This is a genomic window from Pseudoalteromonas sp. SANK 73390 (assembly GCF_054966645.1).
In genome coordinates this window covers 57,672-115,342 of the sequence record NZ_ARPN01000056.1, presented here as the reverse complement: position 1 = coordinate 115,342, position 57,671 = coordinate 57,672, and the positions used below count along the sequence as shown (strand labels likewise).

Genomic DNA, 57,671 nt, shown 5'->3' with positions numbered 1-57,671 from the left:
GTAATAACAAAAGAGCCTCATTCAAACTTAATTGTAACTGTACCTCACCCGTCATCAGAGCGCTTAGCGAGTGACGCAGCCGGATTACTACTTCCTCACTTAAAAGCAGGTGCTATGGTTTTAGGCACACAGAAAACACAATTTTTGAATGACGACTCTTTAAGCCAACAAAGTAAGTATTACTATGCTTTTATTGCTGCACTGGCATCTAACCAAGTGTTGCAAGTGCGAGCAATAAATAGCTTTAATACTCAGATACTCAGCGATAGCCCGTTCAAGCAAAAGTGCCAGTTTTGGATATACAACCAACTACCAAAGGCAGTCAAACAAACACAGCTTAGTAACCTATTAAACTGTGACAATATTACCTTTGGTCTCATAGCCCCTGAAAGCTTGCCCAATAGTCATACTAGAGGTCAGTTTTTAGAGGTTTTTCTCACATCTCAAAATTTTACGTCTCTCATTTCCAAAGTGACACTGGCTAATAATCGTTTAGATAAGGTTTCAATTGAAGTAAAAGAAGAAACGCCACAACAAGCCGTTGATAATTTTAACCCATTTATTAGTGCCAAAGGCAGTAATGACTTTAAGCTCCTCACAGACAGCGAAGCATCGTTATGGGAATTTGAAATACTTCGCCCTTTATTCATGCTTATTGATACACTCAGCGGTAATAACCTAAATCAAGATGTCTTAAACCGCTTAAATCAGGTCAATGATGTAGCACGTATTGTAGGTTATCAACTGAGTATTATAACCTCTGAACAGGGACACTTTTTAAAAATAGCGCCTATTGGAGAACCGCAGTATTATAAACAAGGGCAAGGCCTTTATCTGATTAATTTAAATCCTACTAGTGCCATCACTGTACAAGTACCTAGGCCTCTTTTTGAGAGTAATACCCTTAAATTTTCTGCTCAATTATATTCAAACATTCAGGGGAAAGTGCTGTTAGTCGCCGGCGCTCATCCATTTGCTGCACCACATGCTAATGTTGTAGCAGCAACCAATGTTAAAACGCTATTTAATGTCGTGCATCAAAGCACTCTCAGATATAACAGCCAGTACGGTATTGTGAACCTACAGATACGTAGCCACAGTACCCCCTCAAGAATACGCCCCAGCGCGCTTGCTTTTCAATTCACTCAAGCTGATAAAAATCATGCAGCAACATTAGAGCAATTATATACACAGCTTTCTAGGCTTGGTGTGCAGTACCAAATAGTCAGTGGAGAAGATACAACTCGAGGTTTGGAACTCGGGTCTTCTCCTCAAACTGGTTATCAAATTTTTGCCCCTAACAGCGAGTTAGCAACATTATGGCTTGCCTCTGACTTTAAGCAGCACTTTGCAATTTCTGAGCAAGCATTACTTGAACGACTCAGTGCTATATCAGAGCAGCCAAAACCTGTACTTCTTAGATTATCTACTTTGGCTCCTTATGATTGGTCTGAACTACCCCACACACAATCAGAAAAATAAAAAACCTAGCAAGTGATTATGCGCTTTCGCACCACTTGCCTTTGCTATCAAGTTACTGTTTAGAAGCCGCTGAATGTGCGTTACAGGTGATAAGGTTAGTCCCAAGTCATGAGCTTGCCTTGTTGATTAAACAACAGGATAAAATTGCCATGATTTACTTTCCACTGCGAAACAAGTTAGTTGATTACACTTCGTTTAAAGAGGCTATGATTAGAGGCGAGCATGTATTACGCTAAATTATTTTTCCAGCTGTGTGTTTGGTTAGCATTATTAGCATGCCTGATATGGTATGGCTTTCGGGCTTACATTTGGCTTAGTACTGCAGAACCTATCACACCAAACACCGCGCAAGAAACGCGTTCTAATGTACACTGGCTCGACCCTGAAAAACCATTAGTTTATACAGTATCTGCCTCACAAACTCTGTCCCTTAGAGTGTTAACCAATGCGATTTTTAAGCAATATTCTGCGTTAGAATTAACCTCTGAGTTAACAACAGATTATGCTATTGAATATACCCTGCTTAATGATTCTAATGAGGTGATCACAAAGCACATCTACCATCATGCATCAAAACTTGCACTGGACGCTGAGCAACAAAAAGTGAAGCAAATCATAGAAAATAAAACGTCGCTTGCAGTTTCATCTGGACAGTCATTTTATATAAAGCCAGAACAGCTAAAACAAGCCAGTCGCATAGCACTGCGTTTAATACCAGAAGATCAAAGCTTGGCTGGGGTCGTTGTGAGATTGCATGCAAAAATTAGCAATAGTGTTGATGATAAAAACAGAGCTTGGCTTAAATTACCCGTTCAATGGCGAGAACGTACAATCAACTATCATACCATCGGTGTGAATGCACTTTCAGAACAAGAGATGAATAACGCGGTCACTTTTGATTGGTTAAAATTAGCGCCTCAAGGGATCCCTGATATCGATTTTAAAACGGATACACTCTATGAAACTCTGCCTTATCATATTCTATCTTACGATTTTGAATCGCAGCACATCGCGCTAAACAAATTCTATACCTACCCAAATTTTAATGCCTCTTTTAGAATACTCGAAAAGAGCACTATCAGTGCCCATATTGAAGGGGAAATATCAAATTTGACTCTCACATGGATAGATTTAGCAAAAAAACTACCTCCCAAAATACTCACTATTGAACAAGCTGCTCCTAACCGTATTCGTGTTAACGATGTTGCCCCAGGTTTAATTATTATAAGTTCATCATCAGTCATTCAATCACGGTGGTGGCTCAATGACGACATGCCCGTATTGCCGCTTCATAGCTATTATTATGCCATTGATTCAAATCTACCTGCACACTTTAAAGTGACGCCAAATAGCGACTTAAGTATCGAGTTTAGAGGTAACAAGGGCGATAGCGCTAATATTGAAGTTTTTGACGAACAACAACGACATATCGTATCATTTGCGATTAAATTAGAAGGGCTAGAGTCAACGTTCGATAGAGCCATCGCCTCCGATACTCTGCGCTTGCCAATAACCGAAGCTGAACGTTTTTATGTACCACTACCTAGTAACGCACAAACCGTTTCAATAACCGGTCACTCAATAGGTGAACAATTAGTCGGAGTAAAACTTCAGGCCAGAATGCGCACTTTCAATTATCAACAACTACTGTGCCACTCAATTTGCAATTTAACTGTGAATGACTTTACGGAAGTTGGTGCATGGTTTTCTCAAAAAGCACATAACGATTTTGAATTTGCACAACAACAACGATTGATGAGCGTACGTATTTTTGAGTCTCCCCCAGAGCCACCACCTGAAATGTCTTTTTATACAGGCTATGACCTGTCTGAAAAGCTACCTCGTTCCAATGTAGCGTTAGTGCAAAATCAACCTAACTACTTTGATTTACAACAGCCATATGAGGATTATCAATTCAGGCCTGTAAGTATTGAAGACCTTAGCTTAGACAGCTTAGAACCAAGCCTCGCGGCTCGGTTTAGGTTAATTATAAAATCCCCTCAGGTTCCCTATTATACCGAATATAAACTGAGTGAGCTTAATAATAATCTATACGATGAAATACGCGCTAAACAGGCTGTTCTTTATAGCAATATTGGCAAGCAGCGCCATTGGCACAAACAACGGCTATTTATGCTTAAAAAAAGCACCCCTTTACGATTGGTATTTAGTCAGCGGCCACACTCTATCGTCCTTAAAACATATGCAACAACGTTGCTCGATGAACCATTACTGATAGATACCCAGTTATCTGGCAATATTGTCGAACATCTCACTGATGAGTATACAATAATGAAAAGGCGTTATGCATTAGTTGAGCAAAACCAGAATGATGCATTTATGCTTCATCCTTCGCGCAGTGTGCTTTATAGCTACCCAGCTATAACAATACCGATTAATAATGATGTAAAACAGCTACAAAGCATTACAATTGAATCAGAGCAGGATATTTGGCTTAGCATATTTGAACAAATTGATGAGCCACAACTAGACAGTGACTGGTGGCGCGATGAAATACATTAACCTTACGATGATGCTGCTAATAGTATTGCTGGCCAATTTTACCTGTGCACGCGCACCAAGCGAGGCCAATCAACAATTGTTTAAGGAAATGACTGACTGGTTTCATTCTCCACAAGCGATACCACCTTGGCAGTTTGAATCTTTAGATCAACAGGTTATGCTAGTGGCCAGCTCTACTTATCTTGGTGGCGGTAATGTATATAAGACCCCAAATAGACAACCTTGTATTGTGTCAGTACCCCATCGTTTTTATGATATTGACACTCTTACCATCGGTCAGGGTATTTATGCGCATGTATGTCAGGTATTACTCAGTAACACACAACACCGTAATGCAGATAGCCCTGATGGCGAAACAATGGACTTGGCTAAACGCCATCATAGCATTCATAATTCAGCAATACAGGCATACTATAGCATCAACCCAAATGCCAAAACTTTTCAGCTTCATGGCTTTAGCAATACAAAAAGAAAGTCAAAAATTGCGCAGCAAGCCGACATTATAATTAGCCAAGGTAAACAGTTTAATGAAGACGGAAAACGCCTTACACAGTGTTTAAATAAAGCCGGTTTTAAAACCTACCTCTATGGAAAATCAATATACGAACTTGGAGGCACAACCAATATTATTCATAAGCTCGGCATTACACCCTTTTCCTTTTTTCATTTAGAAATGAACCGAACTACACGTAAACAGTTGGTACAAAAACCCATATTACTAAGAAAAATAACACTATGCTTAAAGCACTTACTTTAACCTTTATTATTTTGGCATATTGCACTCAAGCAACTGCTTTTACAACGCCAATCCATAGCGCAATGCTTTGGCTCGACAGCATTGATAACAATCCCTTGCTGGTTGCGTCAAAAAAAGTAACGTTAAGTCCCCAGCAGCACCGCACCGCCTATGTTCCTGCGGGTGCGTGGGTAGATATAAGCAAAGATACGTTTACCACAACAAATATATGGCAAGGCCAAACACAAGCTGCTATGCGAAAGCTGACAGTAAATGATTTTATCTGTCAAACAAAACGTTGTCAGCTTCGCGCAATAAATACAACACAGCTTGTCAAGTTTAGTAATATAAGTGACGACACACAGCATTATGATATTTGGCTAGGTCAAACTCACGCGCACCGTTCACCTTTTCGACGAAGTTTAAAGTTATCTCTTCCCATAATTTGGCTATCGCAAGCTCAAATAAAAGAGCGTATGTACTTCTTAGCTCAAAACACACACACTACGCTATTTTTTGCACACGCAAAAAAATTAAAACTGACCGTAAGAAAAGATCTAGACCACCAGCTTGAGCAACGAAGTAGCGTAAGTGCTTGGCTTGGTACACACCCTATTAGCATACTAAATTTACCTAATGCTCAAGCAATAGAATATCCCGAACACAACATCAGCATTGCTAACACTGATTATATTGATGTGCCCAAAAATAGTTATCTGACAATAAAAAGTCATGGTAATGCATACATTAAGCTCGAGCAATTACACAGAGGGATCGTCGATACAGATGCCGCACTGAAGTACAAAGACAAATTATTTAATCCTTTTTGGGTAAATAACCTCGATCAGAGCTTTGCACAAATTTATCTACATAATAATTACGAAGCGCTTACTCAATTTGACTTTGCAAATGCATCAGATCTTGAGAAAAAACGTTACCAAAACCTATTAAGTACTATTTCAACACCTCGTTCATTGATACCGACACACAATGGAAGTTCTATGTCGTCTAACCTATTTACACAAAAAATTAATTTAGGTGTACGTACTGCTAATAACCAGCTTTACCCCATTCAAAGCACTGATGATGTGCTAGTCCACTCTTTAGATACAGCGCTAACATTCAATTGGTCACACTTAACACGGATACGTCACTTTATAACTTTGCTGGTTCGAACAGATAAACAAACCCAACTTGTCGTGACAACAGGTAAACAGCAGCATGTTATTGCACTTAATCAAAGTAACTATCTAAACCGAATCCTTTTACCCGTCCCTCTTAACAGTAAACAGTTACACATACAAAAAAACCATAATGCACAAGTCGACATTGCCCTCAAAGCCGATGATTTACTTACATACCCCAATAATGAACTGCTATTTGGACAACCAAGTCTATTGCAGCAAAAATCGCCCGCACTCATGCAACATTTTTTAAATCAAAGAAAGATTGAATCACTAAGCTATATTAATAGGCTTAAGACTTATAAGAATAAGATACTGACCAACGCTAATACGACAGCTGTACATAATAAACAGCTCAAATTAGTGAACGAACAACGTATGCTAGGTGAAGCATTACATTTTATTGACTCACAGCCAGAAAAAGCGCTGCCGCTATTAAAAAAGTTGGTTTCTAGTACATTCATAACAATTAGGCATCGTGCTTGGCCACTGAGGATAAATACACTAAATAAACTCAAACAATATTTACTCAGCCAAAGTTATTTGGAAGGGCTGCTTCGCTCTGATGACTTAATACTGAAAGAATACGCAGCACACACCCTCTTTGACACATACACACAAGCACAAAGTGATCATCAACTACTGGGCTTATGTGCTTATGCAGGGTCATTCCTCAGTACATGCAACGAGCAAACAGCTTCAATATTGCTTTCTCAAAAGAAGTACCTGCAAACCCTTTGGCAATTGCACGACCAACCGAATACAATTCACAAAAAAGCTGTTTCATTTCAAGCACTACAATACCAGATATTCGGTCAAACTCACCTTCAGCCAAAAGAGCACTACTTTTTAGAGCACCATGGGGTGACAACGGTTAAATCAGACAATACCTTATATGCACAGTATTTAGTGTCTCCCGATCACCCGTTAACGCTAACAGCAAAACAAGACTTAACCATAGAGATCCGTTCTAGAGTCAACTGGCACAGTCAAAATACACACCATACCGAGTGGTTGTACCTTAATACTCAAGATAGAAAATTCACCAGCCCTATCTTTGCCGATATTGCATCCAGCACATTTTTATACGATCAGAACACTCGCCTTTGTGTAGCAAGCAATCGCATTATTACGTTGAGAAAAGGCCATCAGTTAAAGTTAAGTAGTAGCTCAGAAACATACCTTAGCTTAAACTTATTACCCGATGACTCTGCCACGTTAAATACGAATACTCAACTGTACCCTAACAAATCACTGTTAGCGCTTATTAACAGTCCTGATATTTCATTAGCGACTTTACTGACTAATGCACTTTGGCAACTTGAGATGCAACGCGTATCTGAGCACGAATTTACGATGCTTTTTGCGCGCTTAACAAACGAGGAAATACCAGAATCATTAGACTTGTTGTATAAAAAAGTACAACGCTTTGGTGATTGGCAAGCAAGTAAAGACTATGTAACTTATGCTGGTACGAAATTGATTGATTTAGCGCCTTTGTTAAAACGCAGCTTAACAGAGCAAATCAGCTTTCATGCCAGTTCCAACCCTAGCTTAGACGGTGTTACTTTAAGGGCTAACCACACGTTAACGTTAGATATCGGTGAGTTGTCCGAGTCCCCTTTAAAGGTACAATTTAACTTTTCAAATGCAGACTGGTCCCCCTCTGAACATGCCAACATTTCAATAGAGGCAGGAGATAAACACGTATTATGGCCCGTAGAGCCAGGTCCAACTATTGACTATGCGCTTAAAATGCAAGACCAAGTAAATCGTTTTATTTCCCTGCGCTGGTTAAACCCTTACATTGCCCAAATAGTTACTGTACGCTTACTCAGCCACCAAGGAGGTAAATGGGTCAATATTCCACTGGATACCAAACAGCTTTTTTACAGTGCAAATAATGAGTACCCTATAACATTAAAAATAAAACGCGATCAGCTCTTAAAAATTGAGTCAATTAAAGACAATAAACGTGTACAACGCACCCTCTTTCATCCTTCTGGCACCGTCACCTTACCTGATAGTTACGCACAGTATACACGAGTGTTTCATTGGCGTTTAAAGCCAACTCATACCAAATTAGCAATTTTTAACCCCGTTCAACCCATTATCACTAAACAACCCAAACCACAGCATAATGACAATCAAACGGTGTTTTTCAACAATGCTCCTTCGTTTGATGAAAACTCAACGCATACTGAAGCCTTCATGCGCTATGGACGCTCAAATTTAGTTGAAATAAACGAGTCTCTTAACCCAGATCATACGCTAGATTTAGGTATCCGAGTGCGCAACAAAGACAAACAACATTGGTATCGCCTTGAAGGTGCTGTTTCTATGAATAGCAACAACTATGATACGCTTTCTCTTAATGCTATCCACAATTGGCAAGATAACGATAGTCACTGGTTTAGTGAAGCTGCATTGTTCAATCGCTGGCAAGGTGGCCGTGCCAAAACGCAAAGCCAATATGCAGGATTAGCCAGGCTACGAATAGGTGAAATTTGGCGTAATAACACGACCCATAGACACCAATGGTGGTGGCAACCGTTTTATTACTATACAAGTGTAGACACACAAACCTTTATTGATGACTCTAAAATAAACCCTCAAATATTTGGTTTTTATCGTCAAGACCACATGCATGGCTGGCAAGCTGAGTATAAGTATCGTTATCAGCCTTGGGTAGATAACCAAATAAGCTTTGTTTCAGGCACCATCTCTAATCAAGACTGGCAAACCCTAGATAGCATATATTTCAGCTCAACTATGGAGCAGTTTTATCAAGGTCACATTTTTGCTGCTCAATTGCAAAGTAGATACAAATTTGCCGATGAAGATCGACCTAATGACACTTGGCAATATCTCACAAAATTTAGCTGGCAGACCCTATTTACGTTTACCGACACCACTGCAGGTTGGCTGGCTTTGAGCTGGACAAAAGATTGGTTTAACGTGCAAAGTTCGCTCAGCCTTGAGGTTAGGTTGGGCAATTTGCAAACGACTGGGTTTGCAACTTTTGCACATGATGAGATTTTGTTTGAATCGTTACAACTATCCTCATTTATAGAGCAAAGCGCATATGACAACCAATAGATTAAAAACCCAATTAGAACAGTTGCTCTTTGCTGATATTGAACGCTTTTGGCTCAATTTATACCATCACAAATATAGTGTATTAGTCGATGAACTAAGTAATTGGGAGCTGATTAAAAACAAACCAGAGCATGAGGAGCAAGTTGATTGGTTACAACTTCAAACAATCGCCTTTTTGCGCTATAAAATAGAACAATTACATGATTCATTACGCCAATTACAAATTGGGCACAATAATTTTGTTGAGCGCTTTGCAAAAGCCGACTTTAAAGCAGAGAAAGAGCTGCATATTTTGACGTACGCGAAGCAATTAGGTGCAAAGGGAAAACAGTTAAAAGCAGATAAAGAGGCATTTTCAAGGTGGTTTGATGAAGGTGCTGTCATTGCTCGCTATCAAGATAGAGTCTCGGATATAGAGCAAAGCCTGAAGTTTTTAATAAGTAAACTAGGGTCTATGACTCGCACTTATTTAAAAAGTAATGAAGCAACCTTAATAGACACATGGAAAAAGCTCGACTTACAGCCATTCTTCTTATCTTTACTTGATGCGAGTAATAATTCTCATGTTCGTCATGGCATGATACGCGCTTTGGTCAACCAGGTTTCTATAATTACCGAAGCCAACGTTGATCCAGACTTAAACTCTGAATTGGTTGCCAAACTTGTTGAGCAGCTTGAAAGCGCCGACACGCCCTATTTGGCTGTGATAGATATTTGCGAAATTTTGATTCACCAACGCCCAACATTTATACGTAGTTATATCTGGGCCGAACTTGATGAGTCAATCAGTATGTACAGCGATAAACCTAAAAACAACAACATGCTGTTTATCATCAGCGCCTTTGCAAAAATAATTTGTAAGCAGTACACCATAAATCAATCTGATGAGCGTTTATTACAGACACTCAGTGCACACCCTTACCCTAGAGTGCGCCAAGCTTTAATTGAGCAAACGGCCAATATGCCCTATGAATTTGTCACATCACTGCTGCTTAGTCGATTTGACAAGGAGTCGTGTGATGCCATTAAATTTACACTCATTAAACAACTTTCAGCCACGCGCTTTTGTGAGTCTGATTTCGCCTTCAAGCTATGGGAAAAAACAATCTGCAGTTCACAAGCTACGCAATTAAAGCGTATTGCACTAGAACTCAGCGCACGAATTATGCTCAATATGCAATTATATAGCGACGAGTATGATAGTGTATTTAAACGTTTTATCGACACACTTAATATCGCGCTGTGTAACGAGCATAGCATCGCCATAAAACGCGTAATCACCAGAACCAGAGAGCAGCTCGCAAGCTTTTACCAACAGTCATTAATTTCTGCAATTGATGAGCAAGCAAATATGCATAACACGGTGGTACTGCCAGCCACTGTTTCACAAGACACTCTTGGTCGCGTGTTAAGCTTTAAAGCTCAGCAACAGCTTGGTTTCAATGGGCGAATAAAAGGCAAACATTGGCATATATTAAAAGGTTACAAGTTTGGCTATCGATTTTGGCGCATTTGGCATGAGTTTTTTAGCCCCAGTACCGATAAAAGACCGAGCTTCAACCACACCACGGCAAAAAAACCAAGTGCCCAATTACATGTTCCCAGTTGCACGGTTGCAGAGATCAGTGAAACTAATGTGCCTGGTGAAGCTTTATACCATTTAAAGGAGCTGAGCAGTCGACCTCATTTACCACTGTTAGATTATTTATTGTCTGTTTTGAGCCATGACAATTTACCCTCCCCTACAAGTAGCTATACCCCTGATGGTATATTGGAAACCATAAAGCCCAATAGCCTATGGCAACGTGCTCATGCCTATTGGTATATCTCCTTGAATTTCAATACACTCGACGGGCTTAGAAAAGGTAAAAAATTAGAGCAACAGAATTACCTTAAAAAATTAGAAAAGCTGGGGTTTAGCTTCAAATTTAAAGCCTATGGGCAAATAGAAAATGCCGTTTTTCCTGTTGAACCCACAATTAAAAAGCTGTTTGAAAGAACCAATCTCGCTATCCCACTGTTCAACGTCTGGCTAAGCTTTAGAGAGTATATTTACTCTATATACCAAAATACATTACCCCAACTGGTCTTTTTTACGACGGGCTTTATTGCCTATTTTTGGGGCCGACACATTTATATTAGTAAAAAAATTAATGATAACCGTAACGCCATTCCAGTCAGTATTGGCGGTTGGGGAACCCGAGGAAAATCAGGTACAGAACGTCTAAAATCAGCATTATTTAGCAGTTTAGCATTGCGAGTCATTACCAAAACTACCGGATGTGAAGCGATGATGATTTACACCAAGAGCTCTGGTGAACAATTTGAAATCCCCATTTATCGGCCTTTCGACAAAGCCAGTATTTGGGAGCAAAATGATATCCTCACTTTCGCACGTAATGTTAAAGCAGATATATTCTTATGGGAATGTATGGGATTAACGCCTAGATACGTAAAAATACTACGACGCTGGATGAGAGATAACTTCGCAACTATCACTAATGCTTACCCTGACCATGAAGATATTCTTGGTCCAACGGGACTCGATGTGGCACGAGAAATGTCTGCATTTATTGGTAAAAATACACAAGTATTTACCTCTGAACAAACCATGTACTCTGTACTTGACCAAAATGCAGTAGCAAATAACTCAACACTTATTCAAGTTCACTGGGGAGATGGCTTTCAAATCCCACCTGATATTCGTGCGCTATACCCCTATGATGAACATCCAGATAATATCGCTTTAGTGGCAAAAATGGCACAATATATCGGCATTGATAAAGACATCGTTTATAAAGAAACTGCAGAGCGGATTATACCGGATGTGGGCGTTTTACAACACTTTCCCGGATCACTTTTAGGTACTATAAAACAGTCATTTATCAATAGTATGTCTGCCAATGAGCGCTTAGCGACATTGGACAATTGGCAACGTTTAAATCTCGATGAAAAAAATAATTTACCTTACATACAAACTATTGCACTAATAAACAACCGCAATGACCGTGTTGCTCGCTCTAAAGTATTTGCACACATTCTTATTGACGACTTAACGTTTGACTACGTTGTAATTATTGGCTCCAACGTCGATGGTTTTTTTGCATACGCAAAACAAGTTTTAGAGGACCGTTTGATACGTATTGCAAACAATCATGATGTCGCTGATTTAGCCCAATTATTGAGTCAATTTAAACTTTGTCAAAGTATTGAACAATGGCTGGTAAAAGCAAATGTGAGCTTAACTGATCATCCCCTAGCACTGGTGGATGTATCTGATCAAGAGACATTAAAAAAAGCATTAGACTTACGCTTAAGCGAGCAACCTGAGCAAAAAGACTTGCTAATGCAACACTTTATACAATTTAATCAATGCAAGCTTTTATTTGATTTAAACAAAGAAGACATTACCTTAGAAGCGCTCTCACCGCTCATCGAATTGTTTTCACAAAAATGCATCATCTTGGACAACCCAAATATCAGTCCTGATGCATTAACACTAAAAATTGCTGCACTAGCATGTCATAACTACGAGCAACTCATTGTGGGTATGCAAAACATCAAAGGCACCGGCTTAGACTATGTATATGCTTGGCAAAAATTTAACCGCACCCTTAACACTTGCGATAAATTATTAAGCGACCAAGTGCATTCATCAGATTTTAAAGCCTTGCTGTTACAACTTGCTCAAAATGCAAAGTTCGGCCTCATAGAAGTTGATTACCTTGAGCAGGCGCTTGATAGAATAGCGGCACATCCATTTGCGCAAAATGAGTTTAGTCAAGCTGAAATCACACATATAAAAGACAAGCTTAAGCGCACTAAAGTGCAGGCATATGAGGCGCAAAATGCCACGAAAAACTCAGGTTTTAGAGCAGTACTGTTGAATCTAGTCAATTCTTTTCTAGATGCTGGGGCAACAGTAAAACGCAAAAAAACTGCACAACAAGTGTATACTGATATCGCAAACCAGCGCATCACCATAGAAAAGGCGATTACAGTATTAACTCAGCTCAACCGCTCATAGTAATAAATATGGTTCTCATTAACCATAAAAACACATACTAAAGGGTTAGAAAAAGTGCCGTAATTTAAATTTCGCCTAGTTAGATCGTCTGTTTTTTATTCTTGCCATTGATCTAAACCTCAAAAAATACGAATATATGATTAGTAAATGTAAAATTTTGACATCGGAGTTAGTTACTTTTGAGTCGTAGGAGTCTAAATATGAAATTACATCACTTGCTTGGTGTGGCATCTGTTCTGTCGGTAGGCAGCACATTTGCAAATAACTTAGTGACCAATGGGTCATTTGAACAGGATGTTGTTTCACAAAAATGGACTTTACTTAATTCTGTAACTGGCTGGCAACGTGATGGCGCACAGTTTGAGATTCAAACCAATTCTTTAAATATTATTGCTGCGCAAGATGGTAATCAATATATTGAGCTTGATTCAACCGCTAACTACAGCATGATGCAAAATATCACCACAAGCCCAAATCAAAGCTATGTACTGAGTTTTTATTATTCTCCAAGAGTTGAAGGTAATAGCGATACCAACCAAGCCAAGGTTTTTTGGAATGGTGATGAAGTTGCTAATTTAAACGCAACTCAACGAGGATGGCAACATTATAGCATTAATGTTAAAGCCAGTTCTGAAACTACAGAATTAAAGTTTACTGGGACTGGTGAGTCAAACTCATATGGGGCGTTTATAGATAACGTTTCTGTCACGGGCACTGTTGCTCGTACCTGCTCTGGTGGCCTATTTGGTATTAACGATTATGGTTCAGAGCAAGTAGGTTATGTTTATTACTTTGACCTTAATGCAGTAAATTACAGCATACTCACAGGGCTATCTCATACTGCGTCAAATATAGCCAGCAAAGAGGGCACTCTGTACTTTATGGAGCAACAAGACAAAGCGACTAAAGCATCAAAGCTTTGGACCTATGACCTTGATACCAATAGCGAAGTCGCCGCTGCGGATACAACATCGTACCCAATTTATCGCTCAGTCGTTACCCCTGATGGTCAATCGCTACGCTCTACAAGTAAAACATACATGTATGATTTCGATTTACTGACCGGTAATAAGTCCGTTCTTGGTAAATTAACGTTTGCAGGTGAAGACTTTAAGCATGGAGATATTGCATACTCAGCCGATAATAACGTTCTTTACGTATTAACAGGTCAGGCGCTATATACTTTGGATGAAGCGAACATGAGTTTAGATCTAATTGGTACCCATGGATTACAGTGGGCATCAGGCATTGCAATAGCAAACAATGGGACCATTTATGTTTCCGCACGAAATAGCTCAGAAAATGCCAAAATTTACACACTTAATCCCAGCACAGCTGAAGCGAGCTATGTTATGGATGGTCCTGCACATATTAACGACTTAACCTTCGTAGATAACTACTGTAGTGAATAAACGGGCATAGCCAATACTAGGCTATGCTATCAATATTGGGGCTTGCTTTTGCAGGCCCTAAATACATTAACATTAAAAAATTTAACAATTAATAAACTACCTTTTACAACGACTGTAACCTTAAGCACGCTCTAGGGCTGTTGATCTTTACTGTGAGTTGCAGCAGTCATTCGGGTATCTCCCCAAAGCAGAACCTGCATCCATTATGATTCTATGTAAGCTAGGTGATAACGTAGCAAAAATGTCCGAATGGCGTTGGCCAAAGGCTTCCACTAGTTTGTCATTCGCAACTGATATAAACTATTATGCTGCATTGCTCACTTAGCGTAATGACAGCCTTTGATTTGAAAAAACTCATACCTCAAAATTCAACTCGCCCTAGATAAGCACACTTGCCCAATGATTTATCCAATAGATAACATGCTATATTCACATAGAAAACATACCTATACTCTCACATAACAGCTTTTTGATGGTGCTACCTAAATACACAAATGAATACAATATAAAATATATCTAAAGTACATTTTTGCAACAAATTTAATGCTATTTACCGAGTTACACTTCCCCAATCTCTTTCATCTGGTTATACTGACGCGTTTTTAATGCATAGTTAGTCGCGCGATTTGCGCTCAATACTGCGTAATTACTTACATTGGCCACCCGTTCAAATTACATAACTATTTGCACGTAATGATTATTATAAGGCCTCACAACACATTTGATTTAATTAGGAAGTACATATGAGTTCATCTTCAAATGGGGGCTTTTTCGGTCACCCAAAAGGACTTTCGACTCTATTTTTCACTGAGATGTGGGAAAGAATGAGTTACTACGGCATGCGAGCTTTACTTGTTTTATTTATGACAGCAAGCTTACAAGAAGAAGGTCTCGGTTTCACAGTTGCATCCGCTGCAGCCATATACGGTTTGTATACTGGCGCTGTGTACTTTTTAGGCTTACCTGGAGGTTGGCTTGCTGACCGTTTATTTGGTGGTCAAAAAGCGGTTTGGTATGGCGGCATCATTATCATGATAGGTCATATTATTTTAGCCGTACCACACGATTATTCATTCTTTATTGGTTTAATTTTTGTTGCCTCAGGTACTGGTTTGTTAAAACCAAATATTAGTGCCATGGTGGGGCAATTATACTCAAGTGAAGACGAGCGTCGCGATAGTGGCTATGCCATTTACTATATGGGTATCAATCTAGGTTCCATCATAGGTTACTATGTTTGTGGCTACTTTATGGAAAATGTAGGCTGGCATTGGGCATTTGGCGCTGCGGCTGTAGGTATGGGTATTGGTCTAATTCAATATTACCTAACAACTAAACACCTACCAAGCCATAGCGCAGCACCTGCCAACCCATTAACACCAAAGGGGATTAAAAACACTTGGTTTGGTATTGCTGCCTTTGTTGCCACTACTGCTGCGGTCGTTATTGCCGCAACTACGGGGATGATTACCATCAACCCCGTCGTGATTGCAAAATATGTTGCCGTCGCATTTACTCTCATTTTCTTCATCTATTTTGGCATGATTTATTTTAAGGGTAAGTTAAACGAAGACGAAAAACGCCGTATGTGGGCTTTATTTCTAGTTTGTGTGGCCTCAGCATGTTTTTGGTCTGGTTTTGAACAAGCTGGTTCATCACTCAATCTATTTGCTCGTGACTATACTGACCGCCTAGTCGGCAGTTTTGAAATCCCAACTGCATGGTTCCAATCACTTAACGCGATTTTTATCATCGTGTTATCGCCATTTTTTGCAGCACTTTGGATCAACCTGTCTAAAAAAATGATCTCTCCATCTTACAGCGTAAAGTGTGCGCTTGGTCTTATCATAATGGCATCAGGTTTCTTAGTGATGTTTATGGCCGCACATTATGCTGCTGAAGGCCTCAAGGTTGCACCGTATTGGCTAGTCACAACATACTTTCTACACACAGTTGGTGAGCTTTGCTTAAGCCCTGTAGCCCTCAGTGCAGTAAGCCGTTTATCACCACAGCGTTTTTCAGGTCAAATGATGGGCGTATTCGTATTAACCTACTCGATTGGTAATATCATCGCAGGATTATTGGCCGGTGGCTTCGATCCAAACAAAGTAGAAGAAATCCCAGCGCTATACTTACAAATCTCTTTATTTAGTATTGGTATTGGTATCATCTTGGTACTGTTGAGCTTCAAAGCTAAGTTTTGGGAAAAACGAGGCCTAACAGCCACAACCACCGCTTAAATAAAAGCGATATTAAAAAAGAGCAAGGCAAGTATACCTTGCTCTTTTTGCCTAAAGAGCTTCAGCTCAGGATAAGCGAATTTGCTCCATAAAACTATTTAGCCCCCTATCTGCATTGTTTTCACTTGTATTAGCCTGCTATAACTGCATAAAGCGGCCATGATATTGAACAAACTGTCATCATTAGATGGTTGATAATATGCGTTATACCAATTGCATTAAATAAATGGCCTAGTAACCAAACAAAATTCCGGTATGTCGTTTTCAACATAAGTCACTTTTAACAACGCTAATGGGTCATTTAGCTCCTAGAATCATCAATGTTTTAGTAAAATTGATATAATTACGTATTTAGCTATTTCAAAACTCTTATCCACACCTAAAGTTCGATAGTCGCCTAGCATGAACCGACACAGTAAAATGTAAACCTTACTATACAAATGCAATAGTAAATTTGAATACTATCTGGTTTATCATTTCATAGAAAAACAAAACTAAATCATTGAATATATTGATTTTAACATTCATTATTGAGGCTAGCTCTAGGTGCTTTTCTTTAAATTAAACCTATCAAACCTTAAATAGGTACCACTTTAAACTCTTTGTCTCATTAAATTTACATAGCAGCACTTATCTAAATATCTTCTCTCTCTTCCCCTATTACACTTTTTGATTAATCATTCGCATACTGAAAATACATAATCTAACAAGCAACCCAATTTGCTTAATTGCGGGAGTATGACAATGAGTGAAGTAAAGAACCCACTAGGTTTAGTTGGTATCGAGTTTACCGAGTACGCAACACCAGATGCGGACTATATGGATAAAGTGTTCACCGATTTTGGTTTCTCAAAACTTAAAAAGTATAAAGACAAAGACGTCGTATATTACAACCAGAACGACATTCACTTTCTACTAAATAACGAACGTGAAGGCTTCTCAGCAGCATTTGCAAAAAGCCATGGTCCAGCAATTTGCTCAATGGGTTGGCGCGTAGAGAATGCACAAAAAGCATTTGAAGTTGCTGTAGAGCGCGGCGCAAAACCTGCCACTGAGTCTGCAAATAAAGATTTCCCATACCCTGCAATCTACGGTATCGGGGATAGCCTAATTTACTTTATCGAAATATTCGGTGATAAAGGTTCAATCTATGACAATGACTTTGTAGATTTAGAAGAACAAAACATTGTTAAAGACAAAGGCTTCTTACGCATAGATCACCTAACCAATAACGTTTACAAAGGCACTATGGAAACATGGGCTAACTTCTACAAAAACGTATTTGGCTTTGAAGAAGTACGTTACTTTGATATTAAAGGTCAAAAAACGGCACTACTTTCTTATGCACTTAAGTCGCCTTGTGGCACCTTCTCTATTCCAATCAACGAAGGTAAAGACGACAACAACAATCAAATTGATGAGTACCTAGATGAGTACAATGGTCCAGGTGTACAACACTTAGCATTCTTAACGAATGACTTAGTTGCATCTCTTGATCAACTCGATCAGTCAACGATTGCTACTTTAGATATCATCCCTGAGTACTACGAGACAATTTTTGACCGAGTACCTTGGGTTAAAGAAGATAAAGAGAAAATTAGAAAGCACCAGATCTTGGTAGATAGCCAAAGCGAAAACTGCTACCTACTACAAATTTTCTCGAAGAACCTGTTCGGCCCTATCTTCATTGAAATGATCCAGCGTGTTGATGATGGTGGCTTTGGAGAAGGTAATTTCCAAGCATTATTCGAGTCAATTGAGCGAGATCAAGAGCGTCGCGGCGTATTATAAACTTTTTAAAGTTATTATTTTCACAAGCAGCTTTTTAAAAGCTGCTTTTTCCATTTTAGTTAAGGCAAAATAGCTTTAACCAAAAGTAAAAAGGAAAGGCAATGTCTTTTATTAACGAAACGCATGATATTAATCTAACTAGCTGGGTAGCAAGTGCAAACCAAGCCGGTACCGATTTTCCAATTCAAAATTTACCGTTTGCGGTATTTCGTCGTAAAGATAGTAATGAAGAGTTTCGCGGTGGCGTAGCCATTGGCGACCAAGTATTGGACCTTGCAGTAGTTGCAAACGCAGGTATTTTTTCAGCTAAAGCACAAGAGGCGGTAGAAGCTGCTAACGCACAAGCTTTAAATGAATTTATGGGATTAGGCCAAGCGCATTGGTCGGCGCTTCGCTTAGCATTATCTCGTGCATTACGTGAAGGCTCTGAGCATAAATCAGCACTTGAAGGTGCACTAGTAGCACAAACTGACGTTGAGTATTCAATGCCATGTCACATTGGTGACTATACTGACTTTTATACATCTATTTACCATGCTACAGCAGTAGGTAAGTTATTCCGCCCTGATAACCCATTACTACCAAATTATAAATGGGTACCTATTGGTTACCATGGTCGTTCATCGTCTATCGATGTATCAGGTCAAGCATTTCATCGCCCTAAAGGCCAAACCAAAGCACCTGACGCAGATACGCCGTCATTCGGGCCGTGTAAGCGCCTTGATTATGAACTAGAGCTTGGTATTTACCTTGGTAAAGGCAACGAACTGGGTGAACAAATTGCAATTGAAAACGCTGAAAACCATGTGTTCGGCTTTTGCTTGTTCAATGACTGGTCTGCACGTGATTTGCAAGCGTGGGAATACCAACCTTTGGGTCCATTCCTAGCTAAAAACTTCGCCTCTACCGTATCTCCGTGGATTGTAACAACTGAAGCACTTGCACCTTATCGCACTCAGTGGCATCGAGATAGTAAAGATCCACAGCCAATGGACTACCTTGAATCAAGTCACAACCGTGAAGCGGGTGCATTTGACATTCAAATGGACGTTTCATTAGAGACACAAAAAATGCGTGATGCTCAACAAGCTGCAGCTAAACTATCAGCATCAAGCTTCAAGCACAGTTACTGGACCGTAGCACAAATGGTTACTCATCATACTGTAAATGGGTGTAACTTCTTACCTGGTGATATGCTTGGTTCTGGTACTCAGTCTGGTCCTGAGCACGAAGAAGCGGGTTCTTTGTTAGAGCTCTCACGTGGTGGTAAGCAATCAATCACATTAGCAAATGGCGAAGAGCGTAAGTTCCTAGAAGATGGTGACAAAGTGATTATGCGTGGTTGGTGTGAAACCGACGGCTTTAATCGCATCGGATTTGGCTCTGTTGAAGGCACAGTTCTACCTGCTAAATAATCCCAAATTAAAAGCAGATAAAAATCAAAGGTGTGCAAATGCACACCTTTTTATTATGTAAATATGCTGGATTTTTGTATTAATCTTGTTATTGTGAACTGTTGTTTAAGAATTTTTGTAATTATGTTGAAGCTAATCAATCGCCTATTTAAAATACTATTCCAGCCAAGGCAAATATTAATACGCCAAAATGGTGAAATTTATATGTTGACCTTGCCAAGCTGGGTACAACCATTACTGCTATTTTTAGTATCAAGTGCTATAGCGTGGGCAGTTATGAATGCTCAGTCTGTCGTACAGCACCAAACAGATATCTCTGTCTTGAAAGCCCAAACACATTCTGACAAACAGTTATTTTTAAGCGAAAAACAACAAATGCAAGCGCAGCTTGCACAACAACAGCAAACACTTAACGAACTCACTGAAAAACAGTTAATGCTGCAAAGCTTAGTCGATGCATTACCGAGTTCTTTATTAGAATCATTAAAAGAAACAAATGAGAGTGCAACTGAGCTTACCAGCGAAGAAAATAAAGGCGCTTCAGAGTTTCAAAAATCTCCCTCCTCAGCTGAAGTTGAGCAAAAAAATACGAGCAATGATCGCTCGCTGCAAGAGGTAGTATTAGAAAAACCAACGTACTTTAGCTTACAAGCACAGCATTTAATTACTAGTCAACAGCACTTTTTGAAACTAGTGTCTGATAATATACAAAACCGCGCTAACACACTTACCAATGGTTTGGCTGAAGTCGGTATTGCAGCAAAACAAAGTTCAGCACTCGCACAAGGCGGCCCTTACCATCAGCTTGAGTTAGAGCAACTGCCTCAAGAATACCTTGGTACTATCGACAGCCTTGTAACACTCAATAACTTAGAACAAGTAATCACAACTTTACCTGACTCTATGCCTGTTGCCAAAAGTGACTACTACATTTCGAGTCGGTTTGGTTTTCGCAAAGACCCTATAACAGGCCAACGTGCTTATCACAAAGGGGTTGATTTAGCAGGCTGGCACAAAACCGAAATCATTGCACCTGCTGCAGGTACTGTACTCAGAGCTGGTAGAAATGGCGGTTATGGTAAATTCATCGAAATTCAACATGAACACGGCTTGGTATCTCGTTTTGGTCACTTACACACCATTAAAGTAAAAAAAGGGCAACAGATCAGCAAATCTGAAGTAATTGCTTTAATGGGTAGTACTGGACGAAGTACAAGTACTCACTTACATTATGAAGTACTACAAAACGGCAAACACATAAACCCAATTAAGTTAACTAAGGTAATTAATCGTGTTCAATAGCTTACTAGGCAACAATAAAACAGCTTCAGGTGTCCCAGCTTTGATATCTCCTAATACGGTTATAGAGGGGCATATATTTTGTGAGGGTGAGTTACAAGTAGATGGTAAAGTGATTGGTGATTTAGATGTCAACACACTCATTGTAGGCCTCCATGGTATTATTGAAGGAAATGTAAAAGCACACCGAATTAGAATAAAAGGTACTGTTGATGGTTGCATTGATGCTGACAAGGTCATCTTAGAACAAACAGCCAAAGTACACGGTGACGTGACCCACGACACATTAAGTATTGAGGCGGGTGCGCTGATTGAGGGTAAACTCGCACACAAGACTGAGGTGACAAATATCACCTCAATAAAAGATAAGACTACCGCGCAGTAATATACATGTTAATATCTGCGTGAAACACCTTATTACCCTGCTCGTCAAACACTTCAACAGGTACAATTAAGTCTTCTTTATCTTGCCACTGTCTAGGTAAATCAATACTTGCTTGGGCACGTAAATTCGTTTCTGCCTTTTTCAAATATTGAACTGTCATGCCTTTGGGGATCCAGCGATGCGTTTTATGTGGTACCGTCGCATCGACCATCACACCAGCACATAATTCGGCTAAATTACACTGTGCAATCGCATGAATTGTACCAATATGATTAAACACAGCTTTGCGCTTTGGTATGGTTGCGCAACATAAACCAGGCTCTAAAGTAATGATTGTTGGTTTAATTGAGCCAAAATAAGGCGCCTTGCGACATACCGCTTTACTAAAAAGCCACTGCCCAAATGGCAGCCACTGCATTCTTTTGTATATTTTTAATAGTGGGGCCGACACAAATAGTACCTCTAAAAACAAATTGATACATAAAACTAACACATCCGACCTGTTGGCAAAATAGTCATATAGAGAATTTTGCGTTTTTATTTTAATGATGCGGCGCTTTGTCCTGTTCTTTTTTATTTTGCCCATTAGAATATCGGCCAAAAGGAGAAGTCATGCCGCATACCCAAGTAACCAGCAAATCCCTTATCTTTATTCTTGCTCTTTTAGTGATCTTTTGCCCGTTAGGCATCGATCTTTACCTGCCTGCTTTTCAGGCAATGCAGCAAGGCTTAAATGTATCAGAATCAAAAGTTCAACAAACCATTAGTATTTACATGCTAACTGTCGGGTTAGGACAACTTATAGCAGGGCCTCTTTCTGATAAGTATGGAAGAAAACCCATCGCAACAGCTGGTATTACCCTGTTTTTTATCGGGGCTATTATGGCTTCAACAGTTGAAAGTTGGCGCTGGATGATGATAGCGCGCTCACTACAAGGGTTTGGCGCTTGCGCCACTTTTGTCGCTGCATTTGCAATTGTCAGAGATAGCTTTGGACATAAAGGCAGCGGCCAAATGCTCACCTACTTAAACGGTATTGTGTGTTTTATTCCCGCACTGGCACCACTCTTAGGCGCTTGGTTAACGCTAAAATTTGGTTGGCGAAGCAATTTTGAGTTCCTTGCTGGGTTCTCAATATTGGGGTTATTACTTGTTTTGTGGTTGTATCGAGAAACTAAACCTAAAGAGAGTTTTTATCAAGGTCATATTCTAGACTTGCGCCGCTTTAACCCTATGCTAAAAAATGCTGAATTCATGTTCAATGGCTCGATCACCATGTTTGGTATGGCCGCTATGTTGGTATTTGTGACAACTGCACCGGGATGGATCATGAATCACCTAGGTGGCTCTGTAACAAACTTTACCAGCTGGTTCACTGGCAATGCTGCATTAAGTATTATTGCCAGCTTTAGCGCCCCCATTTTTATTAAACGTCACAGTCGTAACTCACTTATCGTTGGCTTAACGCTATTTTGTATTGGCGGCTTCACTATGTTATTGGCAACTCGCTATTCACACCCTGCCGCCTATATGATACCGATGTATATTGCATCAATAGGCTTTGCTTTTTCATTAGGTGCTGCCGCAGGTAAAGCATTATCTGGCTTCGCGAAACAAGCGGGCACCGCATCGGCACTCATTGGCGTCATGCAAATGAGCGGAGCAGGTGCTTTAGCCTTATTAACCCAGCAACTACATTTACCAGCCCCCTATCAATTGGGGTTCCACCTATTATTTGCCTTACCCTTTCTGGTTTTACTATTAAGTAAACATAAAGAGTTCTTCCATAATGTGGCCTAAACCACATTATGCTCTTAAATACGTTGACCTAAACTGGCAAGTACAAGCCAAATAGATATTTATCGCAACGGTAGCAATATTGTCACAACTAGCAACGATAATAGCTATACGGACGGCATCAGTGGCAAAGGCGGCGGCAGCTACATTTACCAAGTTTGTGAGCAAGGCAGTACAACTGTATGTTCTGACACTCAAACTGTTGTGTTCTAAAAACCCAACCTAATATTTAAGCGGGCTACTTAGCCCGCTTTTTTTTGTCTCGCTGATAGAACGTATATTTTCATTGTAAAACAGCATAAACTATTCACACTATTGAATTTAGAACCATATAATCATGCTCAACCCAGAATCCTTAGTGTCATTTTTAGTTGCCTGTACCATTATCGCTGTCGCACCTGGCCCTTCAAATGCATTCTTAATGGCACAAACTTTTACGCATGGCAGAGCTGCGGGTATGAAAAGTGCACTAGGGTTTGCTGTAGGCGGCATTATTCATACCCTATTTGCCGTTGTCGGTTTATCTGCAATATTAAAAGCCTCCGAAACGGCCTTTAACTCAGTGTTATATTTAGGTGCTGCCTACCTTGCATTTTTAGGGTTAAAAACACTAAAAGTAACATTTAACCAACCACTTTCATGTGAAGAAAAGCCTCATGTAAGTACCAAAAAACCCGGTAACGTTTTTTTTCAAGCAATGATGACTGAAGTGCTCAACCCCAAAGTTGCACTCTTTTTTATTGCTTTTATTCCGCAATTTGTTGACCCGAGCCTTTCATCCGCAACGGGGCAATTAGCTATCTTTGGCCTTTTATACCCAATTTTAGCATTTCCAATAGACTGCCTATACATCTATGGTGGTGACAAGATTGCAGGGTATTTCCGTCGCCACCCCAGCGCCCCTTTATGGATAGATAGAGCATCGGGGTTAATTTTTATTGCTTTGGCAATAAACTTGATATTGTGAGATTCAAAAATGCAAACAATAATACAGACACTTCCAAAGCAAAAAAATATTGCATTAGTAGCCCATGATGGAAAAAAAACGGCGTTAAAAAACTGGTGTTTTACTCATAAGAGTATTTTACATACTCATAACTTATATGCCACTGGCACAACAGGCCACGTAATCGAAAAAAACACTGGGCTATGCGTAGAAAAGCTACTAAGCGGTCCAATGGGGGGAGATCAACAAATTGGTGCCAAAATTGCTGAGCACCAAATTCATATGTTGATATTTTTTTGGGACCCACTCGCTTCGCAGCCTCATGATCCTGATGTTAAAGCATTACTTCGTTTAGCGGCGGTGTGGAACATTCCAGTCGCTTGTAATGAAGTCACCGCAGACATATTAATAAGCTCACAAGTCATGGATCAGGAAGTATCTCGCAACTTACCTGACTACCAGAGCTACTTAGCGACACGTTTAGACTAGCAAGAGTTTGTTTGGGTAGCTCAGCACTACCTAAACATGTATTGAGTTACTTGAAAATTTGCGTGGCCCACTTGGTTAATCCCGCAGTAACACTGCCAAAATTATCACCATTGAGCATTGGAATGTCTCCAAGGCTCTGTTGTAAAGCCGCTTTAATAAGTGGGGATTGGGCACTGCCTCCTGTTAAATAAATAACATCTGGTTGTGTCTGTGCACTGGTGATGGCATCTTGCGCTAATATACAAATTTGCTGCAAACTATCCGCAATCGCATCTTGTAGCTGTGTCTGCGTGACTAACTTCGTCAAATCATCATCAATGCAACCGAGTTGGGCTACATAATGCGCATCACTCGATAAAGCAATTTTACTCAGCTCACCTTGGCGCACTACTTGGTGCCCCAGCTTATTTTGTTGAATTGTTAATAATCGAGCTAATTTTTCAGGCTCACTCACATCTTTAAGCATTGCTTGCAAATGCCGACTGCTAGCTTGAGCATAAAACTCGGTTTGCAAATGAAGATCATTGATTTTACACGCCTGCCAATATAACTGGTTAGGCATCGGTAAGCCTGACTTTAAAGTAGAGTCAAGCCCACACAACGGCATAAAGCTGCGATACGCAGTGGCAATATCTAAGTCATTTCCTCCAAGGCGTTTACCCGTATGAGACAAAAAGTCTTGCTGACGTTCACTGCGCCCACGGTAACTTGGCCCCATTTGCACAAACGAGCAGTCACTCGTCCCTCCGCCAATATCAACCACCAGCACTTTTTGGTCTTGGTTTAGCCTTGACTCATAATCAATACCTGCAGCTAACGGTTCATACAAAAATTCAACTTCTTTAAACCCAGCTCGTTTAGCCGCCACAGTTAAAATATCTACTGCCTGTTGGTTGCTTTGCTCTCCACCAACCGCTTGAAAGTTAACTGGTCGACCAATGACTGTGTGTGTAATGGTTTGCGCTAATTGCTGCTCAGCTCGGTGCTTGATTTGCATGATCATGGCTGTAGCAATATCTTCAAAAAAAGAAATTTGCTGTGGTTTTAAACCTACGGCTCCAAAGAATGATTTTGGGGACTTTACAAAATAACCCTCTTCGGGAAAGTCAATATATTCATCTATCGCAGCTTGGCCTATGTGTATACCGGTATCACCAGTTGCTAAATCTAAGTCTTGACGTATTGCACCAATACCATTTAGCAATGCTAAACGTGATTGACGATAATCGTTGCCATATTCAGTGTTAGCCAATTGTTTAGCCACAAAGTCAACAATCAAAGTGTTATGTTGGGCATATAATGTTGAGGGTAAATAACAGCGACCTGCTTCAAGTTCCAACAACCTAACTTGTCTATCATCTGCCATCGTGCCTATTGCACAATTTGAACTTCCATAGTCAAAACCAACAATCATCTAACATACCTAACAACAGAAAAAGGCCGCGCAGATTATCATAACTCCCACTAAAACCTCAACCGATATACTGAGCCGTAATTATAGCTTTGGCCTCACTCTTAGAAAGCGTGCAAACCGTGGTTTACCGTATTTAGTCAAACCTTGATAGCGATATGTGATTTGCGAACCAATTTTTGGTGGTTGCTGACGGAGTTGATCGCTAATGCCGGTGCCAATTTTGAACTCAAGCCCTTGCTCACTTTTTACCTTTAGCGCGCCTATCATCCCTTTATATTTACCTTTACCTTCGGTATAACCAATCACAATTGCTTCAGCGTCTTGATATGGTTTGTACTTTAGTATTCGGTCAGAACGACCGGCTTGGTGTAATGCATGCTTTTGGTGAAGTATTAAACCTTCTCCACCGCGCATTAAAACCATCTGATAGTATTGCTCAAGTTGTTGTTGATGTTCAAAATGCAGTTGCTCCACGGCATGAATATGCGTGGTTTTCATACGGTTTATTTTTGCTTGGTAATGCTGATACCTTGCACTAAATGGTAAAGCAGGATCTGGCGCATCAAATACGAGGTAGCGCACTTGTTGCCAATCCGCATCTCGTTGTCTCTTACTACGTGCTAATGCACTAACAAACGCAAATTGCTTGTAGCCAGACCACAATTCGCCCTCTAACACCTCATTATCAAGCGGCTCAGTGAACCACGCTGGCGCTGAAATAATCAGCCCACTTTTAGTAATTAGATTATGGCCGTTCCAAATTGCCCTAACACCATCGAACTTTTCACTCACTAAGTAGTCTGTCAGGTTAATATCTTTGTGGTATTGATTTGCTAATTCAACTTTTTGGGGGATCTTAGCCACCGAGGCAGCTGCATAGTTAATAAAACCCAACAACAATAGTATCCATACTTTCATTTTAAAGCTCCTTGCACTTAATAGAGCTATTAAAGTTAGAACAAATATTCATTTATGGGTAGTCATAACACAGGTTGCTATTGGACAGCGAAATTTTTGCGAATATTGATTATTTAATACCAATTTGATTAAAATATTGATCAGTCTAACTGAGCTAAATGACTCACGTGGAATAATCCAATGATGATATTTCATTCAATCTTTTGATGCTTTTATAGAAATAACAGGCTATTGCAAGTTAAAGTAAAGCTTGAACGGGCAAATTTGCATATCCCGATATCTTGTTGTTAAGCATACTGGGTAGCATTGTATTGAAATTGCCTGCTGGTTATATCAATTGTTGTATTTGCTGCCAAGCAGCTTGTAAATTTTGTACTTGATAGGTTGCTTTAGAGAAGTCTTGTTGCTTTGAGTGATGATTGGGCACCACAATCGTTTTTAATCCAGCAGAAGTGGCTGATGCTAGGCCTGTCTGCGTATCTTCGATGGCGAGTGCTTGACTTGCTGTCAATGATAAATGCGTCAACGCTTTGCTATATGGCTCTGGGTGGGGCTTTGCATTTGCCACATCGTCTTTACACACGATATATTGAAATAATTTATCTAACTGGTAGTGCGCAAGCACAGGAAGCGCCTCTGCACGCGTACTGCCCGTAACAAGTGCTAGGGTAAACTGTTTACTCGCTTGGGCTAGTATCTCTTTAGCAAAAGGCATCAACTTTGGTGATAGCGTGGCCGCTACATCAACAAATAAGCGGTTTTTCTGCTCAGTGAGTGCTTCAGGTTGTCGATTTAAACCATGCCGTTGGTTGAGAATATCAGCCGCTTGTAAGCTCGGCACGCCACTAAATTCATCACAAAATGACAGCTCATCATAATGAATATTCCAAGGTGCCAAAACTTGCATCCAACTTTGGTAATGGAGTACTTCAGAATCCACTAGGGTTCCATCAAAATCAAATAAAATGGCCTGTAAACTCATAATGCACTCCTTGAAAGTTAATTTACTTGGCTAAACCAGCGGGTGGCTCAGCGCTTGCTTCAAGCCCACTTTCAACTTCGACTAACTCATAGCCGCGAGCCTTTCTCTCAACTTTGAGTATGGGTTTATCAAACGCTGATTTTAACCTCTCAGCATCGGCTTGTAATTCAGCAATTGTACGACCAAACGGAGCTGCGCCCGTTTCTGACCAGTTCGTCACCTTACCATTGAGGTTGTATTCAACTTCATGTATTTGATAAAGCTCCGCTTCATCTTTGGTAGCTTCACAAAAAATGATACGGTAATTCCAAAATCCAGACATCTTCTTTCTCTTTATTTCTGTGTTGTAAGTGACTGTACCAGCTCTGGTTGAGCTTTTCATTACAGACAATAATAAACCCGCTCAAAAGCGGGTTTATTCATCATAATACAAGGCGTTCAGTTTAAAAGAAACGAACCTTAAACTCAGCACCTACATAGCGCTCTTCATTTAACATGCCTGTATTGTTGTTGAAGTCTACACCACCAATAACCACTTGTTCATCAAATAGATTACGAACAAATGCCGATACTTCGTACTCGTTATCACCTGATGCCCACATATAGCCAGTGCGGATACCCGTTTCGAACAAGGCTTCCCCTTCAAACTCAATCGATTTATATAAAAAGAAATCAATTTCGCTACGATATGACATGTCGCCGTATATGAAGAAGTCTCCTCCTTCTAGCTCTTTAGTATAACGAAGTGTTGCATTTGCAATCCACTCTGGCGCATGTGGCAAGCTGTTGCCATCTAAAATAGCTCTAGTTTCAGGGCCAAATGACCCCTGAATTTCATAGGTTGGGTCTGTCACTGTACACTGACCACACACAGCTACCGCTAAGTCATTATCGTCTAACTCAGTTTTATTGTAACTTAAGTTAAATGTCGCATTTAGTTCATCGGTTAATACCCATTCGGTATCTAACTCGAAACCATATCCTGTGGTTTTGTTTGCATTGATTAGACGGTTGAAGTTTGCACCACCACCTACAGCTGTTAACTGCTGGTCATCCATTTGGAAGTAAAATACCGTCGCATTAACACGACCTTGACCATCTAAAACGTCTGATTTAATACCCGCTTCTATTGAATTAATAGTTTCAGAGTTAGCAACTGTTACCGCATCTCCAAACAGAATGCGACCCTGAACACTTGGAGCGCGGAAACCATTTGCAACTCGAGCAAACAAGTTAATGTCATCACTATACTTATATGCAGCACTTAGATCCCAACTAACATGGCTATCACTAGGATTTGCACGACCTTCTAATAAATCTGCAGCACCTGTAGGGCTCTTCGTACGTTTAGCATAAAACTCTTTATCATCATCTGAGTAACGAAGACCCGCGGTAATTTTTAGCTTGTCAGTTACAGTGTAATCCACTGAACCAAATACAGCCCATGCTGATGTATCTTGATTTTGAACAGCATAACCGTTTTGTAGGCCAAAGTTGCTTGCTGCTGCATCATAACTTAATGTGTCGTAAGAAATGCTCTCGATTGTTAAGTCTTCTTCAAATAAGAACACCCCAACTTGATAGTTGATGTCACCAGAGAAATTACTTGAAAGGCGAAGCTCTTGTGTATACTGGTCGTGATCAGGAATTGCATCAGCAGTTTCTGATGGAAATGGAATTATACCCGGACCTTGAAAACCGATAAATGCCGCACCATAACCACCATCAACATCTGCGCGAGAATAAATTTCTGCACTTTCCCAAGCCGTAATTGAAGTAATAGTGTGTTGTGCTAAGTCCCACTCAAGCTTAAGGTTTAAACCTTGTGAGTCAACTTGTTGTGTTGAACGTGACGCAGCATCATGATAAACAACATCATTATCATAAATAGGGTTAATATTATTGGTGCCTTTTTCGATTAAGTTGGCACGAAATGCAATTGGGCGACCATCTAAATCTCGTACATGGTAGTTTAATAAACCAGTGAAATCGTCACCTTCATACAAAAACTGCACGCGTGCCGCTTTTTCGTTATAACCACCTAATGAGTCTGCTTTTTCAAAACCAGGTGCTTTTATATCAATATAATCTTCTTTGTCTTGCCAAAGTAGTGAAACGCGTGCTGAAAGACGCTCAGTTAATCCTGCACCCACCGCACCTTCAAAATCAACCGAACCTTTACTGCCATATGATACCGCACCGTATGCATCAAAAGACTGACTTGGCTTGACTGAGTCAAACTTGACAAGACCTGCAGGTGTATTACGACCAAACAATGTGCCTTGCGGACCACGAAGTACTTCAACACGTGCAACGTCAAATACAGGGAAACCTTTAAGGATTGGGTTCTCTTGCACTACTTCATCAACCACTAAAGAGACTGGCTGCGATGCATTTAAGTCAAAATCGGTATTACCTAGGCCACGAACATAAAAACGCGGAAATGTACGGCCAAAAGAAGACTCTACAGATAGACTAGGAATTTTCGCATTCATAAAACGAATATCCATACCTGCAGAGCTATACGCGTCTAAGTTGTCTCCTTGCAGTGCAGATACACTAACAGGCACTTCCTGTGCGTTCTCAACACGCTTACGTGCTGTGATCTGGATAACCTCAAGCTGGTTGCTTTTTGCATCAGGGGTTTGTTCAGCAGCGAGAGTAGAAAATGAAGTACCTGCTACAGTAGAGAACAACGCTGCATTAATTAAAGTCGCTAACGTAGATCTTTTCATTGCATTCATGTTGGGGCTTAACCTTTTATGTGCACTCTTTTTGTTCAACGGTATGTATGGTCGCCGTATCACTTGGCGTGGTACGTTCAATTTTTCGCGTTTATATTTACGCGGACCTTACAATCGAGAGTGCAAAGCGAGTTTGTAAGGCTGAACGTGACGCAAACATTATAGCAGCAAAATAAAATATTACTGCTAAGCCAACAATAAAAAACAGAGTTTTTTTAATTTTTAGCAACAATTACCCCGACGTTCACAGCTTTTAGCAACAAAAAACCAAAACAAAGAGGACATATGTCCTTCCTCAAAAACCCCAAAAGTGCACCGCTGGTTTTTGGTTCATTTTAGAAGTGCCATACTCGTTAATATTTTAGGTCCAAGGTAAAAACTACGTAAATTAAATATCATTCTCACTATAGAGAGGGCGAGTTCATACTTTTGAATACACCTTTTTGAGCAACTTCATCATACTCAATTACCGCAACCGCAGCTGTATTAAAAATAGGTAATTGCTGTGGACATAACTGTTCCACTAAATAACTCACAATAGGCATATGTGCGACTATCAGCCATATGTTCAGCTCAGCATTTAAGCTTATCAACGTCTCAAGATAATCAATCGCAAACGCAGCACTGCCCGTTGGGATTACATCCTTGCATATTTCTACATAGGTTACATCATTAATTGCCAGTACTTGCTGAGCAGTTTGCTGTGCTCTTATATATGGGCTAACCAATAAAGCTTGAGGTTTATAATGCCCTTTTAACCACCACGCCATTTCCTTTGCTTGATTAACTCCTCGCTCTGTAAGTGGGCGAGATTCATCATTTGCATTAATCGGTTCAGCTTCACCATGGCGCATAATTAGGATAGTTTTCATTACACTCTCGAATGTTCTTGTTAAATTTGCCAGATAACCAGTAGCTAATTACTGCGTTTGTTCGCTATATTAAAACAAACGACCCTTAAACCTAAAGCAAAGTGTACGTTATTCATAGAACATTTATGGATGCTTTGCTTACATTTTCTATATCGGCGGCAACAATTTGAAAGTTAGTAATAATGATAATCGCACCTATCACCAGCTCACACTCGACAATGGTCTAAAAGCCCTCTTAGTGAGTGATTACTCCAGTGATAAGTCTGCCGCGGCGCTCACCGTCAATGCAGGCCACTTTGATGATCCGATAGACCGTCAAGGAATGGCTCACTTCTTAGAACATATGTTATTTTTGGGTACTAAGCAACACCCTCAACCTGGACTGTTTTCACAATTTATCAGCCAAGCAGGTGGGCAAAGTAATGCATGGACAGGTACTGAGCATAGCTGTTACTTTTTTGACTGTGCACAACAACAGTTTTTTGATGCCTTGGCACTTTTTGCAGAATTTTTTGTGGCGCCATTATTAGATGCCTCACAAACTCAAAACGAACGAAATGCTATCGATGCTGAATTTAAAATGAAAATAAAAGATGACGGTAGGCGAATTTATCAAGTACATAAGGAAACTGTTAACCCCTTACACCCTTTTGCAAAATTTTCTGTTGGCAACAGTGAGACATTAAGTAATCGAGATGCATGTATTGCTGATGAAGTTCGTGAGTTTTTCCAACAACACTATCAAGCTCAGTGGATGACTTTGGTTGTAGCGGGTCCCCACTCTCTTGTTGAACTCGAAGCTCAAATTCGACAGCAATTCAATCCTATAAAAGGGACTAGTCAACAAAAGTGTAAAATCAATACTCCCCTTTATCGTAAGCAAGACCAGAGGCTGTTGTTACATATAGCGCCACGTAAGCATATGCAAAAGCTTATTGTCAGCTTTGCAATGGGTGGCATTGACGATTTATATAAACACAAAAGCGTTAGCTTTTTAGCACACCTACTTGGCTATGAAGGTGAAGGATCCCTGTACTCTATCTTAAAACAGCAAGGCTGGATAAATGCGCTTTCTGCAGGTGGTGGCGTCAGTGGTAGTAACTTTAAAGACTTTAACATAAGTTTTGCGCTTACCGATGAAGGGATTGATTATTACGAAGACATCATAGAAATGGTGTTCGAATATATCGCTTTAATCAAAATTAAAACATCATCGCTACCGCTGCTATATAAAGACAAAAAAACCTTATTAGATATTGCTTTTAATAACCAAGAACCAAGCCGTTTACTTGAGTGGGTAAGTAATATTAGCGTAAACATGCACCACTATGAACCCGATGATTACCTGTATGGTGATTACATTATGCAAGGCTTTAACGAGCAACTGCATACTCGCATATGCAACTTCTTAATTCCAGATAACATGCGTGTTGTATTAATTCACCCAGATGTAAGCGCACAGTTGAAAGCACAATGGTATCATACGCCATACCAAGTAGAGCAACTCAGTACAGAGTGGCTCAGTGCGTTAGCGAACATTGATACTCCACTTCCTGAAATGCAACTACCTAAGGTAAACCCATACCTGCAAGTTGAAAACGAATTATATGACGTTACGCAAAAAAGTCACACTCCTACTTTACTCAAAGATAAACCGGGCTTTGCATTTTGGTTTAAACAAGATGCTACTTTTCGCGTCACAAAGGGCCACTTTTATATCGAAATTGACTCTTTACTGGGTATAAAAAACACAAAGCATATGGCACTAACACGCTTATTTGCTGATTTATTGATGGATAGTATGGCTGAGCAATATTACCCCGCTGAGCTTGCTGGTTTAAACTATCATATTAATTCTCATCAGGGGGGTCTGACTTTGCACACCGCGGGCTTGTCAGGCAATCAGATTACTTTAGCCTTGCAATTGCTTGAACATATGTTGCATGCTGTGATCAGCGCACCACGTTTTGCAGAATATAAAAAACAATTAATTCGGCACTGGAAAAATCATAATCACAACAAACCTGTGAGTGAGCTGTTTAGTGTACTAGGCGCAAAGCTCATGCCTTGGAACCCTGAACCTTTAGCATTAGCAAAAGCGCTTAAAAACATTAGCTTTAATGAGTTTTGTCAATTTCGAAATCAGTTTTTTGACTCTGTCTATATCAAGGCTTTCTTGCATGGTAACTGGCAGCAACAGCACGCTCTAGACATGCAAAAGCAATTACGAGCACTCTTTTCAAAAAGTGAGATATTAGAAGACTTAAAACGTCCTCTTATCGTGTTAGACAGCTACCAGCATCAACATATTGAAAAGCCGGGTTGTGAACATGCACTGGTTTACTATATTCAAGCGCAAACCGACAAGGTATTTGAAAAGGTTGCATTAATGATGCTCAATCAACTCATTAGCCAGCAGTACTTTGAATCCTTAAGAACGCAGCAGCAGCTGGGTTATTTGGTTGGCGCAGGATATGCCCCTTTTAATACTCGTGCTGGCATTGCGTTTTATATTCAATCTCCCAACATTAACGCCCAACAGCTACTTACAAAGCATGACCAATTTGTCTCTCAATTTATTGAACAACTAGACTTGTTTGACGATGCAATATGGCAAGATGCCTCTCAAGCATTACGCTTACAAGTTGCAGAAAAAGACAAAAATCTTCGACTAAGGGCGCAAAGGTTTTGGATTGCAATTACTAATGATGATCATCAATTCAATATGCAAAAAAGATTAGTCAAACAAATTGACACGCTAGACAAAGAACAGCTCATTAGCTTCATAAAAATGGTATTTTCATCATCTCATCCAAAAATAGCACTGCGGTGCAATTAACATGAGTGGTTATCATTTTAAACGCTGTTTACTACAGTTTTATACGTTTAAAGTCCGTAAATAAGCAATTAGACTATTGCAAAAAAGACAGCTCAACATGACTTGGGACCTAAAAAAGTAACAAAGTGCATAATTATCTTTGACTCACTCTCTCGCTTCCTTTAGATTAGAGCGTGCGATAAATAGTTATGCATCTATGATAATAAAACAAATAATTAAACCTATACTCTTCATGATGCTGTTGAACTCAGTGCTTAGCGCCCCTCTCGTAGCACTTACCCTAAGTCAACAGCTAAATCACCTAGATCCTTTCTGGGCGGGTATTTGTTTGACATTTTTCCTGTCAATCTTTTATTTACTATACAGCAATAATAAACTCAGGCGTGCTCAAACAACTTTACAACATTCAGAGCAAAGATTGAAAAGCACCGTTGAGGGCAGTGGTGACACCCTGTGGGATTGGAATATTGCAACAGGGGCGGTCGTGCGCATCAATGACAAATATATGATGCACAAAAGCGAAGCTGGACATTTCATTCCAAATGCAGATCGGATTCATCCACAAGATCTCGCGCTTGTCGATAAGTTATTAAAACAGCACTTCTCTGAAAAAACTGCATTTTTTGAAGCCAGTTATCGACTCAAAGACAATTTAGATCAATACCACTGGGTATTGGATAAAGGTAAGATTATTGAAAAGGATGAAAACCTCAACCCTCTAAGGATGACGGGAACTGTTCGTGATATTAGTCACCTAAAAAGCACTGAAGAACGGCTAAACTTATTTGCTAAGTGTGTAGAATCGCTCACTGATGCTATCGCTATTTATGATCATAGATTTCGTCTTGTTGATTTAAACCCTAGCTACTTAGGGCTATTTGGTGGCACCAGAAACCAATATATTAGTAAAGCATTTAGCCTGCCCGGTTATGATGAGCGATACATCAATCAAGTAAAAACCAACCTTAAAGAAGCAGATCATTGGCAAGAGGAATTACGACTTCGTAATCACAAAGACATTTTATTGCCTATTGAAGTAACAATCGATGAAATAAGAAATAGCCACGGACAAATCACTAACTATGTGGTCGTTTATTCAGACTTAACTGAACGTAAAAAAGCCGAGTCTCAATTACACAATCTATCAAACAGAGACCGAACGACAGGTTTGCCAAACCGTAACTTGTTCTTCACTAATTTAAAAAAGCTCGCCTGCCAAGATACCCACCATGCACTTTTAGTATTTGACTTAGATAATTTTAAAAAAATAAATGACTCACTGGGTCATCAACTTGGTGACAGCTTGCTTGCCAAATTAGCAATGCGACTAAATAAACTTGTTCGCCAAAAAGATACCTTGTACCGCCTTGGCGGCGATGAGTTTGCATTGGTTATGGCAGGTACTAACGATATTCACACAATTACTCGCACAGCTAAACAATTCTTAGCTGCAATAGCGACACCATTTAAAATGGCAAATCATGAGCTAGTCATTACATCATCTGTTGGCATTGTGCTGTTTCCTGAAGATGGTTCAACACCCGAAATCTTATTAAAGAATGCAGACACAGCAATGTATCATGCCAAGCAAAAAGGCAACCATTACTTATTCTTTAATGACTCTATGAATGAGCAAGCAGTAAAAAGGCTACAAATAGAAAACCTGATGCGCTTTGGACTCAAAGAAGACCATTTCGTGGTGTACTACCAACCTAAAATGGACATCAAAACAGGTCGCCTGGTTGGTATGGAAGCATTAGTGCGATTTATCACCCCGAAAAAAGGCATCATTAGCCCTGGCGTGTTCATCCCTATTGCTGAGGAGACTGGGCAAATAATCGAAATTGGAGAAGTCGTTCTAGATAAAGCTTGCAAAGATGTAAAGCGTTGGATAGATCAAGACCTCTTCGATGGTCGTGTGGCTGTAAACTTATCAGCTAAGCAGTTTAGTTTGCCAGATCTAACAACTCGAATAGATATTATCTTGCAAAAAAATCAACTTCCTTCTTACTTTCTTGAATTAGAGATCACAGAAGGGACAATTATGGACGACCCACAAGAAGCAATTTCAATCATGCGTTCATTAAGTGCCCGTGGGATACATTTAGCTATTGATGACTTTGGTACTGGTTATTCATCTTTAGCCTATTTAAAACAATTTCCTTTGAATACGCTCAAAGTAGATAAAGCATTTGTGGATGATATGACCACTGAGCGTGGACGAAACATGGTTGACTCTATTGTTACTATCGCACATAACCTAGAACTTCATGTAGTCGCTGAAGGAGTTGAAAAAGCAGAGCAACTGACAACATTAGAGCAACTCAACTGTCAAACTATTCAAGGGTACTTTTATTCTAAGCCACTTTGTGCTAGCGAATTTACAGCATTCTTAAAAGCACAAAAACACCGAGAGAACGAGCAAACACCGCAATTAAAAGTCGTTAAATAAAATTAAGCTCGCCACATACAATACTCTGAAATTTGGTTGCGAAGCCATAACCTACGATAATGAACACTGAGTAGATACCAAGCACAAGGACCACACATCAAACCTGCAAACACCCATCGTTTAATAGGCATACCCTTACGCACCGCCTCAATATATAAAACCACAGCACCTAACAAAGACAACAAAAACCATATCATAAACTCAACAAGCCTAACGCAACTTTTTAAAGGTTGCGCAGCATACCAAACAGGATGGTTTTTGTACAATTAAACATTAATTGTTGCAAAATATTGCATTATTTAATTTAATAGCAGCACAATTCAGTATGTAATAAACGAAAAAACTCATATTTATTATATATACAGTTGATTATTAAATAATTTATTTAATAATCAACTAAACTGTCTTGTAAATTGAAACTATGAGGTATGGCTTTTTACAGTGGCATGTTTGTTGCGCTACTTAAATATTTTTAAGGCTCGCGTTAGGCACTTTCGTAACAAATTATGCATTGCTCATATTTAATGAAAGTCTGTTGGTACTAAACACATCAAAGAAGTGTTTCTACACCAGCTAATTGAAGTTAACTAAGTTGAATTAACTATTTTTTACAAAAATCTTAGTGAACGCGTTAATTAAATTAGACTTTCTGGCCGTTTTAAAACTCGGCCATTACAGTATTTTTGCAATTGCTGCTAAAATTAGGCCATGTTGTTTTAACTTATTTAGTTACGTCAAGGATACGGTCAATGGATCATAAAAGCGTACATGACTACTTGCAGAGCAAGCCTGCAACGTTTATTACACAGCCATTTGCACAAGATACCGATGTGTACAAAGTGCAACACAAGATGTTTGCTACCCTTTCTGAGGGTAAAGAAGGTCAAGTAAATGCTAACGGTGAGTTAGTCTGGTGGCTTAATTTAAAGTGCGACCCTGATGAGGCATTGTTACTTCGAGATGAGTTTCCAGCTATTGTGCCAGGTTATCATATGAACAAGCGGCTGTGGAATACAGTTATTTTAGATGGTTCTGTGCCTGCAGATAAAATCAAAGATATGATCGATAAATCATATGATATCGTTGTTGACAATCTACCGACAGCACAAAAAGAAGAGCTTGCTAAAATAGCAGGTAATAATTAATTTGCTAAAGTTTGGTTTCCCTCGCAATAAAAGCGAGGGCCACTTATCTGATTCTTTTCTCTAACCTCTCCTCGCTAATAATCATAAAAATGTATTAAAATAAAACAAGCTGTTCATAATTCTATTTCTCACCTAATAACATCAGGTTTGGAGAAGGGCTTTGAAATAGTAAATACGTAATAACGCACATTTTTTCTCATCCAATGATAATATTTCGTTCAATATCAAGTCACTTTGTGCAGTAATAGCTTTATTGAACAAATCCGCTTATCCAGAGCTAAGGTTAAATAGTACGTTCAAACGAGGAACTATGTATGAAAAAAATCGCAGTACTTACCAGTGGTGGTGACTCACCAGCCATGAATGCAGCACTCAGAGCAATCACTTTGAGCTGTGGTTATCATCAACTGCAATGCGTGGGCTTTTATCACGGTTATAATGGATTAATTGACGACCAACACGTTGATATGCAGAACTTAAATATTAATTCTGCACTGCAGCACGGTGGCACTATTTTAAAAAGTGCTCGTTGCCATTCCATGTTATCAAATGAAGGGGTTATGCAAGCCTGTAACACTTTGCGAAAACATGATATTGATGCCCTAATCGTTATTGGTGGTGATGGGTCGCTCAAAGGATTACAAGCAATAAAGCAACACTGGGAACGACAAGTGATAGGGTTACCTGGCACCATAGATAATGATCTAAACGGCACAGATAACACCATCGGTTTTTCAACAGCAGTTACCACTGCGACCCATGCCATTGATAAAATTCGTGATACTGCCAATGCGTTTGAACGTGTGTTTATTGTTGAAGTCATGGGCAGACACAGTGGTCATATAGCCTTTAACGTAGGTATTGCTACGGGTGCAGAAGCCATTATTTCGTTTGAAAACTTCTCTAAAGACCAAGCCAATAAAAAAGTTAATGAAATACTCAAAGCAATCGAGAAACAGGCAAGCACCCATGGTAGTTTTTTAATTATACTTGCCGAAAACTTATGGCCAGGTGGCGCTCAGGCACTAAAAGAAAGTTTAAATAAGCAAGATCAGTTAAATAGCGCAATGTGTATTCTTGGCCATATTCAGCGCGGCGGAAGCCCTACTCCAGAAGATAGAAACCTTGCAACTGAGCTAGGCCTTGCTTCAGTTGACGCAATACTCGATGGCAAAGACAATATCATGATTGGTAAATGTTCAGGCACAGTAGTAGAAACAACACTTAATGATGTGATAAACACACCAAAACCGCTAAGCACAGGCTGGGTGAATGCCCATCAAGAACAGTTAACATACTACTTAAAATAACGCTGAATTTAACCACAAATGCGTTAGGACACTGGCGAAATAGCCTAACGCAATAACTGGAGCCCATTTTAAGTGACCAAAGAAAGTATAATATCCCCTCGCCTGTCCCATTAACGCCACACCAGCAGCAGAGCCTATAGATAACAAACTCCCCCCAACCCCAGCCGTTAAAGTAATCAATAACCATTGCCCATGCGACATCTCAGGTTGCATTGAAAGTACCGCAAACATAACAGGAATATTATCAATGACCGATGATAGAATGCCTAAAAATATGTTCGCCGTCGTTGCACTCCACTGACCATATAACACATCAGACATCAACCCTAAATAGCCTAAAAACCCTAACCCCCCAACACACATTACAATGCCGTAAAAGAACAATAATGTATCCCACTCTGCTCTAGCTACTTTATGAAAAATATCAAATGGTACTACACTACCTAGCAGGTCGATTCGCTGACGATCGCCTTGCCTCTGAGCTTTGGTTTGCCTTCTTTTCAAAGTAACTCTTAAGTAATAACCGAAAAATTGAAGGTAGCCAAGCCCCATCATCATCCCCAAAACAGGAGGCATATGTAACAAGCTATGGCACAAGACTGCAGTTAAAACAGTAAGTAGAAACAACGCTAGAATGCGCCTTGCTCCTCTTTGCATCGTAACCGGCGTATACATTGTGGAAGGGGTTTTCTTCTCTACAAATAAACTCATTACTACCGCTGGCACCATATAATTGACAAGTGAAGGAACAAACAAAGCAAGAAACTCATTAAACTTTACTAGTCCAGCCTGCCAAACCATTAAAGTCGTAATATCACCAAAAGGGCTGAATGCACCACCTGCATTGGCTGCGATCACTATATTAACGCAACATAAATTAATAAAACGTTTATCGCCTTCGGCAACCTTCATAATTACCGCGCACATTAACAATGCCGTCGTTAAGTTGTCGGCAATTGGAGAAATAAAAAAGGCCAAGAACCCGCTGATCCAAAATAGGCTTAAATAGCTAAAGCCTTTTTGTAACAACCATGCCCGCAATCTATCAAATACTTTGCGCTCTTCAAGTGCATTAATATAGGTCATCGCGACTAGCAAAAAGAGCATTAGTTCAGCAAACTCAAGTAAATTATGCCTAAAAGCATATTCAGTTACATGAGGAATATCATGACTTACATAATAAATACTGATAAGTATCCAAATTAAACCAGCCGCCACCAGCACGGGTTTAGACTTTCGAAGATGCAACTTTTCCTCAAGCATAACTAACGCATAAGCAACAACAAAAATAGCAATGCATACTATGCCAAGTTTCGATGAGGTTAAGTCTAACGGCTCACCACTTGCCCATGCTGGGGCTATTAATCCAACGGACATGCACATAAACCACCCAAACTTACCACACAACGCACCCATGACTTTCCTTTACTAGTTACTTTATTGATTCAAAGGGTTTATACCTATTGCATTAAATAAATGACCAGATATTGCAATAGAAAAATGACTTAGTAACCAAGCAAGGATTCCGGTATGTAGTTATGCTATATATCGGAATTTTTAACACAGTTAATGGGTCATTTAGCCCGCTAGAATGATCAATGTTTTAATAAAATTGGCATTACTCAGATACAGAAAAACCTGCACCACAAAACCACACCAGTTTTGATGCTTAATAGCAAGAAAACATCATCTGCTTAATATGCTCTCGCGAAAAAACAAAAAATAAATTATGCTTTGGTATTAGACTAACAAGGAGGATAGGAATGAATATTGTAAAAACAAGATAGAAAAAACTTAAAAAATGCATACACCATCAAAACCAAGACAATCATCCCTCTTTGGTTTCAATGGTGTTTAATTCATACAGGTTATTTGGCCGTGAGCTTTTCCAAAGCTAAAATTAGCAATAAACCAGCAATTGCTAATGCAATACAAGTACCTGTTTGTGGTGCTAGGCCCGTTACAGACGCAAACTCTATCGGACTCACATTTTGCTGTAACAATGGCTTTTCTAAGCCATGTGAATTGGTATAAGTCGACAATACTGTTTTCCAAGGCCAAAGTAGATTCAAAGAACCGAGTAAAAAACCAGCTAGTAATGAAAATGTTACCTGCTGGTACTTGTCTAACAACCAAGATAAGAACCGAGAGAAGATCATCAACCCAACCGCACAGCCCATAACAAATAGGCCAACAAGCAACAGCTCTTTTTCTGTTACCGCGCTAAGTACATGGCCATACATGCCAAGCAAAAGTAAAATAAAACTTCCTGAGATGCCTGGCAAAATCATCGCACATATAGCAATCATGCCTGAGATAAAAAACATCCACCAATGAGGCTGAGCTTCAGTCGGCGCGATTGTTGTGATCGCAAAAGCAGCAACAGCCCCAACTATACAACTAAACACTGTTGACCACCGCCAATGAGTGACTTGTTTTGCAACATGCACAAATGACGCGATAATCAGGCCAAAGAAAAAAGACCATACTAAGAGTTGATGATTAGCAAGTAAATAGGTGATCAATTTAGCAAGCGAGACTGCACTTGTAATCAAACCCGCAAATACCGTTAATAAGAAAGCACCATCAACATGAATCCAAAACGCTTTTAAGCCACTTTTTTGTAGTATCCCTAAGGCCTCTAAATCAAAACTTTTAAGTGCATGTAAGAAACGTGTATAAATCCCTGTTATAAATGCGATAGTTCCACCAGAAACACCTGGTACAACATCTGCGGCGCCCATCCCTGCTCCTTTTAAGAAGAACCAAACATAGTCCCGTTTTGAATCACAATGACGTGTCACTTTTTTACTCCATGTCTAAATTTGCCGCTAGTTTAACGTAAATAATCACATCAAACAGCACTACACCGTTAACATTTATGTTGTCGTTGTTTTTTTACTTAAAAAAACCTGTTTGCTGCCGATAAAAGATTATTGTTTATCTATATAGTATCGCTATGTCATTTGTAACATGCCTTTTATGCATTTTAGTATTAACTATTAGTGGAACCAGCGATGCAGCCTCTGCACAATTTGTCATGCCTGAGCCTAGCGTTACCATCGAGCAGCGTGACTTAGCTAAGTATTTTCCTGATAAATTAATTGAGCTTGAGACCGAAGAAGGCAAAGTACTGACTTTATTTTCTCCCTATATGAGTGCAAGCAAACGAGGAATTGTGGTAATACTACCCGGTGCGGGCCAAGGCCCTGTATCTGTGCATGGTTTAAGTTACCTTTCGCAAGCACTCACTGATGATGGCTTTGATACTTATGCTGTTCAAACTCCGCACCTAAATTGGCAAGCAGATCTATTGCAAGTCGACCCAATCACGACACAAAGTGAAGAAACAGCTGAAATGGATTACCCGGGGCCATGGTCAGAGCCGATGTTAGATGATTATAAAGAGCAGTTGCTTGCAAGCTTTGATGCTTTGTATAATCAATTACAAATGACCGACCAAGAACAGCTAGTGGTCATTGCACACGGAGTTAGTGCTGGGGTATTTTCCGAGTACCTTGCATCATTGCCCAATATCAGGATCGATGCGTTTGTTACAGTCAGCGCCCAGCTACCTAACACAAAAAGAAACAAGCATTTACCCGCTGTACTTTCGTTGGTTAGCCCGCCGTTACTCGATATTATTTACTCACAAGATACTCAGTCGATTTTAGACAACGCAAAGCAACGCATTCGATGGGTTAAACGAAATAACAAGTACGATTACCGACAACGCGAGCTCTTTGGTATTAGTACCGAGCCAAGGCAACATCAGCGTTTGCGCAAAGAGCTGGATGGTTTCCTAAGGCAATTATAAATTAACCCGCCTTTTTTAAAAACTCATATGCGGACTGAATATCCTGACTTTTCCGTTTCGCCACTTCCATCATATGCTCAGGCAAGCCCTGAGAGACCAGTTTATCAGGGTGATGTTGTGCCATTAATTTACGATACGCACGCTTTATATCTTTGTCATTAGCATCATTAGAAAGGCCTAACATGGCAAGCGCTTGTGTCTTTGAAAGTGTTGAATCAGGCTGTACAGTCCTGTTTTGTTGGGAATATTGCTGCTGACTTTGTTGAAAACGTTGCTGTTGTTGACGAAAGCTAAACTCTGCTTGATAACGTTTCAACATAAAACGAAAATGTGCCGTTGAAATACCTAAATATTGACTCACTTTCTGTAGTAGCTGTTTTTCTTGTGCTGCCAAATGCCCATCAGAAAAAGCCATTTGAATTTGGATTTCTAAAAATAACTGCAATAAATCATAACGCCGAGCAAACACTTCTTTAAAGTCTTGAATCGCTTCTTTGAGTTTAAACTCTGACTCTTTACCAGCTCTAAATGCACTTTGTGCCTCTTGTCGATTTTCCCCATGTAAGCCCATTTCATCCATAAATGCTGTCGCAGCTTGAATATGTACTTCGCTCACTCGACCATTAGACTTAGCAATATGCCCCATTACTGCAAAACAGCTAGAAAAAAACAAAGCTTGGCGTTGATGTAAATCATCACCACTAAAAAAGCCTTGAAAACCGCCCACTTTATCAAAGTTTTGCTTTAAGCTTCTGTCGAACATATGTCCCAGCCAAAAGCCTAATATTGCACCAATCCAACGGCCAAACATAAAACCAAAACAAGTACCTAACAGCTTGCCCCACATTATTATTGCTCCTGCTTTTGGTTTATTTCCAACAACCGCTCTGGTGTACCAATGTCACTCCATTGCCCTAAATACAGTTCTGTTGACACTCGGCCTTCATTTAAGCCTGCTCTTAATATCGGCCCTAATGGCAAAAAACCTGCGTCATGAGGACTAAAAAATGCTTTTTGATACAAACCAATACCTGAAAAAGTATAACGCTGCTGATTGCTTGCTTGATGTGCTAAACAAAAATCCCCTTCGGGATTATGAACAGGGTTTTCAACCAACACAATATGCGCTTCACCATGGTTGAGCACCAGTTGCGTTAAGGCACTCACATCATAATCGGTAAATATGTCGCCGTTAAGTACAATGAACTTATCCTGTGATTCACATAATAAACCCATCGCATTGATAATCCCACCAGCGGTTTCTAGTCCACCTCCAGGCTCGTTGGTATAGCAAATATTTACACCAAATTGTGAGCCATCTGCAAAATATTCTCTGATTTTTTCACCTTGCCATGCAAGATTAATCACAATATCAACAATACCCGCGCGCTTTAAACGTTGAATGTGATACTCAATTAACGGCCGTCCAGCAACTTCTAACATCGGTTTTGGGAGGTTAGCAGTCAAGGGCATCATTCTCTTTCCGCGACCTGCTGCAAGGATCATTGCTTTTATCATGTGTTGCAACTTAGCTTAGCTTCTACTTTTGGTATTATCTCATGGCGCAACCAAGTTGCAAGCCACTGAAATGACTCGTAACACTTTGCCACATCTTCAATATATTTAAGGGTTGGAATAATATCTTTTAAGTAGCCAGCTTTTTCATCTCGTAACAATAAACGACAAAATATACCTGCTGCTTTTAAATGTCGTTGCATTCCAGTCATATCAAAATAATAACAATACTGTTCAAAAGACATACCAGATAAAAGCTGAGCATCGCCTAAAATTTCAAAACTTTTTAAACGAAGCGTATTAAATTCCTCTTTTGGCAATTTAAAATAACAATCTCTCAGTAAAGATACCGCATCGTAAGTAACCGGTCCTTGCACTGCATCTTGATAATCTATCAAAGCCCAACCAGTGTTAGTATGCATAATATTACGACTATGAAAATCGCGATGCATGGTGACTTGAGGCTGAGCCGATATCGCATTCACTAAATAAGACTTACTTGCTTGGAACGCCTTAGAAGGTAATTCATCGCGGCTTAAAGCTAGCCATTCGCATACTAACCACTGCCAAAAAATATCTATTTCCAAACTAATGAATTCAGCATCATAGGCTTTCATGAAAGGAGATTCTAAGGTTGTTGCGATATTAGGCAGCAGAGCAAGGATTTCACAGTAATCGGTATATCTGCTGGATAAATGAACTCTATCAGCCAAGTGTTCTTTGCCCAAATCTTCTAACAGGATTAAACCTTGTTCTGTGTCGGCATGTAAAATCTTAGGTACTTTTATGCCATTGTTTAAAAAGTTAGCATTCAGCGCTATAAAAGGCTGGTTATCCAATTTACTGGGGTCTGAGTCCATTAAAATATAATTCTGTCCTCTACACGACACTCGATGATAACAACGGAAGCTTGCATCACTGGTTATAGCGATACATTGAAAGTCTTCACTTTTAAAATACGACTGTAAAAAGCCCGTGTATAAGCTTTGTCTATTTTGCCTTTTTGTCACAAAATTCCACTCTTAATTACTGTATTTCGCCAAGTTTTACTTTATCATGTCTTGCTTATATATAAACAACGGCGTTCAAGGTTAATAAATGAGCAAAGCATGGGGCGTTATCGCAACTGTAATTTTCAGTACCAACGCGATAGCTGAGTCAGAGTTTACACCTAAACTATGTGGCCAGCACTTGCAACCTTTAGCATGGCAACCTTTAAGCTCATTACCTAACAATGCCATTGATATTCAAGCCGATGATGTTGAGATGCAAGGCAAAGATAGTGCTGAGTTTTCAGGTGATGTCGTTATCAACACTAATAAAATGTCGCTATTTGCAAGCAGCGCCCTCATTGATAAAAAACAAGGTTTACTTAATGCGACAGGCCCTCTTCGCTATCAAGACCTTTTTAGCGACGTAAATGCCAATGCACTATATGCTGATTTAGATAATACTGAAATCAGCTTACTCGGCGCTGACTACCAATTAACACAACAACTCGGTCATGGTGGAGCTGAAAAGCTGTCAGCATCACAAAGCAAAATATCATTAATTAATTCAAGTTTTACCACATGCCCTGCACAGCGGCCATTCTGGGAGCTAGAAGCAGATAGTATTACTTTGTCAAAGTATGAGGGGTGGGGTGAAACACGTAACGCGGTATTAAAAATACTCAACACACCCGTGTTATATATTCCTTATTTTACGTTCCCTATTGATGATAGGCGTAAATCTGGATTGTTAATGCCTAAAATAGCACCTTCGAGCCGTTATGGCTTAGAGATTGTATTACCTTATTATTGGAATATAGCACCTAATTTTGACGCAACTTTATCACCCCGCTATATGTCAAACCAAGGGGTGCAATTAAACAGTGAATTTCGCTATCTAACAGAGCAACATACCGGCCGACTTGGTATTGAGTTTTTAGAAAAAGATGACTCAGAGCCTCAATTAGACGAGCGATATTTAGTCCACTGGAACCAACAAAGTTACCTCAGTGATAACTGGCGCTTACGTTTTGATATAACTAACGTAAGTGATGATAATTACCTCACTGATCTTACTTCTGAGTATGCAAATGAAACCGGCACGCAGCTCGATAGAACCGCAGTATTAAGTTATTTAGGCGAGCATTGGTTAACAGATATAAAGCTACAAAACTTTGAAGTTCTCGGAGATCATACAGAATCTTACGCCGCATTACCGCAGGTTACTTGGCGAAACCGAGAGGCATACAATGCCCTAGGACTTGATTTTAACTTGCAAGGTGAGTTTAGCTACTTTAGCAATAGCGAACTATTAATTGAAGAAGCTTCACGTTTTCATATAGAACCTAAAGCAAGCTTTAGCATTAACAACACCGCATGGTCGCTCCTAAGCGAAGTAAGCCTTTTACACACGCGTTATGAGCAAAAGGGTGATTTACAAAACACCGTGTATGACTATGATGTTTCAAGGACTATGCCCAAAGTTCGTATTCATGGGCAGCTTAATTTTGAACGTGATACCCAGCTTTTCATACTTAATGGCACGCAAACACTTGAGCCTCAAGTTCAATATCTATATACGCCAGAAAGAAACCAAGAAAATATAGGTTTATTTGATACGACAAAAATGCAGGATGACTTCTATGGTCTATTTCGAGAACAACGCTTTTCTGGTGTAGATAGAATTGCTCAAGCTAACCAAATTACACTTGGTGCAACCACTCGAATATTTGATGAAAGAAATCAAGAGCGTTTTAATTTCAGTGCTGGACAAATTATTTACCTAGAAGATGATGTAAAACCAAGCGCACAAAGTTTTGATAACCAAACAAACTATAATGCCTTGTTTGCAGCCCAAACCATGATACATTGGCACAGGCGTTGGTACTTCTCTGCTGGCATACAGTATGATGCAGACGCAAAAGAACTCATAGAGTCACATACTACGTTGGATTATAAAGGTGATAATAATAAGCTAGTTCAATTGAACCATCGTTATGCAAGCGATGTCTCAGGGTATGAAATAGATCAAGTTGGCTTGTTTAGCAGCTTACCAATTAACGATAATTGGCAGATGGTCGCAAGCTATCACCGAGACTTAACAACCGGACGAAGTGTAGAAGTATTTGCCGGCGTGCGCTATGAAAGTTGCTGCTGGGCAATTCAATTAACAGGTAAAAGACAGATTGAAACCGACTTAAATCGTACCATACACCAAGATGACGCACAGTTTGACTCCAGCATAGGTATAAGTTTTGTACTTAAAGGCTTAGGTGGTAAGTCAAACTACGATATTGAACAAGTACTACAACAAGGCTTGTTCAGCTATCGCCGCCCTTATTTTTTGAATAATTAATAAAATATTAGAACATTATGAATTTTAAAAAGCTGTTATTGGTTGCCCTCGTTGGGCTTAGTATTCATCAAAATGCATTCGCAGAGCGAGTGCAAATTGATAAAGTAGTCGCCACTGTAAATGATGGGGTCATTTTAGAAAGTGAAGTGGATCAAATTATTACACGCGTAAAAGAACAAGCTAAACAACAAAGTACAGAGCTACCATCCGATCAGACCCTGCGTATTCAAGCAGTAGATCGCCTAGTGGATCAAACGCTTATGCTACAGTTAGCTGAACGTATGGGGATGGAAATATCTGATGCGCAGCTTGATCAAACTCTGGCAAACATTGCATCCGAGCAAGCTGGCACCATTGCTGATTTAAGAAAAACAGTTGAAGCCAGCGGCGAGAGTTTTCAAGAATATCGAGAACAAATTCGCAAAGAAATTACCATCAGCCAAGTTAGACGCGCGAATGTCGACCGCCGTGTATACATCAGCCCACGTGAGATAGCGAACTTACAAAAAATATTATCTGAGCAAACAGGCAGTTCTGAAGAATTCGACTTAGGTCATATCTTAGTTAAAATTCCAAGTAAAGCGACACCTGAAGAAATTGAGGATGCAGGCACGCGTGCCAATAAAGTAATCGAATTTTTAAACGAAGGAAAAGAATTTAAACGCATCGCGATTGCATCCTCTAGCGGCCCAAAGGCATTAGAAGGTGGACAACTAGGCTGGATGAGTATAAATGAAATGCCATCACTATTTGCAGAAGCTGTTAAAGGAAAGAAGAAAGGCGACATTATCGGCCCTGTTCGCTCTGGTGCAGGTTTTCATGTATTAAAAATCCAAGACATTCGTGGCCGTAAAGTTGTAGAAACCACTGAAGTACGATCGAGACATATTCTAATCAAGCCATCAATTATTCTTAGTGAAGAAAAAGCCCAGCAAATGCTCTCAGGGTTTGTTAAAGACCTACGAGCCGGCACCGCTGACTTTGCAGAACTAGCCAAAGAGCATTCAGAGGACCCAGGGTCTGCACTTAAAGGTGGTGAGTATGATTGGACTGACCCAACAACTTACGTCCCAGCTTTTACTAAAGCGCTTTCCGCATTAGAAAAAGATGAAATAAGTGAACCATTTAGAAGCAGTTTCGGTTGGCATATTGTTCAACTTCTTGAAAAACGTGTTGCCGATAAAACTGAGCAAGCAAAACTCAACCGTGCACACGGTCTACTGTACAATCGAAAGTTCAAAGAAGAAGCCTTTAAATGGCAAAGTGAAATCAGAGAGCAAGCTCACATCGATGTTTTTGCCACAGAGTAAGTAGATACGTTATGACATTAAGAATTGCGATTACGCCGGGTGAGCCTGCAGGTATTGGTCCTGACTTAGTTATTAAACTTGTACAAAAAAGCTGGCCTGTGCAGCTTGTCGCAGTTGTAGACAAAACAGTTATAGAACAACGTGCCAAAGAGCTTGGGGCGAGTATCACAATGTTAGAGTTTAACGCTGATGATGAGCCCCAACCAGCTCCACCAGGCTGTTTATATTACTTACAAGTAAATAAAGGCGGTGCTGTAACACCTGGCATACTAGACGAAATAAATGGCCTATACGTGTTGGAAACTCTGCGTTTGGCTTCTGAAAAAAACATGGATGGTACTTTCGATGCAGTGGTTACAGGCCCTGTACATAAAGGTATTATCAACCGAGCGGGAATCTCTTTTAGTGGGCACACTGAGTATTTTGCACAACAGTCAGGTACATCAGATGTTGTGATGATGCTTGCAACTGAGGGCCTAAGAGTTGCACTTGTCACAACACATATTCCTCTAGAATATGTGTCTAGAGCCGTAACTAAAGAACGCTTAACTAAGGTTGCCTCAATACTTCATGACGATTTAAAAAATAAGTTTGGAATTGATAAGCCAAGAGTATTGGTTTGTGGCCTGAACCCGCATGCAGGTGAAGACGGCCATTTAGGGAAAGAAGAAATAGATACCATTACACCTACACTGAATACGCTTAACCAACAAGGTATGAACTTTATCGGTCCATTGCCCGCAGATACCTTATTTCAAGCTAAATATTTAGATAATGCCGATGCGGTACTCGCTATGTATCACGATCAAGGCTTACCTGTGTTAAAATATAAAGGATTTGGTAACTCAGTAAACATTACACTGGGATTACCCTTTATTCGCACCTCAGTAGATCACGGTACTGCGCTCGATTTAGCAGCAACTAACGATATTGAGGTGGGTAGTTTTGATTTAGCTATTCGCGAAGCTATAAAGCTCGCCACTGAAAAAGCACAGAGTTCATGACAGACAAAGTACACTTAGGCCACCGTGCCCGTAAACGTTTTGGTCAAAACTTTTTAAACGATGATATGATCATCGATAAAATTGTTACCGCCATAGACCCAAAACCTGCCGATCATTTAGTCGAAATCGGCCCAGGCCTCGGTGCCATTACAGAACCAGTTGTTGATTTAAGTGGTCACCTGACAGTTGTTGAACTAGATAAAGATCTCGCAGAGCGTCTAATTCACCATCCGTTTATGGGACCTAAGCTGACCGTTCATCAAGGCGATGCCATGAAGTTCGATTTTTCTAGCTTAATTAAAGGTGATGAAAAGCTTAAAATCTTCGGTAATTTACCTTACAACGTCTCTACACCGCTGCTGTTTCACTTATTTGAATTTGCAGACAATGTAGAGCACATGCATTTTATGCTGCAAAAAGAAGTCGTAAAACGCATGGTTGCAAGCCCTGACTCTAAAGCTTTTGGTCGCTTAAGCGTCATGACTCAGTATTATTGTAATGCAATGCCGGTGATTGATGTACCACCAGAGTGTTTTAAGCCTGCACCAAAAGTAGACTCTGCTGTTATTCGCTTAATCCCAAAAAAGCCGGAGCAACGCAGTGCTAAAAGCACTAAAATTTTAAACACAGTTTGTTTAGAAGCCTTTAATCAACGCCGCAAAACGTTACGTAATAGTTTATCTAATTTACTAACAAGCGATGAAATGGCACAATTGGGCATAGATGCCTCTAAACGCGCTGAAAACCTATCCCTTGCACAATTTATAGATATAGCTAATTGGATTTATGACAACAAGCAGTAATATTGGCTCACCGATTAAAGTTTCTGTAGAAACTTTTTATGTAGAAGCCCAGTCACAGCCTGAAAAAGACAAATTTGTATTTGCCTATACAATCACTATCAAAAATCATAGTTTGTGTAGTGCCAAGCTTTATAGTCGGTATTGGTTAATTACTGATGCAAATGGTAAAGAAACAGAAGTAGAAGGTGAAGGCGTTGTTGGAGAAACACCAACCATTGGCCCTGGCGAAAGCTATAAATACACCAGTGGCGCAGTACTGGACACCCCTATTGGCACCATGCAAGGCCATTACGTTATGCGTAACGAATTTGGCAGTGAATTTGAAGCCCCGGTTGCCGTATTTCGCTTAGCCTGTCCAAACATTTTACACTAGCTTTATTATGGCTCAATATGCAATTGGAGATCTACAAGGCTGCTATAAACCATTTATGCAGCTTTTAGATATTGTAGATTTCAACCCAAGCCAAGATCACCTCTATCTAGTAGGAGATATTGTTGCACGAGGGCCTGATTCACAAGCTTGTTTAGACTTTTTGTGCGTTAACCAAAGTGCCATTACCATTACACTAGGCAATCACGATCTGCACTTTTTGGCCTGTGCGTACCTAAGCAAAGCCCCCAATGCTAAAGACAGATTAGAAGGCGTATTTGCCAGTAAAAAATTGCCACAATATATATCAATGTTACAAAGCCAGCCATTAGCTATTTTTTTACCAAAGCTTGATACATTTATATCTCATGCAGGAATACATCCTAGTTGGAGTATTCAGCAAGCTTTACAACTTGCTGACTTTGCAAAACAATGCTATCAATCAAAAAATAGCATGAACTTTTTTGCAAACATGTATGGCCAATGTCCCAATGGTAAATTAAACGATCTAAGTCAGTTTGATAAATTCAAAACCATTGTCAATGTGTTTACACGTATGCGCTTTGTCGACAAAGATAATCAATTGGATCTCAGGCATAAAGGCCCTGCTGAGTCATCTGATAGCTTAAAACCTTGGTTTGCAGATAAACGCTTTGCGCAAGATACAACTCGCTATGTTTTTGGACATTGGGCAGCCCTTGAAGGGAAAACTAACTTAAAAAATGTGATTGCTTTAGATACTGGATGTGTGTGGGGTGGCCCGATGACATTAATGGATTTAACATCAGGTGAGCATTTTTCATGCAAATGAGGTAAGCTTATCTGGTTTTACTGAATTTTTTAAACGTATCTGCTATAAAATACTTAACTTATCCTTAATATGACCGATAAGTTATTCAATCCTATTAGTAAATTTATGGAACCTGTATGAACTTGACTGTTAGCCAAAGAATTTGGGGTGGTTTTATTTTTATCACTCTTTTACTGCTGTTAATTGGCGGAAACTCGTTGCTACGGATTGCAAATATCGATAGCTCGACACAACAGGTCAATCGACTATCTCTGCCCGCGCTAGATAAAAGCTCAGAACTGCAAGTTGAATTTTCATTGATGAGCAAAATGGCACAAGGCACTTTTTATGCGCAAACACCTGCTGAGCTAAATAATTTAAAAACCCAGTTTGATAAAAGACAAAGAGCGTTTGAAAAAACCTACTCTCAATTAAAGCAAGTTGTACAAGATAGTCCTAAATTGGCTAACAATGCACGCGATGTTGGGAAAACCTTTGCCACTTTTTCTAAATCTGTCGCAAGCTTAAAAAAAGATAAGGCGCTTGAACTTGAGCTGCGTAAAACGCTTAAATCACAATTAGAAGAAATAGAGATAAGTGCTGAAGATGCCACCACGGTGGTTTTGGATATTATTGACCTAGATGAGTTAAAAGAGCAAAGTACACGCGCTTACCAAGCTGCAACTAGTATGGAAAATAACTTTTCATCTATGGTAACTAATAGTACTGACATGCTAACGATTACTAACTTGAACACACTCTCTATCGTTAAAAAAGATCAAGAATATTTAATTGGTGAGCTTGCACGTAATATGGACCTAATGAAAGGCCCAGTACTAGCGCTAGATGCTGATTTGTTTGCTGATTTAGAGTCGTACTATGGCGCCCTTGAAAAGCAAGTGACAGGTAATCAAAGCTTATTTGAAAACAAAAAGCGATTGATTAATGCCATCGACATGACTCGCAAGGAATTACAAGACTCTGAGCAAACTACCCAAGCTGCTTTAAAACAGCTTGATGAGCTACTAGACGAAGCAAGTAAAGTTGCATTCAATTTGCAACAAGACGTGCGACAAGATGTGAATGCGGCAAATCTATGGACTTGGGTTGGCATGATAGTCGCAACCTTAATCGCCATTGTTGTGGCCTATATTACAGTCAACTTAATTACCAAGCCTCTATCTGAAGTCAATCGAGTTTTAACTATTGTTGCCGGTGGTGACATGACTCAGAAGTTAGATGACTCTGCTCGGGATGAGTTTGGTGAGTTATCTCGTAGCTGTAATACCTTGATTAGTAGCTTACGTGAGCTAATTACAGGCATCGTCTCTCGCTCCACACAGCTTGCTGCAGCATCTGAAGAAACATCAACCATTACCAATGAGTCAAGCCAAGCGATTCGTAACCAACAGGCGCAAGTTGAACAAGCTGCTACTGCAACAACCGAAATGAGTAGTACCTCGCACGGTGTGAGTAACAGCGCACATCAAGCATTGCTTGAGATAAAAAATGCGGATAAAGAAGCTGAAAGAGTTAAAGGTATTTCTTACGATAATAAACATACCATTGAACAACTTGCAAAAGAGGTAGATGAAGCCTCAGGCGTTATCAATAAGCTCCATCAAGACAGTGCATCTATTGGTGGTATCTTAGATGTGATCCGTGGTATTGCTGAACAAACGAACTTGCTAGCGCTCAATGCAGCGATTGAAGCAGCCCGAGCTGGTGAACAAGGTCGTGGTTTTGCTGTCGTTGCAGATGAAGTTCGCTCATTAGCAAGCAAAACGCAAGAGTCTACCCAAGAAATTCAGTCTATGATTGAATCACTCCAAGCGGGTGCCGAAGAAGCAGTTAGAGCCATGTCTAAAGGTAAACAACAAGCGGAATCTTGTGTAGAGAAAAGCGACCTTGCAAACGATGCGCTAAACTCAATTACGCAAGCAGTATCACAAGCGCATGATGTGAGTGAAGAGATATCCAATGCAGCCAACGAGCAGCAACAAGTTGCACAAGAGATCAGTGAGCGTCTTGAGTCTATTGTATCTATTGCCGAGCAAACAGCTGAAGGTGCCAGTCAAACGTCAATTTCAAGTAGTGAAGTGGCAAAGCTGGCAGAAGAGCTACGTCAATCGGTTGAGCAATTTAAAGTTTAGACTGGTAAAATTTATCGGATTCTTGATAAGCGCCTTAATGGCGCTTTTTTAGTGCAGTTACTATAAGCTAACCCCTGCTCTGGATAAGCGAATTTGCCCAATAAATAATTTGAGTTATACCACACATAGTATTAAACGCAGCTTATGAGTCATAAAGTTCGCTTGAATATTCAATGCTTAATAAAACTGGTATTAGTGCAAACTGCAACTTTAATCTTTAGCAAATCTTGAGTATAAAAAAACCCGCCGAAGCGGGTTTTTACATCATTGTTTATGTCTAACAAGCTACTGTATTCAGTAGAGTGCGATTAAAACAAGCTGTTTGCTTTCGCTACAACGTTTTCAACTGTAAAACCAAAGTGCGCAAATAGCTCATTGGCTGGTGCTGATTCCCCAAAAGTGCTCATACCAACCACGGCGCCATTTAAGCCTACGTACTTGTACCAGTAATCTGCAATGCCTGCTTCAACTGCAACACGACGAGATACTGCACTTGGCAGTACACTTTCTTTGTATTGTGCAGATTGAGCATCAAATACATCAGTTGATGGCATAGACACAACGCGTACCTTTTTACCTGACTCGCGTAACACCTTGGCAGCATCAACCGTCAATTGAACTTCTGAGCCAGTAGCAATAAGAATAAGCTCAGGGTTTCCGTCACAACTTAGTACGTAACCGCCTTGCTTAATTGCTTGAACTTGCTGCTCATCACGTGCTTGCTGCTCTAAGCCTTGACGAGTAAAGATAAGCGACGTTGGCCCATCTTTACGCTCAATCGCTTGCTGCCATGCAACAGCTGATTCAACTTGGTCGCACGGACGCCAGTTTACTAAATTTGGTGTTAGACGCATGCTGGCAATTTGCTCTACTGGTTGGTGCGTTGGCCCATCTTCCCCCAAACCAATTGAGTCATGTGTATATACAAAAATGCTTGGCTGCTTCATCAGTGCTGCCATACGAACTGCATTGCGTGCATATTCCATAAACATTAGGAATGTTGCACCATAAGGCACAAACCCTTTATGCAGTGCAATACCATTCATAATGGCAGACATACCAAACTCACGTACACCGTAAAAAATATAGTTACCTGAGGCATCGTCTGCAGTTAGGCCTTTTGACTGATCCCATAATGTTAAATTAGAACCTGCTAAATCTGCAGAGCCACCCATAAATTCAGGTAAAATAGGGCCAAATGCATTGAGTGCATTTTGCGATGCTTTACGTGTTGCAGGGTTCGCTGGATTAGCTTGCAATTGCGCAATATACCCTTGCGTATGCTCCTGCCAATTTGCTGGCAAGTCACCTTTCATTCGACGTTCAAATTCAGCGGCTAGTTCTGGATACTCAAGCTGATATTCTGTGAATTTAATTGTCCACTCGCTTTGCTGTTGCTGACCACGCGCTGTGGCGTTCCACTTGGCATAAATATCTTCAGGAACTTCAAACGCACCATGCGTCCAACCTAGAAACTCACGCGACGCTTTAATTTCATCATCACCCAATGGCGCACCATGACAATCATGACTACCAGATTTATTTGGAGAGCCATAGCCAATCACCGTTTTACAACAAATTAATGTTGGCTTATCTGACTCAGCACGCGCCGCTTCGATAGCAGCAGTAATTGCATCACTATCGTGACCATCTACACCAGCAATAACGTGCCATCCATAAGCTTCAAAACGCTTTGGTGTATCATCGCTAAACCAACCTTCTACTTCGCCATCAATAGATATGCCGTTATCATCCCAGAACGCGATGAGCTTGCCTAAGCCTAGCGTACCTGCCAACGAACATGCTTCATGCGAAATCCCTTCCATCAAACAACCATCACCTAAAAAGGTATAGGTGTAATGATCTACAATATCATGCTCACCACGATTAAATTGGGCTGCGAGCGATTTTTCGGCAATAGCCATACCAACTGCGTTAGTTATGCCTTGGCCTAGTGGACCAGTTGTTGTTTCAATACCTGGCGCATAACCGTATTCTGGGTGACCTGGTGTTTTTGAGTGCATTTGACGAAAGTTTTTCAAATCATCAATCGATAACTCATAACCGCTTAAATGTAACAAAGAATAAATCAGCATTGAACCATGCCCATTTGACAATACAAAGCGGTCTCTGTCAGCCCATTGTGGATTACTTGGATTATGCTTTAGATAATCGCGCCAGAGCACCTCTGCGATATCCGCCATACCCATAGGGGCACCAGGGTGACCAGATTTGGCCTTTTGAACCGCATCCATTGACAGAACACGGATTGCATTTGCAAGTTCTTTGCGAGATGGCATGAATTCTCCTACCTTTAAAATTTATTTGTGCGCGGGTCTTGAAAGTGCCCATTCTTACTTATTTTCACTCTAAACTGCAATGGTAATTCCAATAAAACGTGGTTCAAAGCCCAGTTTTTAAAGCCTTGTGAAACGATTGAACCGTTTTAGACGTCTAGGCGTAAAAAAGCTATTAATATGCTACACTTTTAGTTAAAATACTTCCCTTAATTCTTTAGCGCTATCCCCGTAGTTTGTGAAGCGCAATATTTGTGAGCATAAATACAATGGCAAAACATTTATTTACTTCTGAGTCTGTTTCTGAAGGTCATCCGGATAAAATCGCCGATCAAATTTCTGATGCGGTACTTGATGCAATTTTAGAGCAAGATCCAAAAGCACGTGTTGCGTGTGAAACTTACGTTAAAACCGGTATGGTTATGGTCGGTGGTGAAGTAACCACAAGTGCTTGGGTAGATATTGAAGAGCTAACACGTAAAACTGTACGTGAAATTGGTTACACACATTCAGATATGGGCTTTGATGCCGATTCATGTGCAATTTTAAACACCATTGGGAAACAATCACCTGATATTAACCAAGGTGTTGACCGTGCTCGCGCTGAAGAGCAAGGTGCTGGTGACCAAGGTCTAATGTTTGGTTATGCATGTAATGAAACTGACGTGCTAATGCCTGCACCCATTACTTACTCACATCGCCTAGTCCAACGCCAAGCGCAAGTACGCAAAAGTGGCGAGCTAAGCTGGTTACGCCCTGATGCTAA

Annotated in this window: 41 protein-coding genes (2 of these 41 cut by a window edge); 27 read left to right on the top strand and 14 right to left on the bottom strand. The window is 40.0% G+C overall.

Annotated features, from left to right (window positions below; translation table 11 throughout):
- The 11 genes from SANK73390_RS09010 to SANK73390_RS08960 form a co-directional block, all read left to right on the top strand.
- Nucleotides 1-1,482: the 3' portion of a poly-gamma-glutamate biosynthesis protein PgsC/CapC gene (locus tag SANK73390_RS09010; RefSeq protein ID WP_462765570.1), read on the top strand. Its footprint begins 1,398 nt before the window's first position; 1,482 of the gene's 2,880 nt are visible here — the last part of the coding sequence; its start codon lies beyond the left edge, outside the window; its stop codon occupies nucleotides 1,480-1,482.
- A gap of 222 nt (nucleotides 1,483-1,704) precedes the next feature.
- On the top strand, nucleotides 1,705-4,005 hold the full coding sequence (locus SANK73390_RS09005; protein ID WP_462765568.1) for a hypothetical protein: 2,301 nt from the start codon (nucleotides 1,705-1,707) through the stop codon (nucleotides 4,003-4,005).
- Nucleotides 3,992-4,762, top strand: a complete 771-nt coding sequence (locus SANK73390_RS09000) for a hypothetical protein (protein WP_462765566.1) — start codon at nucleotides 3,992-3,994, stop codon at nucleotides 4,760-4,762. Before SANK73390_RS09005 ends, SANK73390_RS09000 begins: the two co-directional genes overlap by 14 nt.
- Complete coding sequence (locus SANK73390_RS08995; RefSeq protein WP_462765565.1) at nucleotides 4,741-9,024, top strand: hypothetical protein; 4,284 nt, start codon at nucleotides 4,741-4,743, stop codon at nucleotides 9,022-9,024. Before SANK73390_RS09000 ends, SANK73390_RS08995 begins: the two co-directional genes overlap by 22 nt.
- Nucleotides 9,011-13,051, top strand: coding sequence for a poly-gamma-glutamate synthase PgsB (locus SANK73390_RS08990; RefSeq protein WP_462765563.1), 4,041 nt, complete (start codon nucleotides 9,011-9,013; stop codon nucleotides 13,049-13,051). The genes SANK73390_RS08995 and SANK73390_RS08990 overlap by 14 nt, the downstream gene beginning before the upstream one ends.
- A 200-nt stretch (nucleotides 13,052-13,251) precedes the next feature.
- Nucleotides 13,252-14,463, top strand: coding sequence for a DUF642 domain-containing protein (locus tag SANK73390_RS08985; RefSeq protein ID WP_462765562.1), 1,212 nt, complete (start codon nucleotides 13,252-13,254; stop codon nucleotides 14,461-14,463).
- Between the two features lie 743 nt (nucleotides 14,464-15,206).
- Nucleotides 15,207-16,703, top strand: a complete 1,497-nt coding sequence (locus tag SANK73390_RS08980) for a peptide MFS transporter (protein WP_462765560.1) — start codon at nucleotides 15,207-15,209, stop codon at nucleotides 16,701-16,703.
- Nucleotides 16,704-17,447: 744 nt separating this feature from the next.
- Nucleotides 17,448-18,494, top strand: a complete 1,047-nt coding sequence (gene hppD / locus SANK73390_RS08975; protein ID WP_261594371.1) for a 4-hydroxyphenylpyruvate dioxygenase — start codon at nucleotides 17,448-17,450, stop codon at nucleotides 18,492-18,494.
- Between the two features lie 101 nt (nucleotides 18,495-18,595).
- Entirely contained in the window at nucleotides 18,596-19,909 is a 1,314-nt protein-coding gene (gene fahA / locus SANK73390_RS08970; RefSeq protein ID WP_462765558.1) for a fumarylacetoacetase, read from the top strand.
- 204 nt (nucleotides 19,910-20,113) lie between these two features.
- On the top strand, nucleotides 20,114-21,211 hold the full coding sequence (locus tag SANK73390_RS08965; RefSeq protein WP_462765556.1) for a M23 family metallopeptidase: 1,098 nt from the start codon (nucleotides 20,114-20,116) through the stop codon (nucleotides 21,209-21,211).
- On the top strand, nucleotides 21,201-21,593 hold the full coding sequence (locus tag SANK73390_RS08960) for a bactofilin family protein (protein WP_462765554.1): 393 nt from the start codon (nucleotides 21,201-21,203) through the stop codon (nucleotides 21,591-21,593). Before SANK73390_RS08965 ends, SANK73390_RS08960 begins: the two co-directional genes overlap by 11 nt.
- Here SANK73390_RS08960 and SANK73390_RS08955 read toward each other — a convergent pair.
- Complete coding sequence (locus SANK73390_RS08955; RefSeq protein ID WP_462765552.1) at nucleotides 21,580-22,044, bottom strand: hotdog fold domain-containing protein; 465 nt, start codon at nucleotides 22,042-22,044, stop codon at nucleotides 21,580-21,582. The two genes, SANK73390_RS08960 and SANK73390_RS08955, sit on opposite strands and share 14 nt — an antisense overlap.
- Nucleotides 22,045-22,205: 161 nt before the next feature.
- On the opposite strand from SANK73390_RS08955, the gene SANK73390_RS08950 reads away from it, so the two are divergent.
- From SANK73390_RS08950 to SANK73390_RS08940, 3 genes are all read left to right on the top strand, one after another.
- Entirely contained in the window at nucleotides 22,206-23,393 is a 1,188-nt protein-coding gene (locus SANK73390_RS08950) for a multidrug effflux MFS transporter (RefSeq protein ID WP_462765550.1), read from the top strand.
- 334 nt (nucleotides 23,394-23,727) lie between these two features.
- Nucleotides 23,728-24,357 carry a LysE family translocator gene (locus tag SANK73390_RS08945; RefSeq protein ID WP_462765548.1) on the top strand — a complete coding sequence of 210 codons (630 nt, stop codon included), beginning with the start codon at nucleotides 23,728-23,730 and terminating at the stop codon, nucleotides 24,355-24,357.
- Nucleotides 24,358-24,366: 9 nt separating this feature from the next.
- Nucleotides 24,367-24,825: a methylglyoxal synthase gene (locus SANK73390_RS08940; RefSeq protein ID WP_462765546.1), complete on the top strand. Its 459-nt coding sequence runs from the start codon at nucleotides 24,367-24,369 to the stop codon at nucleotides 24,823-24,825.
- A 46-nt stretch (nucleotides 24,826-24,871) separates the two neighbouring features.
- On the opposite strand, the gene yegD is transcribed toward SANK73390_RS08940, so the two are convergent.
- From yegD to sixA, 6 genes are all read right to left on the bottom strand, one after another.
- Complete coding sequence (yegD, locus tag SANK73390_RS08935; RefSeq protein ID WP_462765544.1) at nucleotides 24,872-26,239, bottom strand: molecular chaperone; 1,368 nt, start codon at nucleotides 26,237-26,239, stop codon at nucleotides 24,872-24,874.
- An 81-nt stretch (nucleotides 26,240-26,320) separates the two neighbouring features.
- Nucleotides 26,321-27,157, bottom strand: a complete 837-nt coding sequence (locus tag SANK73390_RS08930; protein ID WP_462765542.1) for a DNA ligase — start codon at nucleotides 27,155-27,157, stop codon at nucleotides 26,321-26,323.
- Between the two features lie 328 nt (nucleotides 27,158-27,485).
- Nucleotides 27,486-28,139 carry an HAD family hydrolase gene (locus SANK73390_RS08925; RefSeq protein WP_462765540.1) on the bottom strand — a complete coding sequence of 218 codons (654 nt, stop codon included), beginning with the start codon at nucleotides 28,137-28,139 and terminating at the stop codon, nucleotides 27,486-27,488.
- Nucleotides 28,140-28,161: 22 nt separating this feature from the next.
- Complete coding sequence (locus tag SANK73390_RS08920) at nucleotides 28,162-28,461, bottom strand: PepSY-like domain-containing protein (protein ID WP_261594382.1); 300 nt, start codon at nucleotides 28,459-28,461, stop codon at nucleotides 28,162-28,164.
- Between the two features lie 121 nt (nucleotides 28,462-28,582).
- Nucleotides 28,583-30,883, bottom strand: a complete 2,301-nt coding sequence (locus SANK73390_RS08915) for a TonB-dependent receptor (protein ID WP_462765538.1) — start codon at nucleotides 30,881-30,883, stop codon at nucleotides 28,583-28,585.
- Between the two features lie 404 nt (nucleotides 30,884-31,287).
- Nucleotides 31,288-31,755: a phosphohistidine phosphatase SixA gene (sixA, locus tag SANK73390_RS08910; protein ID WP_462765536.1), complete on the bottom strand. Its 468-nt coding sequence runs from the start codon at nucleotides 31,753-31,755 to the stop codon at nucleotides 31,288-31,290.
- Between the two features lie 166 nt (nucleotides 31,756-31,921).
- Here sixA and SANK73390_RS08905 point away from each other — a divergent pair, with 166 nt between their 5' ends.
- Nucleotides 31,922-34,594: an insulinase family protein gene (locus SANK73390_RS08905; protein ID WP_462765534.1), complete on the top strand. Its 2,673-nt coding sequence runs from the start codon at nucleotides 31,922-31,924 to the stop codon at nucleotides 34,592-34,594.
- 232 nt (nucleotides 34,595-34,826) lie between these two features.
- Nucleotides 34,827-37,046 (top strand): putative bifunctional diguanylate cyclase/phosphodiesterase, encoded by a 2,220-nt coding sequence (locus tag SANK73390_RS08900; RefSeq protein ID WP_462765594.1) that lies wholly within the window; start codon nucleotides 34,827-34,829, stop codon nucleotides 37,044-37,046.
- 2 nt (nucleotides 37,047-37,048) lie between these two features.
- On the opposite strand, the gene SANK73390_RS08895 is transcribed toward SANK73390_RS08900, so the two are convergent.
- On the bottom strand, nucleotides 37,049-37,243 hold the full coding sequence (locus tag SANK73390_RS08895) for a hypothetical protein (RefSeq protein WP_261594387.1): 195 nt from the start codon (nucleotides 37,241-37,243) through the stop codon (nucleotides 37,049-37,051).
- Between the two features lie 552 nt (nucleotides 37,244-37,795).
- Between SANK73390_RS08895 and SANK73390_RS08890 the strand changes: the two genes are divergently transcribed.
- Nucleotides 37,796-38,191 (top strand): MmcQ/YjbR family DNA-binding protein, encoded by a 396-nt coding sequence (locus SANK73390_RS08890; RefSeq protein WP_261594388.1) that lies wholly within the window; start codon nucleotides 37,796-37,798, stop codon nucleotides 38,189-38,191.
- Nucleotides 38,192-38,505: 314 nt separating this feature from the next.
- On the top strand, nucleotides 38,506-39,501 hold the full coding sequence (locus SANK73390_RS08885; RefSeq protein WP_462765532.1) for an ATP-dependent 6-phosphofructokinase: 996 nt from the start codon (nucleotides 38,506-38,508) through the stop codon (nucleotides 39,499-39,501).
- Here SANK73390_RS08885 and nhaD read toward each other — a convergent pair.
- Complete coding sequence (nhaD, locus tag SANK73390_RS08880) at nucleotides 39,493-40,884, bottom strand: sodium:proton antiporter NhaD (RefSeq protein WP_462765592.1); 1,392 nt, start codon at nucleotides 40,882-40,884, stop codon at nucleotides 39,493-39,495. The genes SANK73390_RS08885 and nhaD overlap by 9 nt on opposite strands.
- Before the next feature lie 485 nt (nucleotides 40,885-41,369).
- Nucleotides 41,370-42,245 carry a DUF368 domain-containing protein gene (locus SANK73390_RS08875; RefSeq protein ID WP_462765530.1) on the bottom strand — a complete coding sequence of 292 codons (876 nt, stop codon included), beginning with the start codon at nucleotides 42,243-42,245 and terminating at the stop codon, nucleotides 41,370-41,372.
- 215 nt (nucleotides 42,246-42,460) lie between these two features.
- Between SANK73390_RS08875 and SANK73390_RS08870 the strand changes: the two genes are divergently transcribed.
- Nucleotides 42,461-43,318 (top strand): DUF3530 family protein, encoded by an 858-nt coding sequence (locus SANK73390_RS08870; RefSeq protein WP_462765528.1) that lies wholly within the window; start codon nucleotides 42,461-42,463, stop codon nucleotides 43,316-43,318.
- 1 nt (nucleotide 43,319) lies between these two features.
- Here the strand turns inward: SANK73390_RS08870 and djlA are convergent, their stop codons facing one another.
- The 3 genes from djlA to SANK73390_RS08855 are packed head-to-tail and all read right to left on the bottom strand — an operon-like array spanning nucleotide 43,320 to nucleotide 45,843.
- Nucleotides 43,320-44,165, bottom strand: coding sequence for a co-chaperone DjlA (gene djlA / locus SANK73390_RS08865; protein ID WP_462765526.1), 846 nt, complete (start codon nucleotides 44,163-44,165; stop codon nucleotides 43,320-43,322).
- Between the two features lie 2 nt (nucleotides 44,166-44,167).
- The gene (gene murU, locus SANK73390_RS08860) at nucleotides 44,168-44,833 is read right to left on the bottom strand and encodes an N-acetylmuramate alpha-1-phosphate uridylyltransferase MurU (RefSeq protein WP_462765590.1); all 666 of its coding nucleotides are present in this window, start codon (nucleotides 44,831-44,833) and stop codon (nucleotides 44,168-44,170) included.
- On the bottom strand, nucleotides 44,833-45,843 hold the full coding sequence (locus SANK73390_RS08855; protein WP_462765524.1) for an aminoglycoside phosphotransferase family protein: 1,011 nt from the start codon (nucleotides 45,841-45,843) through the stop codon (nucleotides 44,833-44,835). Before SANK73390_RS08855 ends, murU begins: the two co-directional genes overlap by 1 nt.
- Before the next feature lie 88 nt (nucleotides 45,844-45,931).
- Between SANK73390_RS08855 and lptD the strand changes: the two genes are divergently transcribed.
- The 7 genes from lptD to SANK73390_RS08820 all read left to right on the top strand — a co-directional run bounded on the left by lptD (nucleotide 45,932) and on the right by SANK73390_RS08820 (nucleotide 54,608).
- Nucleotides 45,932-48,178 carry an LPS assembly protein LptD gene (gene lptD, locus SANK73390_RS08850; protein WP_462765522.1) on the top strand — a complete coding sequence of 749 codons (2,247 nt, stop codon included), beginning with the start codon at nucleotides 45,932-45,934 and terminating at the stop codon, nucleotides 48,176-48,178.
- A 17-nt stretch (nucleotides 48,179-48,195) separates the two neighbouring features.
- On the top strand, nucleotides 48,196-49,488 hold the full coding sequence (gene surA, locus SANK73390_RS08845; protein WP_462765521.1) for a peptidylprolyl isomerase SurA: 1,293 nt from the start codon (nucleotides 48,196-48,198) through the stop codon (nucleotides 49,486-49,488).
- Between the two features lie 11 nt (nucleotides 49,489-49,499).
- Nucleotides 49,500-50,492: a 4-hydroxythreonine-4-phosphate dehydrogenase PdxA gene (pdxA, locus tag SANK73390_RS08840; protein WP_261626490.1), complete on the top strand. Its 993-nt coding sequence runs from the start codon at nucleotides 49,500-49,502 to the stop codon at nucleotides 50,490-50,492.
- Nucleotides 50,489-51,295, top strand: a complete 807-nt coding sequence (gene rsmA / locus SANK73390_RS08835) for a 16S rRNA (adenine(1518)-N(6)/adenine(1519)-N(6))-dimethyltransferase RsmA (RefSeq protein ID WP_462765519.1) — start codon at nucleotides 50,489-50,491, stop codon at nucleotides 51,293-51,295. Before pdxA ends, rsmA begins: the two co-directional genes overlap by 4 nt.
- Nucleotides 51,279-51,668, top strand: a complete 390-nt coding sequence (gene apaG / locus SANK73390_RS08830) for a Co2+/Mg2+ efflux protein ApaG (RefSeq protein ID WP_261594398.1) — start codon at nucleotides 51,279-51,281, stop codon at nucleotides 51,666-51,668. Before rsmA ends, apaG begins: the two co-directional genes overlap by 17 nt.
- 7 nt (nucleotides 51,669-51,675) lie before the next feature.
- Nucleotides 51,676-52,476 (top strand): symmetrical bis(5'-nucleosyl)-tetraphosphatase, encoded by an 801-nt coding sequence (locus SANK73390_RS08825; protein ID WP_462765517.1) that lies wholly within the window; start codon nucleotides 51,676-51,678, stop codon nucleotides 52,474-52,476.
- A 116-nt stretch (nucleotides 52,477-52,592) separates the two neighbouring features.
- Nucleotides 52,593-54,608 (top strand): methyl-accepting chemotaxis protein, encoded by a 2,016-nt coding sequence (locus tag SANK73390_RS08820; protein WP_261594400.1) that lies wholly within the window; start codon nucleotides 52,593-52,595, stop codon nucleotides 54,606-54,608.
- Nucleotides 54,609-54,916: 308 nt separating this feature from the next.
- On the opposite strand, the gene tkt is transcribed toward SANK73390_RS08820, so the two are convergent.
- A complete protein-coding gene (gene tkt, locus SANK73390_RS08815) occupies nucleotides 54,917-56,908 on the bottom strand; it encodes a transketolase (RefSeq protein ID WP_462765514.1) in 1,992 nt (663 codons plus the stop codon).
- A 266-nt stretch (nucleotides 56,909-57,174) separates the two neighbouring features.
- Between tkt and metK the strand changes: the two genes are divergently transcribed.
- Nucleotides 57,175-57,671 carry the 5' end (the start) of a methionine adenosyltransferase gene (gene metK / locus SANK73390_RS08810; protein WP_462765512.1) on the top strand. Its footprint extends 655 nt past the window's final position, so the window shows 497 of its 1,152 coding nt (coding positions 1-497); the start codon lies at nucleotides 57,175-57,177; its stop codon lies off the right edge, out of view.

Coding starts and splice junctions, on each gene's coding strand:
- SANK73390_RS09005 (WP_462765568.1), top strand. CDS start 1,705: ATGTATTACGCTAAATTATTTTTCCAGCTGTGTGTTTGGTTAGCATTA.
- SANK73390_RS09000 (WP_462765566.1), top strand. CDS start 3,992: ATGAAATACATTAACCTTACGATGATGCTGCTAATAGTATTGCTGGCC.
- SANK73390_RS08995 (WP_462765565.1), top strand. CDS start 4,741: ATGCTTAAAGCACTTACTTTAACCTTTATTATTTTGGCATATTGCACT.
- SANK73390_RS08990 (WP_462765563.1), top strand. CDS start 9,011: ATGACAACCAATAGATTAAAAACCCAATTAGAACAGTTGCTCTTTGCT.
- SANK73390_RS08985 (WP_462765562.1), top strand. CDS start 13,252: ATGAAATTACATCACTTGCTTGGTGTGGCATCTGTTCTGTCGGTAGGC.
- SANK73390_RS08980 (WP_462765560.1), top strand. CDS start 15,207: ATGAGTTCATCTTCAAATGGGGGCTTTTTCGGTCACCCAAAAGGACTT.
- hppD (WP_261594371.1), top strand. CDS start 17,448: ATGAGTGAAGTAAAGAACCCACTAGGTTTAGTTGGTATCGAGTTTACC.
- fahA (WP_462765558.1), top strand. CDS start 18,596: ATGTCTTTTATTAACGAAACGCATGATATTAATCTAACTAGCTGGGTA.
- SANK73390_RS08965 (WP_462765556.1), top strand. CDS start 20,114: ATGTTGACCTTGCCAAGCTGGGTACAACCATTACTGCTATTTTTAGTA.
- SANK73390_RS08950 (WP_462765550.1), top strand. CDS start 22,206: ATGCCGCATACCCAAGTAACCAGCAAATCCCTTATCTTTATTCTTGCT.
- SANK73390_RS08945 (WP_462765548.1), top strand. CDS start 23,728: ATGCTCAACCCAGAATCCTTAGTGTCATTTTTAGTTGCCTGTACCATT.
- SANK73390_RS08940 (WP_462765546.1), top strand. CDS start 24,367: ATGCAAACAATAATACAGACACTTCCAAAGCAAAAAAATATTGCATTA.
- yegD (WP_462765544.1), bottom strand. CDS start 26,239: ATGATTGTTGGTTTTGACTATGGAAGTTCAAATTGTGCAATAGGCACG.
- SANK73390_RS08930 (WP_462765542.1), bottom strand. CDS start 27,157: ATGAAAGTATGGATACTATTGTTGTTGGGTTTTATTAACTATGCAGCT.
- SANK73390_RS08925 (WP_462765540.1), bottom strand. CDS start 28,139: ATGAGTTTACAGGCCATTTTATTTGATTTTGATGGAACCCTAGTGGAT.
- SANK73390_RS08920 (WP_261594382.1), bottom strand. CDS start 28,461: ATGTCTGGATTTTGGAATTACCGTATCATTTTTTGTGAAGCTACCAAA.
- SANK73390_RS08915 (WP_462765538.1), bottom strand. CDS start 30,883: ATGAATGCAATGAAAAGATCTACGTTAGCGACTTTAATTAATGCAGCG.
- sixA (WP_462765536.1), bottom strand. CDS start 31,755: ATGAAAACTATCCTAATTATGCGCCATGGTGAAGCTGAACCGATTAAT.
- SANK73390_RS08900 (WP_462765594.1), top strand. CDS start 34,827: ATGATGCTGTTGAACTCAGTGCTTAGCGCCCCTCTCGTAGCACTTACC.
- SANK73390_RS08895 (WP_261594387.1), bottom strand. CDS start 37,243: ATGATATGGTTTTTGTTGTCTTTGTTAGGTGCTGTGGTTTTATATATT.
- SANK73390_RS08890 (WP_261594388.1), top strand. CDS start 37,796: ATGGATCATAAAAGCGTACATGACTACTTGCAGAGCAAGCCTGCAACG.
- SANK73390_RS08885 (WP_462765532.1), top strand. CDS start 38,506: ATGAAAAAAATCGCAGTACTTACCAGTGGTGGTGACTCACCAGCCATG.
- nhaD (WP_462765592.1), bottom strand. CDS start 40,884: ATGTGCATGTCCGTTGGATTAATAGCCCCAGCATGGGCAAGTGGTGAG.
- SANK73390_RS08875 (WP_462765530.1), bottom strand. CDS start 42,245: ATGGGCGCCGCAGATGTTGTACCAGGTGTTTCTGGTGGAACTATCGCA.
- SANK73390_RS08870 (WP_462765528.1), top strand. CDS start 42,461: ATGTCATTTGTAACATGCCTTTTATGCATTTTAGTATTAACTATTAGT.
- djlA (WP_462765526.1), bottom strand. CDS start 44,165: ATGTGGGGCAAGCTGTTAGGTACTTGTTTTGGTTTTATGTTTGGCCGT.
- lptD (WP_462765522.1), top strand. CDS start 45,932: ATGAGCAAAGCATGGGGCGTTATCGCAACTGTAATTTTCAGTACCAAC.
- surA (WP_462765521.1), top strand. CDS start 48,196: ATGAATTTTAAAAAGCTGTTATTGGTTGCCCTCGTTGGGCTTAGTATT.
- pdxA (WP_261626490.1), top strand. CDS start 49,500: ATGACATTAAGAATTGCGATTACGCCGGGTGAGCCTGCAGGTATTGGT.
- rsmA (WP_462765519.1), top strand. CDS start 50,489: ATGACAGACAAAGTACACTTAGGCCACCGTGCCCGTAAACGTTTTGGT.
- apaG (WP_261594398.1), top strand. CDS start 51,279: ATGACAACAAGCAGTAATATTGGCTCACCGATTAAAGTTTCTGTAGAA.
- SANK73390_RS08825 (WP_462765517.1), top strand. CDS start 51,676: ATGGCTCAATATGCAATTGGAGATCTACAAGGCTGCTATAAACCATTT.
- SANK73390_RS08820 (WP_261594400.1), top strand. CDS start 52,593: ATGAACTTGACTGTTAGCCAAAGAATTTGGGGTGGTTTTATTTTTATC.
- tkt (WP_462765514.1), bottom strand. CDS start 56,908: ATGCCATCTCGCAAAGAACTTGCAAATGCAATCCGTGTTCTGTCAATG.